At 73.2% G+C, this 55,705-nt stretch carries 54 protein-coding genes and 2 pseudogenes (1 of these 56 cut by a window edge); 16 read left to right on the top strand and 40 right to left on the bottom strand.

Translation table 11 applies throughout. The features are described from left to right. Nucleotides 1-969 precede the first annotated feature (969 nt). The 3 genes from ABZT87_RS19585 to ABZT87_RS19595 form a co-directional block, all read right to left on the bottom strand. Nucleotides 970-1,599, bottom strand: coding sequence for a hypothetical protein (locus tag ABZT87_RS19585; RefSeq protein WP_355137148.1), 630 nt, complete (start codon nt 1,597-1,599; stop codon nt 970-972). A gap of 13 nt (nt 1,600-1,612) precedes the next feature. Next, nucleotides 1,613-3,307 carry a DUF4012 domain-containing protein gene (locus ABZT87_RS19590; RefSeq protein WP_355137150.1) on the bottom strand — a complete coding sequence of 565 codons (1,695 nt, stop codon included), beginning with the start codon at nt 3,305-3,307 and terminating at the stop codon, nt 1,613-1,615. Nucleotides 3,308-3,496: 189 nt separating this feature from the next. Beyond that, entirely contained in the window at nt 3,497-4,744 is a 1,248-nt protein-coding gene (locus tag ABZT87_RS19595; protein ID WP_355137152.1) for a glycosyltransferase family 4 protein, read from the bottom strand. A 168-nt stretch (nt 4,745-4,912) separates the two neighbouring features. Here ABZT87_RS19595 and ABZT87_RS19600 point away from each other — a divergent pair, with 168 nt between their 5' ends. Then, nucleotides 4,913-5,467 carry a low molecular weight phosphatase family protein gene (locus ABZT87_RS19600; protein ID WP_354863225.1) on the top strand — a complete coding sequence of 185 codons (555 nt, stop codon included), beginning with the start codon at nt 4,913-4,915 and terminating at the stop codon, nt 5,465-5,467. Here ABZT87_RS19600 and ABZT87_RS19605 read toward each other — a convergent pair. Beyond that, on the bottom strand, nt 5,448-6,908 hold the full coding sequence (locus tag ABZT87_RS19605; RefSeq protein ID WP_355137154.1) for a polysaccharide biosynthesis tyrosine autokinase: 1,461 nt from the start codon (nt 6,906-6,908) through the stop codon (nt 5,448-5,450). The two genes, ABZT87_RS19600 and ABZT87_RS19605, sit on opposite strands and share 20 nt — an antisense overlap. A gap of 379 nt (nt 6,909-7,287) precedes the next feature. Here ABZT87_RS19605 and ABZT87_RS19610 point away from each other — a divergent pair. Further along, a pseudogene (locus tag ABZT87_RS19610) lies at nt 7,288-7,529 on the top strand (Na+/H+ antiporter NhaA); the annotation flags it as partial. Between the two features lie 126 nt (nt 7,530-7,655). Here the strand turns inward: ABZT87_RS19610 and ABZT87_RS19615 are convergent. The 10 genes and pseudogenes from ABZT87_RS19615 to ABZT87_RS19660 form a co-directional block, all read right to left on the bottom strand. Then, entirely contained in the window at nt 7,656-7,853 is a 198-nt protein-coding gene (locus ABZT87_RS19615; protein ID WP_355137156.1) for a hypothetical protein, read from the bottom strand. Between the two features lie 4 nt (nt 7,854-7,857). Further along, nucleotides 7,858-8,181 carry a hypothetical protein gene (locus ABZT87_RS19620; protein WP_355137158.1) on the bottom strand — a complete coding sequence of 108 codons (324 nt, stop codon included), beginning with the start codon at nt 8,179-8,181 and terminating at the stop codon, nt 7,858-7,860. Further along, complete coding sequence (locus ABZT87_RS19625) at nt 8,178-8,540, bottom strand: DUF1622 domain-containing protein (RefSeq protein WP_355137160.1); 363 nt, start codon at nt 8,538-8,540, stop codon at nt 8,178-8,180. The genes ABZT87_RS19620 and ABZT87_RS19625 overlap by 4 nt, the downstream gene beginning before the upstream one ends. A gap of 39 nt (nt 8,541-8,579) precedes the next feature. Beyond that, nucleotides 8,580-9,167, bottom strand: coding sequence for a TMEM165/GDT1 family protein (locus ABZT87_RS19630; protein WP_355137162.1), 588 nt, complete (start codon nt 9,165-9,167; stop codon nt 8,580-8,582). Between the two features lie 250 nt (nt 9,168-9,417). Beyond that, on the bottom strand, nt 9,418-10,383 hold the full coding sequence (gene egtD / locus ABZT87_RS19635) for an L-histidine N(alpha)-methyltransferase (protein WP_355069111.1): 966 nt from the start codon (nt 10,381-10,383) through the stop codon (nt 9,418-9,420). Nucleotides 10,384-10,435: 52 nt separating this feature from the next. Continuing rightward, nucleotides 10,436-11,182, bottom strand: a complete 747-nt coding sequence (gene egtC / locus ABZT87_RS19640; RefSeq protein WP_355137164.1) for an ergothioneine biosynthesis protein EgtC — start codon at nt 11,180-11,182, stop codon at nt 10,436-10,438. A 40-nt stretch (nt 11,183-11,222) separates the two neighbouring features. After that, nucleotides 11,223-12,563 (bottom strand): ergothioneine biosynthesis protein EgtB, encoded by a 1,341-nt coding sequence (gene egtB, locus ABZT87_RS19645; RefSeq protein ID WP_355137753.1) that lies wholly within the window; start codon nt 12,561-12,563, stop codon nt 11,223-11,225. Between the two features lie 127 nt (nt 12,564-12,690). Beyond that, the gene (gene egtA / locus ABZT87_RS19650) at nt 12,691-13,926 is read right to left on the bottom strand and encodes an ergothioneine biosynthesis glutamate--cysteine ligase EgtA (RefSeq protein WP_354862924.1); all 1,236 of its coding nucleotides are present in this window, start codon (nt 13,924-13,926) and stop codon (nt 12,691-12,693) included. A 155-nt stretch (nt 13,927-14,081) separates the two neighbouring features. Next, nucleotides 14,082-15,002: a hypothetical protein gene (locus tag ABZT87_RS19655; RefSeq protein WP_355137166.1), complete on the bottom strand. Its 921-nt coding sequence runs from the start codon at nt 15,000-15,002 to the stop codon at nt 14,082-14,084. A 361-nt stretch (nt 15,003-15,363) separates the two neighbouring features. Beyond that, nucleotides 15,364-15,891 (bottom strand): annotated as a pseudogene (locus ABZT87_RS19660) (RNA polymerase sigma factor); the annotation flags it as partial. A 525-nt stretch (nt 15,892-16,416) separates the two neighbouring features. Here ABZT87_RS19660 and ABZT87_RS19665 point away from each other — a divergent pair. Then, the gene (locus ABZT87_RS19665; RefSeq protein ID WP_355137168.1) at nt 16,417-17,793 is read left to right on the top strand and encodes a serine/threonine-protein kinase; all 1,377 of its coding nucleotides are present in this window, start codon (nt 16,417-16,419) and stop codon (nt 17,791-17,793) included. A gap of 104 nt (nt 17,794-17,897) precedes the next feature. Next, nucleotides 17,898-19,160, top strand: a complete 1,263-nt coding sequence (locus ABZT87_RS19670; protein WP_355137170.1) for a nucleotide sugar dehydrogenase — start codon at nt 17,898-17,900, stop codon at nt 19,158-19,160. 96 nt (nt 19,161-19,256) lie between these two features. Here the strand turns inward: ABZT87_RS19670 and ABZT87_RS19675 are convergent, their stop codons facing one another. From ABZT87_RS19675 to ABZT87_RS19690, 4 genes are all read right to left on the bottom strand, one after another. Next, on the bottom strand, nt 19,257-21,743 hold the full coding sequence (locus ABZT87_RS19675) for an ABC transporter permease (protein ID WP_355137172.1): 2,487 nt from the start codon (nt 21,741-21,743) through the stop codon (nt 19,257-19,259). Between the two features lie 146 nt (nt 21,744-21,889). Then, nucleotides 21,890-22,555: a response regulator transcription factor gene (locus tag ABZT87_RS19680; RefSeq protein ID WP_354858927.1), complete on the bottom strand. Its 666-nt coding sequence runs from the start codon at nt 22,553-22,555 to the stop codon at nt 21,890-21,892. Next, a complete protein-coding gene (locus ABZT87_RS19685) occupies nt 22,552-23,763 on the bottom strand; it encodes a histidine kinase (protein WP_355137174.1) in 1,212 nt (403 codons plus the stop codon). Before ABZT87_RS19685 ends, ABZT87_RS19680 begins: the two co-directional genes overlap by 4 nt. 43 nt (nt 23,764-23,806) lie before the next feature. Beyond that, nucleotides 23,807-24,505 (bottom strand): DUF305 domain-containing protein, encoded by a 699-nt coding sequence (locus ABZT87_RS19690; protein WP_355137176.1) that lies wholly within the window; start codon nt 24,503-24,505, stop codon nt 23,807-23,809. Nucleotides 24,506-24,645: 140 nt separating this feature from the next. Between ABZT87_RS19690 and ABZT87_RS19695 the strand changes: the two genes are divergently transcribed. Both ABZT87_RS19695 and ABZT87_RS19700 read left to right on the top strand, forming a co-directional pair. Beyond that, entirely contained in the window at nt 24,646-26,100 is a 1,455-nt protein-coding gene (locus tag ABZT87_RS19695; protein WP_355137178.1) for a hypothetical protein, read from the top strand. A gap of 181 nt (nt 26,101-26,281) precedes the next feature. Next, entirely contained in the window at nt 26,282-27,508 is a 1,227-nt protein-coding gene (locus ABZT87_RS19700; protein WP_355137180.1) for an SLC13 family permease, read from the top strand. Between the two features lie 6 nt (nt 27,509-27,514). Here ABZT87_RS19700 and ABZT87_RS19705 read toward each other — a convergent pair whose 3' ends face one another. The 7 genes from ABZT87_RS19705 to ABZT87_RS19735 all read right to left on the bottom strand — a co-directional run bounded on the left by ABZT87_RS19705 (nt 27,515) and on the right by ABZT87_RS19735 (nt 34,384). Then, a complete protein-coding gene (locus tag ABZT87_RS19705) occupies nt 27,515-27,991 on the bottom strand; it encodes a DUF1203 domain-containing protein (protein WP_355137182.1) in 477 nt (158 codons plus the stop codon). Between the two features lie 113 nt (nt 27,992-28,104). Beyond that, nucleotides 28,105-28,935, bottom strand: coding sequence for a MerR family transcriptional regulator (locus ABZT87_RS19710; RefSeq protein ID WP_355137184.1), 831 nt, complete (start codon nt 28,933-28,935; stop codon nt 28,105-28,107). A gap of 56 nt (nt 28,936-28,991) precedes the next feature. Then, nucleotides 28,992-30,593, bottom strand: a complete 1,602-nt coding sequence (locus ABZT87_RS19715; protein WP_355137186.1) for an asparagine synthase-related protein — start codon at nt 30,591-30,593, stop codon at nt 28,992-28,994. A gap of 4 nt (nt 30,594-30,597) precedes the next feature. Continuing rightward, entirely contained in the window at nt 30,598-31,566 is a 969-nt protein-coding gene (locus tag ABZT87_RS19720; protein WP_355137188.1) for a hypothetical protein, read from the bottom strand. A 139-nt stretch (nt 31,567-31,705) separates the two neighbouring features. Further along, on the bottom strand, nt 31,706-32,497 hold the full coding sequence (locus tag ABZT87_RS19725; protein ID WP_355137190.1) for an isocitrate lyase/phosphoenolpyruvate mutase family protein: 792 nt from the start codon (nt 32,495-32,497) through the stop codon (nt 31,706-31,708). Next, nucleotides 32,494-33,519 carry a cytochrome P450 gene (locus ABZT87_RS19730; protein ID WP_355137192.1) on the bottom strand — a complete coding sequence of 342 codons (1,026 nt, stop codon included), beginning with the start codon at nt 33,517-33,519 and terminating at the stop codon, nt 32,494-32,496. The genes ABZT87_RS19725 and ABZT87_RS19730 overlap by 4 nt, the downstream gene beginning before the upstream one ends. Nucleotides 33,520-33,640: 121 nt before the next feature. Continuing rightward, on the bottom strand, nt 33,641-34,384 hold the full coding sequence (locus ABZT87_RS19735) for a winged helix-turn-helix domain-containing protein (protein ID WP_355137194.1): 744 nt from the start codon (nt 34,382-34,384) through the stop codon (nt 33,641-33,643). A 101-nt stretch (nt 34,385-34,485) separates the two neighbouring features. Between ABZT87_RS19735 and ABZT87_RS19740 the strand changes: the two genes are divergently transcribed. Further along, a complete protein-coding gene (locus ABZT87_RS19740; RefSeq protein ID WP_355137196.1) occupies nt 34,486-36,708 on the top strand; it encodes a family 43 glycosylhydrolase in 2,223 nt (740 codons plus the stop codon). A 132-nt stretch (nt 36,709-36,840) separates the two neighbouring features. On the opposite strand, the gene ABZT87_RS19745 is transcribed toward ABZT87_RS19740, so the two are convergent. Genes ABZT87_RS19745 through ABZT87_RS19765 form a run of 5 tightly spaced genes read right to left on the bottom strand, consistent with a single transcriptional unit; the run spans nt 36,841 to nt 39,577 of the window. Continuing rightward, nucleotides 36,841-37,350: a 2'-5' RNA ligase family protein gene (locus ABZT87_RS19745; RefSeq protein WP_355137198.1), complete on the bottom strand. Its 510-nt coding sequence runs from the start codon at nt 37,348-37,350 to the stop codon at nt 36,841-36,843. Nucleotides 37,351-37,373: 23 nt separating this feature from the next. Continuing rightward, complete coding sequence (locus ABZT87_RS19750) at nt 37,374-37,697, bottom strand: hypothetical protein (RefSeq protein WP_355137200.1); 324 nt, start codon at nt 37,695-37,697, stop codon at nt 37,374-37,376. Beyond that, nucleotides 37,697-38,575 carry a low temperature requirement protein A gene (locus ABZT87_RS19755; protein WP_355137202.1) on the bottom strand — a complete coding sequence of 293 codons (879 nt, stop codon included), beginning with the start codon at nt 38,573-38,575 and terminating at the stop codon, nt 37,697-37,699. Before ABZT87_RS19755 ends, ABZT87_RS19750 begins: the two co-directional genes overlap by 1 nt. Nucleotides 38,576-38,627: 52 nt before the next feature. Beyond that, a complete protein-coding gene (locus ABZT87_RS19760; protein WP_355137204.1) occupies nt 38,628-38,819 on the bottom strand; it encodes a DUF397 domain-containing protein in 192 nt (63 codons plus the stop codon). Further along, nucleotides 38,810-39,577, bottom strand: a complete 768-nt coding sequence (locus ABZT87_RS19765; protein WP_355137206.1) for a DUF5753 domain-containing protein — start codon at nt 39,575-39,577, stop codon at nt 38,810-38,812. The genes ABZT87_RS19760 and ABZT87_RS19765 overlap by 10 nt, the downstream gene beginning before the upstream one ends. Before the next feature lie 197 nt (nt 39,578-39,774). On the opposite strand from ABZT87_RS19765, the gene ABZT87_RS19770 reads away from it, so the two are divergent. Continuing rightward, the gene (locus ABZT87_RS19770) at nt 39,775-40,071 is read left to right on the top strand and encodes a hypothetical protein (protein ID WP_355137208.1); all 297 of its coding nucleotides are present in this window, start codon (nt 39,775-39,777) and stop codon (nt 40,069-40,071) included. Between the two features lie 294 nt (nt 40,072-40,365). On the opposite strand, the gene ABZT87_RS19775 is transcribed toward ABZT87_RS19770, so the two are convergent. Next, on the bottom strand, nt 40,366-40,971 hold the full coding sequence (locus ABZT87_RS19775) for a response regulator transcription factor (RefSeq protein ID WP_355068362.1): 606 nt from the start codon (nt 40,969-40,971) through the stop codon (nt 40,366-40,368). Further along, on the bottom strand, nt 40,968-42,122 hold the full coding sequence (locus ABZT87_RS19780; RefSeq protein ID WP_354858970.1) for a histidine kinase: 1,155 nt from the start codon (nt 42,120-42,122) through the stop codon (nt 40,968-40,970). Before ABZT87_RS19780 ends, ABZT87_RS19775 begins: the two co-directional genes overlap by 4 nt. A 131-nt stretch (nt 42,123-42,253) precedes the next feature. Here ABZT87_RS19780 and ABZT87_RS19785 point away from each other — a divergent pair, with 131 nt between their 5' ends. Together ABZT87_RS19785 and ABZT87_RS19790 are read left to right on the top strand one after the other, a co-directional pair. Beyond that, nucleotides 42,254-43,153 carry a hypothetical protein gene (locus tag ABZT87_RS19785; protein WP_355137210.1) on the top strand — a complete coding sequence of 300 codons (900 nt, stop codon included), beginning with the start codon at nt 42,254-42,256 and terminating at the stop codon, nt 43,151-43,153. Nucleotides 43,154-43,216: 63 nt separating this feature from the next. Next, nucleotides 43,217-44,962 (top strand): DEAD/DEAH box helicase, encoded by a 1,746-nt coding sequence (locus ABZT87_RS19790; protein WP_354858976.1) that lies wholly within the window; start codon nt 43,217-43,219, stop codon nt 44,960-44,962. 50 nt (nt 44,963-45,012) lie between these two features. Here the strand turns inward: ABZT87_RS19790 and ABZT87_RS19795 are convergent, their stop codons facing one another. From ABZT87_RS19795 to ABZT87_RS19810, 4 genes are all read right to left on the bottom strand, one after another. After that, nucleotides 45,013-45,414 carry a DoxX family protein gene (locus ABZT87_RS19795; RefSeq protein ID WP_355137212.1) on the bottom strand — a complete coding sequence of 134 codons (402 nt, stop codon included), beginning with the start codon at nt 45,412-45,414 and terminating at the stop codon, nt 45,013-45,015. 132 nt (nt 45,415-45,546) lie between these two features. Further along, a complete protein-coding gene (lon, locus tag ABZT87_RS19800) occupies nt 45,547-47,877 on the bottom strand; it encodes an endopeptidase La (RefSeq protein WP_355137214.1) in 2,331 nt (776 codons plus the stop codon). A 38-nt stretch (nt 47,878-47,915) separates the two neighbouring features. Beyond that, entirely contained in the window at nt 47,916-48,197 is a 282-nt protein-coding gene (locus ABZT87_RS19805; protein ID WP_355137216.1) for a hypothetical protein, read from the bottom strand. A gap of 72 nt (nt 48,198-48,269) precedes the next feature. Beyond that, nucleotides 48,270-48,587 carry a manganese catalase family protein gene (locus ABZT87_RS19810; RefSeq protein WP_355068355.1) on the bottom strand — a complete coding sequence of 106 codons (318 nt, stop codon included), beginning with the start codon at nt 48,585-48,587 and terminating at the stop codon, nt 48,270-48,272. Here ABZT87_RS19810 and ABZT87_RS19815 point away from each other — a divergent pair. After that, complete coding sequence (locus ABZT87_RS19815) at nt 48,586-48,732, top strand: LuxR C-terminal-related transcriptional regulator (RefSeq protein ID WP_355137218.1); 147 nt, start codon at nt 48,586-48,588, stop codon at nt 48,730-48,732. The genes ABZT87_RS19810 and ABZT87_RS19815 overlap by 2 nt on opposite strands. Nucleotides 48,733-48,887: 155 nt before the next feature. Continuing rightward, nucleotides 48,888-49,235, top strand: a complete 348-nt coding sequence (locus ABZT87_RS19820) for an Lsr2 family protein (protein ID WP_007460530.1) — start codon at nt 48,888-48,890, stop codon at nt 49,233-49,235. Between the two features lie 108 nt (nt 49,236-49,343). Here ABZT87_RS19820 and ABZT87_RS19825 read toward each other — a convergent pair whose 3' ends face one another. The 3 genes from ABZT87_RS19825 to ABZT87_RS19835 all read right to left on the bottom strand — a co-directional run bounded on the left by ABZT87_RS19825 (nt 49,344) and on the right by ABZT87_RS19835 (nt 52,107). Then, nucleotides 49,344-50,663, bottom strand: a complete 1,320-nt coding sequence (locus ABZT87_RS19825) for a hypothetical protein (protein ID WP_354858988.1) — start codon at nt 50,661-50,663, stop codon at nt 49,344-49,346. Nucleotides 50,664-50,957: 294 nt separating this feature from the next. Beyond that, the gene (locus ABZT87_RS19830) at nt 50,958-51,824 is read right to left on the bottom strand and encodes a hypothetical protein (RefSeq protein WP_355137220.1); all 867 of its coding nucleotides are present in this window, start codon (nt 51,822-51,824) and stop codon (nt 50,958-50,960) included. 52 nt (nt 51,825-51,876) lie between these two features. Continuing rightward, entirely contained in the window at nt 51,877-52,107 is a 231-nt protein-coding gene (locus tag ABZT87_RS19835; protein WP_354858993.1) for a hypothetical protein, read from the bottom strand. A gap of 129 nt (nt 52,108-52,236) precedes the next feature. On the opposite strand from ABZT87_RS19835, the gene ABZT87_RS19840 reads away from it, so the two are divergent. From ABZT87_RS19840 to ABZT87_RS19855, 4 genes are all read left to right on the top strand, one after another. After that, nucleotides 52,237-53,319, top strand: coding sequence for an Asp23/Gls24 family envelope stress response protein (locus tag ABZT87_RS19840; protein WP_355137221.1), 1,083 nt, complete (start codon nt 52,237-52,239; stop codon nt 53,317-53,319). Continuing rightward, on the top strand, nt 53,316-53,876 hold the full coding sequence (locus ABZT87_RS19845; protein WP_355137223.1) for a hypothetical protein: 561 nt from the start codon (nt 53,316-53,318) through the stop codon (nt 53,874-53,876). Before ABZT87_RS19840 ends, ABZT87_RS19845 begins: the two co-directional genes overlap by 4 nt. A gap of 164 nt (nt 53,877-54,040) precedes the next feature. Next, complete coding sequence (locus tag ABZT87_RS19850; RefSeq protein ID WP_355137225.1) at nt 54,041-54,598, top strand: hypothetical protein; 558 nt, start codon at nt 54,041-54,043, stop codon at nt 54,596-54,598. Between the two features lie 193 nt (nt 54,599-54,791). Beyond that, nucleotides 54,792-55,184 carry an FKBP-type peptidyl-prolyl cis-trans isomerase gene (locus ABZT87_RS19855; RefSeq protein ID WP_355137227.1) on the top strand — a complete coding sequence of 131 codons (393 nt, stop codon included), beginning with the start codon at nt 54,792-54,794 and terminating at the stop codon, nt 55,182-55,184. A 132-nt stretch (nt 55,185-55,316) separates the two neighbouring features. Here the strand turns inward: ABZT87_RS19855 and ABZT87_RS19860 are convergent, their stop codons facing one another. Then, a protein-coding gene (locus tag ABZT87_RS19860) for an STAS domain-containing protein (RefSeq protein WP_355068341.1) crosses the window boundary here: on the bottom strand, nt 55,317-55,705 show its 3' portion. Its footprint extends 34 nt past the window's final position; 389 of the gene's 423 nt are visible here — the last part of the coding sequence; the start codon falls outside the window, past its right edge — the gene reads right to left on this strand; its stop codon occupies nt 55,317-55,319.

The raw sequence follows: 55,705 nt of genomic DNA on the forward strand, positions 1-55,705 counted from the left end.
GCGAACGCGAGACCAGCAACGGACAGCATGCTCTTACGGAAGATCGTGTTCATGGGGGTAGCTCCTTCAGGGGTAGGAACACCACACGCCACCACACGGGGGTGGGTGACGCGGGTGTGAGCACCTCGTCCGGCGCTTCACTATCAAGAGGGGAAAGTCTGGGGGCGGCCTGCGAGCCGGTGCTCGCGGCGCGGCGGCCCGCGAGCGGGGCTCGTGGTGCCGGGACGGTTTGTAACGACCGTCGGGCCGGGGTCATTCCCGGGGCGGCCCGCGAGTGGGGCTCGTGGCGCCGGGAGCGTGTGTAACGACCGCCGGGCCGGGGTCATTCCCGGGCCCTCACCGGCGCCAAATAGCGGACCCGGGGGCGAGCCCACGGTCGTTCCGGGGGTCTGCAACGACCCGGCCCGGCCGGCCATTCCCCCGCCGGTTGAGCGGGCGGGGCGGCTGGCCGTGGTCCTGCGATCGTCAGGGTATGTAACGACCCCCGGCCCGCCACGATTCCAGCCCACGGATGCACCCGGTCACACCCCAACAACCCCCAGAAACGGACATCCCACCCAACCGGGCACGACCCCGACCGGTCACACCGGACAGCCGGGCTGATCGACTCCAGATCGGTGATACCGCGGCATCCGGCCAGCCGGACACACCCACCTCGCCGACACCGTGCCGATCAGGGCAACCCGACCGGGCCGGTCACGTCGACCTGACCTGCCCGAACACGCCTCCGCCGGGACCAGGCCCGCGCGGACGTCCCCGGGCACGGCGACCTGGGCGGAACTGCGGGTGTGATCGACTCGGGATCCTGGATATCGGGGTGTCCCGGTCGTCCGGATGCCCCGGTTTTCCGACCACGCGAGTCGATCACGTCCCGTCGGAGGGATGACAGGGGGCTGGCGCCCGTCGGGAGATCCGACGGGCGCCAGCCTGAGGTGCGCTCCGGGCATTGCCCGGTTGGTGGTGCGGCGATCAGTGCGCGGCTCCGCCGAAGCGCTGGCGGCGACGCCAGGCCAGGGTCAGCAGCAGCATGATCGCGCCAGCGCCGACGAGGCCGCCGCCGAGCTTCATGGGCGTACCGATGCTGTCACCGGTGACGGGCAGCGGCTGCTTCTTGTCCAGCACCCGCAGCTCGGCGGTGGCGGTCCGGCCGGACTTCCGGCCGGTGGCGGTGAAGGTCAGCAGACCGGTCACCGACGGCTTGTAGCTCTTGGTGAAGTGGCCCTGGGCGTCGGTGAACGCCGTGAACTGCAGCGGCGCGCTCGCCTGGTACGCCACCGGCGCCATGGCCACGGTGGTGCCGTCGCTGCGGCGGACCGGCGCCCTGCCGGGTGCCGGGGCTGCCAGCGGGGTGAAGGTCACCGTGTGGTCGACGGTCTCGTTGGGGCCGAAGTTGGTGCCGGTCAGGATGACCGTCTCGCCGAGGAAGATCGTCGGCCGGTTGACGGTCAGGGACGCGGCGGTCGGCGGGTACGGCGGCGGCTGAGTCGGATCCGTGGTCGCGCTGGGCGTCGGCTGCGGCTGTGCCGCCCCCGCTGCCGTCGGCACGGCCACCACGGCCAGGCCGACCGTGAGCGCCATGATGATGCGGGATAGCCGCATGATTGGTTCCCTCCTACTGGTCACAGCTTGGTGCGGAATGAACTTGGGTGGTCCACGGGCTGGCGGTGGGGGTCAGCCACAGCTCGGCCTGCCCGACGTCGGTCTTGGCCGTCAGGACGGTGACCTCCAGCGCCCTCTCGACGCCGGGGCCGATGTCGACGTTGGCCGTCGCCACCTGGCGGCGGCGTTCGGTGCCGCTGCCCAGTGCCGTCTCAGCCCCGTCGAGCCGGGCGTCGAGCACGGAGCCGCCAGCCGGGCTGTAGATCGACACCAGCGTGCGGACGGTGTACGGATCGCCAGCCAGACCGAGGCCAAGGATCGATTTGCTGAGCCCTGACTTCGGCGCCGTCGAGCGCAGGGTCACCCGCAGCCGGAGCTCGCGGCGGCCGTCGGGCCGGCATTCGCCGACCGTGAGGCTCGCCGTTGGCCGCAGGTAGTAGCCGAGCTTCGCGCCGCTGCCGTCGTTGAGGAACACGCCGACAGTCGGCACGGTGTCCTGTTCCGGGAGCGTCCCGGCCATCCGGCTGTCGCCGAATGTCCGCTGTTCTTCCGGATGAGCACTCCAGAACAATATCCGGCGTTCCGTGATAGCACGGTCGAATGCGGACAACAACACCCGTGGGTTGACATTCTTCTTGAAGAAGGCGTCAAACACCGCGGCGGCCGACGACGCGAAGTAGGCGTCCTGCTCCGTGGTGCCCAGCCGCTGGTAGGTCTCGTTGAGCAGGGTCTGCACGACCTTCTCGCTGGCCAGCGGCACTCCACCGGGCACCAGCACCGGGCCGGTCGCCTTCAGCAGGTAGGACAGCACCACCGGGTCGACGGCGAGAACGCCATCGACGGTGGTCCCGGTCTTGCGCCGGAACATCTCCCGGTACAGGGCGGCGGCGGTCGGGAAGTGCGGGGTGAGGTTCACGTCGGCGGGGTAGATGCCCGGCAGGTCGGTCCAGACCGCTCGGGTCTCGGCGGGCAGCTTCAACGCGGGAGTGAACCGGCCGAGGGACGCGCTACTGCCCTGCGCGCCCATCCGAACCCGTCCGTTCTCGGCCTCGATCATCGCGTACGCGCCGAACATGCCGCCGGTGGCACGCAGCTCGGCCAGGTTCTGCGAGACGAGCAGGTAACGCCGCGAGCCATTCGCACCGAGCAGCGGCGGCAGCAGCCGTGCGCCCTGGTCGGCCGCAGCGGTGAGACTGGCCAGCCGGTCGATCTCGCCACGTAAATCGGTCAGCGCCTGGCGCACCTGGTTGACCAGCCGGTCGACGGGCACCTCGCTCAGGTCACGGCGGGTGGCCTGCACCGCGTCGTTCGCCCGGGTCAGCTCTGCGGAGACCGAGCTGAGCCGGGCCAGGTCCAACCGACCCTCGGCCGGCACCAGGCTGGTCAGGTCCGTCCGCAGCAGGGTCGGGAACGCCCGCCGGGCCAGGTCGTCGATGGCGATGGCGATCAGCCGGACCGCGTCGAGGTCGTCGCCGGCGATCGGGGTACGCCGACCGACCTTCCAGCTCGGGTCGGAGGTGGCGGCTCGGGCCGCGCCGGACTGCTCCTGCAGAGCGGAGAGAGTCCGCAGAGCACGGTCGGTGTCCCCGCCGACCACCTGTGTGCTCAGCTCCCGGGCCAGGCCGGCGGCGTTGAGCAGGTGCGCGCGCGCCTGCCAGCCCCGCAAGCCGATCCATCCGCCACTGGCGAGCAGCAGTGATCCGACCACCAGGGCACCGAGCAGGGCCCGTCGCAGCCGTGCGCGTCGGCGACGCCGGGATCGGCTTCGCCGTCGACGCGGCCGTTCGCTCTCCGTCACACCACACTCCCGTTTGCCGGAATCGGACAGTCCGTTCGATTCCCTGACGTTCTTAGCACGTTGCAAGGGATCTCGTACGGTTATGGGCCTTCTCGTCCTTTACGCGAGGTTTCCTCGCGGCTCTGATGCACCCTGCGGGACCCGGCCGGCGGCCTCGTGCAGCAACCGCTCGATGCGGTCCACCCCGGCCGGCAACGACATCTCCCGCAGGTACGTCTGTCGGCCCCGGCGGCCCATCTCGGTGCGCGCCGGCGGCGGGATGGTGGCGGCCAACCAGAACCGGTCGGCCAGCGCGGCCCAGTCCTCGGGAGGGCACGACAACCCGGCTCGGGCGCGCTCGACCAGCTCGGCGGTGTCCCCGCCGGCCGACGCCACCACCGGCGCGGCGCAGGAGAGCGCGGCCTGCAGCTTGCCGGGCACCATGCCCCGAAGTTCCGGCAGGTCGCGCAGCATGATCAGCTGGTAGTCGGCGGCGGCGTACAGCTCGGGCATGTCGACCGGCGACCGCCGCTGAAGGAAGCGGACGTTCTCCGCCTTCAGCTCGGCGGCGAGCCCCCGCACCCGCTGCTCATCCGCGCCCGACCCGACCAGGACCAGATCCATGGTGCGGTCCAACGCCGCGGCGGCCCGTACCGCCGTCTCCAGCCCCTGGCGGGCGCCGATGGTCCCGGCGTGCATGACCACGCACCGGCGATCCCGGCGGACCATCTGCCGAGCCGCCGCGCCGGGTGTCGCCGGGTAGAAGATGCGCTCGTCGGTCCAGTTCAGCACCAGCTGGACCCGGGCCGGGTCGGCCCCGGCGGCGACCACCAGGTCCCGCATCGACGGTGCGGCCACCGCGACCCGCGCGGCCGTCCGGTAGATGCGGGTCATCGCGGCGCCCATCCGTGCCGACCAGCGGCCGTCGCCGTCCGCGTCCGCGCCGTCGCGTGCCCAGACATCCTGTACGTGCAACACGGCCGGCACCTTCGGAAGCAGCCGGAACAGAGCGGCGGTGGCGAACGTGGTGGCCGGCAGCTGAAAGACGTAGAGCGCGTCCACGTCGCCGAGGAACCGACGCGCCGCCAGCGACGCGCTGCCCGCGAACGACAGGTAGCTGACCATCCGCCCGTACGTGGAGGTGGCCCCGCCGGAGTAGCGCGGCACCCGCCGGACCGCCAGCCGTTGGCTGTGCGTCTCGTGGTGCCAGCGCTGCCGCCACCCTGGATAGACGTGGCCGCCGGGGTAGTCCGGGAAGCCGGTGAGCACGCGGACCTCGTGCCCGCGCGCGGCCAGCTCCTCCGCGAGGCTGCCGGGGATGAAGGCGGGCTCGGGTGGAAAGTGGTACGACAGGATGCCGATCTTCACCGGGGCACCGCCGAGGACCACGGATCGGCCTCGGCCGGCGCGGCAGCACGTCCGGCGGGTGGTCGGCCCGCGTACGATGCCGACATCCCCTCCCCGCGCGGCCAGCGGCGTCGACGCACCACCCTCGGGGTGTGGCGACCCGTGTCCGCACCCACGAGAGGGCTCCCGATGGCCGACCGCGTGTTGTTCGTCTGCCACGCCAACCTGTGCCGCTCGCCGATGGCCGAGTACCTGGCCCGCCGGTTGCTGGCCGACCGGCCCGTGCTGGTGTCCAGCGCCGGCACCGACGCGATGGACGGGATGGCGATGCACCCGTACGCGGCCCAGGTCGCGGCCGAGGGCGGCGGCGACCCGGCGGCCTTCGCCAGCCGGACGCTGCGTCCCGAACACCTCGCCGACGCGACGCTCGTGCTGACCGCGACACGGCGGCAGCGTTCGATCTGCACCGCGCTGGCGCCCGGCGCGCTGCACCGGACGTTCACCCTGCGCCAGTTCGGCCGACTGGCGGCGGCGGCCGAGCCGCCCGCCGAGTCGCGCGACGACCCGCTGCGGGCCGCCATCGCCGCCGCCGCCCACGCCAGGGGACGGTTGCAACCCGCCGCCCCGGACGCGGACGACCTGCGGGACCCGATCGGCGGGACCGCCGCCGACTTCCGTCGCTGCGCTGAGGAGATCGAACGCTCGCTACGACCCCTCGCCGCGCTCATCGGGGCAACCGGGTGAGTTCCTGGGTGCGGTCGCTGACGCCGTTGACGCCGGCGCCCTCGCTGTGCCGGGCTGCGGTGGCCCGGTCGGTCGGCACCGACGGCGTGGCCGACGAGGTGGCCACCCGGTAAGCCTCGTACTGGTACGCCTCGGCCTTGGCCACCTTGGCCATGTTCAGCACGCAGCCGAGCAACCGCACCGAGACCGAGTGCAGCGAGCGGGCCGCCGCGGCCACCTGGGTGCGCGACGTACGGCCCTGCTGACTCACCAGCAGCGCGCCGTCGGCCTGGACGGCCACCACGACACCGTCGGTCACCGCGAGCAGCGGCGCGGTGTCGATGATCACGATGTCCGTGGACTCGCGCAGCGCGAGCAGCAGGTCCGCCATCGCCTTGGAGCCGAGCAGTTCGCTCGGGTTCGGCGGCGCGGAGCCGCTGGGCAGCACCAGCAGGGACTTGTCGCCCCAGCGCTGCACCACGTCACCGACCTGGACGTCGCCGACCAGCACGTCGGTGAGACCAACGCCCGCGTCCAGGCCCAGGTACTCGTCGACCTTCGGGCGGCGCAGGTCCGCGTCGACCAGCAGCACCCGCCAGCCCGCCTCGGCCAGGGCGATGGCCAGGTTGCAGGAGAGCGTCGTCTTACCCTCGCCCTGCAGGGCGCTGGTCACGGCGATGACCCGGGCCGGCTCGTGCACGTCCACGAAGCGCAGGTTGGTCCGCAGCTTGCGGACCGCCTCCGCGCGCGCCGACGTCGCGGCTTCGCCGACGATCAGCGGAGCGGTGCGGGCGGCGCTCTCGAACGGAATCTCACCGAGCAGTGGGCTTCCGGTGGCGCGTTGCAGGCCCGCGGCGTCGCGCAGGCGGACGTCGGCGACGCCGCGCAGGATCGCCAGGCCGACACCGAGCGCCAGACCGACCAGACCGCCGAGCGTGAGGTTGCGGACCGGCTGCGGCGAGACGGGGCTGGCGCTGACCCGTGGGCCGCTGACCACCTCGATCTTGATCGGCGCCTTGCCCTCGGGCGGCGTCTCGACCTTCTGCACGAGCTCGACGAACTTTGCCGCGAGGGTTTCGGTCACCCGCATCGCCCGCGCCTGGTCGGTGTCGGTGACGGAGGCGCGCAGCAGCACGGTGCCCGTCTCCGTGGAGGTGGTCACCCGGCGCTGCACCTCGTCCGCGGTGAGCCCGACCGGGGTCTCGGCCACCACGCTCTGCGCCAGGCGATCGCTGCTGAGCAGGTCGGCGTACGACTTGACCCGCTGCTGAAGGAACAGACCACCCTGGTAGGCGTCGCTGACGCCCTGGTTGGGGGTGGTGACGAAGAAGGTCACCGAAGCGACGTACCGGGGCTGGGCCCGTACGGTCAGAAACGCCGAGACGCCCAGGGCCACCATGACGGTGACCAGCACGACCCACCAGTGCCGACGCACGTGGCGCAATTGGCGGAGCAGGTCCATCAGGAGTGCCTCCGTGCGGGTCCGGTTACGCCAAAGAACTTCACGAAAACCCCCAAGGTCGTCTGCCAACTCGTGAAACCATTAAAGCCCCTCATAGGGCTTATGTCCGGAGTTATGCATTTTCGAGGCGAACAAGTGCGCCCACATGACCAACCCGACAAAGGGTCATTCGGCAGCGGCGACATCCGGGAAAAGTCCACGGCCGATCTCTGGCCGCCCCCTCCCGGACGCCGCGTGATCGCCCGCACCCCACCATCGCAGGCGCACTGCTGCCCCTCGCGCTGATCGGGGCGAGGACGCCGTGGGGGGCGAGTCGTACACCCGGGGCGCCCTGGCCCGACGGCGAGCGCTGGTGCCTCGACCTGGGCCGCGCCAATCGGGGCTGCTGGCAGTCTTCGTTCTCGTGGCGGGCCTGGACCTCAAGCGCGAGGTCGTCGTCGGCGCGACCTGCGGGAGCCGCGCGGCGCGGCGCTTGCGGTGGTGGCCGCCCTCGGCGGGATGGCGCTGCCCGCGCCGATCTCCGCGGCGGTGGTCCAGACAGCGGGCGGGGAGGAGTTGCGCGGTCGGGCCATTCCGATTGCCACCGACATCGCCCGCACGCTGGCCGCGCTCACGGTGGTCAGCCCAGACCTGGCAGCGGCCGACAGGGGGTCACGGACGAGCTGCCCGAACGGCGCCGGCGGTCGGGCCTGACCCGAACGGCGTCGGCGGTCGCCCGTGCGGGCGACCGCCGTTATGCGTGACGCGTCAGCGGCGGCGCTCGCTGGGGCGACGCTCCTCGGTCTCGTCGGCCAGCGCGTCGGTCGTCGGCGCGGTGAGATCGTCGCCGGGCACCGCCACCTCCTCCGCGAGGTCCTGCTCGTCGGGCTTGCCGCCGGGCTGGGGCTCGGGAGCGGTGGCGCCGCCGGCGTAGCCGTACTCGTTCGGTTCGTCGTGCCGGCTCATGTGGTTATCCTCCCGCTTTTCCCTGTTTCGCTGCTACTGCCCACGGTAAGTGGTGATCGTCCTCGGCGCAGCGCGGCGGGGATTGTCGGCGCGACCACGGCGGCGCGAGACTCAACGCCGCCGCGAGTAGTTGGCGCAGCGCGACGATCGCCGCCGCGGTGGCCAGGCCACCCCACTGCGGATCACCGGCCAGGCGGAGCAGGCCGGCCGCCGTGAGCAGGTCCAACAGCACCCGGACCGCGACCCGGACGGCACCGGTGCACAGGGCCGTGACCACACCGGCGACCAGGGCCAGCGCGGTCACCACCTCGACCAGCGCACCGCTCACGGCCGCCGCTGCCCGCCGGTGACCTGCCGCTGCTCCTGCCGGATCTCCCGGCCCAGGAAGTAGTTCAGCGCCGTCCGGATCGTGGCGATCGCCGCCAGCTGGCCGATCTGGGTGAACGACGGTGACACCGCGGTGCGCAGGACGTCGGCGGCCAGCTGGAACTCCAGACCGAGGGTCAGAAACCGGCCCAGGGACAGTCGGATCGGAGTGAAGACGGCGGCGGTGCGGTGTCGCAGCCCTTCGACCGCGAACCGCACCGCCGCCCAGACGGCACCCACGAAGATCACCAGGGCCCCGGCCACCTCCACCACGGCGACCAGCACCTCGTCGCCGTGGCGCAGCAGCTCCGCCGGCTCCACCCGGAGCCGTTACCCACCAGCGGGGCGGCTAGTCGGTGCTCAGGTCAGCTCATTGACGGCCTCCAGGATCAGCCAGAGGCCACTGATGGCGAAGAGCACCGCGGCACCGTACTTGATGGTCTTCTCCGGCAGGCGGCGACCGAGCATCCGACCGACCAGGATGGCCAGCGCGTCCGCGGCGACCATGCCGATCGTGGAGCCGAGCCAGGTGCCGAACCAGCCGTACTTGGTGGCCAGGGTGATCGTCGCGAGCATCGTCTTGTCGCCCAGCTCAGCCAGGAAGAACGCCACCGACACCGCCACGATCGCGGTCTTGCTGGTCTTCTCGGCCTTGCGCTTCTCCTCCTCGGTGAGCGTGTCACCGCGCAGGGTCCACGCGCCGAAGCCGAGGAACGCCACACCGGCCACCAGGGAGATCCACTCGGTGGGCAGCACGGCGCCGAGGCCCGAACCGATGGCGACCGACGCCAGGTGCACCACCGCCGTGGCGACGGTGATGCCGATCAGCACCGGAATCGGTTTGAACCGCGTAGCGAACGTCAGCGCCATCAGCTGGGACTTGTCTCCCAGCTCGGCCACGAAAATGACACCGAAGCTGATGACCAGCGCGGCGAGGAATCCCTCCATGACATCCTTCCCGTTCACGCCGGGAGGAGGTACGGGGCGCCCTCGACCCGGCTGCAACAGCCTGAGTCGAAGGTCTCGCCCGCCCCGGAGACCGGGGCCGCGTGGCCGGGTGCGGAACGCACCAGTATGTCGACCACGACATTGAGGGCTACTCCCCTTCGCGCGACCAGCCTAACCGATCACCGAGCGGCTCGGACGCCGTGGGTGAACAGCCTCACCGTGCCCGGGCCGGAAGTCGTGGTGAACAGCCTCACCGCGCCCGGGCCAACGTCACCCCGAAGAGCCCGTCCGGGTCGGTCCAGAAGTTCGTCGCAGCGAAGCCCGCGTCGCGCAGCTCGGCGGCCACCCGCTCCGGGCGGAACTTCGCCGACACCTCCGTCCGCAGCTCCTCCCCCGCGGCGAACTGGACCGTCAGGTCCAGCACCCGGACCCGCATCGGGCGCGTCGCCCGCAGCCGCATCTCGATCCACTCGTGGTCGGCATCCCAGCGGGCGACGTGCTCGAACGCCTCCGGGTCGAAGTCGGCGCCCAACTCCCGGTTGATCACGTACAGCACGTTGCGGTTGAACTCGGCCGTGACCCCGGCCGCGTCGTCGTACGCGGGCACGATGACCGACGGGTCCTTCACGAGGTCGGTGCCGAGCAGCAGCCAGTCGCCGACCTCCAGCGCGGCGCGCATCGCGGCCAGGAAGTCGGCCCGCTCGGCCGGCAGCAGGTTGCCGATCGTGCCGCCCAGGAACACCACCAACCGCCGACCGCCGGTGGGCAGCCGGTCGAGTTGGCGGGTGAAGTCCCCCACGATGCCCCGGACCCGCAGCCCCGGATAGTCGGCGGCGATCTGCGCGGTCGACCCCAGCAGGGCACTGACCGACACGTCCAACGGGACGAACGTGCCCAGGCCGCCCCGACGGGTGAACGCGTCCAGCAGCAGCAGGGTCTTCTCCGACGAGCCGGAGCCCAGCTCGATCAGGGTCTTGGCACCGGTCAGCGCCGCCACGTCCGGTGCGTGCTCGGCCAGCACCGCCCGCTCCGCCCGGGTCGGGTAGTACTCGGGCAGCCGGGTGATCTCCTCGAACAGCTCGCTGCCCCGCGAGTCGTAGAACCACTTCGGCGGCAGCCACTTCGGCTCGGCGGTCAACCCGGCCCGGACGTCCTGACGCAGACCACGCTCCAGGTCCTGCGGCTCAAGGTAGATCTCCAACGGTTCCGCGGTCATCGGTCCTGCCTCTCTGCTCAGTCACACACCTCGCGTGCCCGACCGGTGCGGCTCACCCGGTCGGCAGTGGGCACATCCGCACCTCGTCCACGGTGGCCGTGACCAGGTGCCCCTCCGGCACCGGCCGCCATCCGGGGTCGTCATCGTGTGGCTCGGAGGCCAGCAGCACCGAGCCCGCCGCCGCACGCACCGACAGCGCGTGGCCGGACGTGGTGCCCACCACCCGCCGCCCGTCGGTGAGCAGCACGTTCAGCCGCGACCCCGGAGCGGCCACGGCGACCTCGGCCACCGTCCGGGCCACCGCCTCCGCCGGGTCGTCACCGGCGCGCAGCCGGTGCCGCACCAGCGCCCACAGCAGGGCCGAGTCGGTGGCCGCGTCCAGGGTCAGCAGGTCACGCACCGGCAGGCCGGCGGCGAGCGACACCATCGCGTCCGGCCAGCCCCGGACCACACCGTTGTGGCTGAACAGCCACCGACCCTCGGCGAACGGCGCGGCGGCGCCGTCGAGCACCGCCATCCCGACGGTGGCCGAGCGGACCGCGGCCAGCACAGCGCCGGCGCGGGTCACCGCAGCCAGCTCGGCGATCGTCGGATCGCTCCAGATCGGCTGGGCACGCCGGTAACGCACCGGCTCGCCGTCGCTCGGATACCAGCCGACGCCGAACCCGTCGGCGTTGATCGTGCCGCCGCCGCGCATGTCGCGAGGCGCCCAGGACTGGCGTACGAGTGCGTGCGCCGGCGCGAAGAGCAACTCGGCCAGCGTGACCGGCGGCCCCAGATAGGCCAGGTGACGGCACATCAGCGCAATCCGGCCGCCGCCGCGCCGGCCCGGTGCGGCATCACCGGCGCGACTCGTCCGGTGCGGCGTCCCGGGCGCAGCGGAAGCCGCTGAAGATCTGCCGCCGGATCGGATAGTCCCAGTTGCGGAACGTCCCCCGGCAGGCCGACCGGTCCGTGCCGAACGAGCCGCCGCGCAGCACCCGGTAGTCGTCGCCGAAGAAGACCTCCGAGTATTCGCGGTAGGGGAACGCGGTGAAGCCGGGATGCCCGCGAAAGGTGGTCGACGTCCACTCCCAGACGTCCCCGATGAGCTGGTGCACGCCCAGCGGCGACGCGCCGGCCGGGTACGCGCCCACCGGCGCCGGCCGCAGGTGACGTTGGTCGAGGTTCGCGTGCGCCTCGGTCGGGTCCCCGTCGCCCCACGGGTAGCGGCGCGACCGCCCGGTCGCCGGGTCCCACCGGGCGGCCTTCTCCCACTCCGCCTCGGTCGGCAGACGCTTACCGGCCCACGCGGCGTACGCCTGCGCCTCGTGGAAGCACACGTGCACCACCGGCTCGTCGGCGCGCACCGGATCCCACCGGCCGAAACGCCGGTACGCCCAGCCGTCGCCGTCGCGACGCCAGTGCATCGGCGCGACGAGCTGCTCGGAAACCCGGTGCTCCCAACCCGCCGCGCTCCACCAGCGCGGGTCGTCGTAGCCGCCGTCGGCGATGAACGCCTCGTACTCGCCGTTGGTGACCGGCGCGGCGTCGATGACGTACGCGGGCAGGTCGACGCGGTGCGCGGGACGTTCGTTGTCCAGGGCCCAGGGGTCGGTGTCGGTGCCCATCGTGAACTCCCCGGCCGGCACCAGCACCTCACCGCCGACGCGGGCGGTCGGCTCGGGTGGTGGCGGGGCGTGCAGGACCGCCGCGCCCGCGCGCAGCTGGTGGGTCGCGAGCATCGTCTCGTCGTGCTGCTGCTCGTGCTGGACGATCATGCCGAAGGCGAACCCGTCGGCGACCAGCGGCCGATCGGTGAAGCTCACGGCGTCGAGCAGGTCGTGCACCTTGTCCCGGACCGTGCCCAGGTAGGCACGCGCCTCCGCCGGTGGCAGCAGCGGCAGCGCGGGCCGGTCACGGCGGGGCTGCTTGAACGCGTCGTACAGCTCGTCGATGTCGCAGCGGACCGGCTCGCGGCCACCCACATCACGGACCAGCCAGAGTTCCTCCTGGTTGCCGACGTGCGCCAGATCCCAGACCAACGGCGACATCAACGGAGAGTGCTGGCGCATCAGGTCGGCGTCGTCGACCGCCTCGGTCAACAGGGCGGTACGGGACCGGGCGCGCGCCAACTCCGCCGCGATCCGCCCCCGCAACCGCTCCCCCTCGGAATGGTCCGTCGTGCCCACACTCACCATCTCGCCGTTCACCGGTCTCCCCTCCGTTCGCGACTGCGGGGCTCGCAACCCCGGCTCACTCCTCGCGCTCACCGGTCCGCCAACGTTCGCGACTGCGGGGCTCGCAACCCCGGCTCACTCCTCGCGCTCACCGGTCTCCCCTCTGTGCGGCGGCCAGCCGCCGTCGTACGCCTCGTTGGACCTCGTCGTGGGTGCCGGCCGGCAGCTCCAGCTGGGGCAGTGTGGCCAGGGCCAGGTCGAGCAGCGCGGCCGCGGCGGCGGCCAGCGTCGGGTCGGACAGGCCGTGCCGCGCGGCCGCCGACCAGCGGTGCGCCACCGGCGCGCCGATCGTGTACGCCGCGCGCACGGTGCCCGCGTCGGTGAACAGCGCGCTCAGCACCGCCAGCGGGAGACGCCAGTCCCGGTCGGGCTGGGCGTCGAGATAGCGCAGTTCCAGGTAGCCGCGCGGGCGCACGGGTGGAAAAAGGGTGCTGACGTGGTAGTCAAGATCGTCGGTGGTGGGCGGACGGGGCAGCGCGCCGTCGAGCCAGTCGGCGAAGGTGACACCCGGCGGCGGGGCCCAGTCCGGGCCGCGTCGGCGCAGGCAGAGCAGCGGCGCGGCAAGCACGTACCGGATCCAGGTGGTCGTCGGATCCTCGTCGGCGTTGCCGGGCACCCACACCGGGCGGGTGCGGGCCGGGTCGATGGCCAGCCAGGCGGCCATACGCGCGGACGCCCAACCGGTGCGCCGCCCGGCGTGCCGGCTGGCCGAGGCGAACGCCGCGAGCAACGGCGGCCCGACCGCGTGGGCCGTCGCCCAGCGCGCCGCGACCTGGTCCGGCTCGCCGATGTCGAGGCAGACCTGCAGACCGGCGGTGCTGTACATCATCGTCCGGCCGGCCGGACCCCGCCGGTCGAAGGCGCGACGCATGGCGCGGTAGCGGGGAGTGTCCACCACTGGGCGGGGCCGACGGTGCGGGTCGATTCCGCTGCGGCCGAGGGTCAGCCCGGCGGCGGCCAGCAGGCCGGTGACCTGGGCGATGTCGGCCTCGGTGGCCTGGATCAGCGCGCCGGTCGAAGAGCGCGGCGGGGTGGAGATCTCCAACTGGCCGCCCGGTTCGAGGGTCACCGTGCCGCCGTGTCGCAGCGGCTCGGCGGGGCTCGTGGGGTCCAGCGTGACGGGGCTGTGGCGCCCCAGCGCCGCCCGCAGCCGCACCGGGTCGACCGGTCGGGCAGGGTCGGCGGCGTCGTGCACGGTCCATTCCAGTTCGACGCCGGTGTATGTCGGGGGGCCGGTCTTGAAGCAGATGCGCGCGAGATGTCGGCCTGCGGCCGCGGACTCACGCAGGATCGCGCTGCGATCCAGCTCGGGCGACGTCACCATTGGTGCAGCCTCCTTCGTCGTGCGCCAACTCCGGAACACTTGTGCCACCGTAAACCAGGCCACCGACACTGTCGGCGGCGTCGACGGTGCCACCAACCCCTGTCTAACAGACGAATTTCCCGGTGCACGGCAGAACGAACGCGCCGGCCGGACGCTCAGTTCGCGGCCGACCCGGCCGGGTGGGAGGGCTTGGTCTTCGCCGATCCGGGCGGCGTCGCCGCCGAGGACGGTTCGGCGGGGGCAGACGACCGCGCCGGAGCCGACGGCTTCGCCTCGGGCACCAGTCGCTGGCAGTACTCCTCGACCGCGGCGACGCCACCGGCGGCCTCCACCAGCCGCTGGAAGGCCGGCGTCCGCAACTTCTTCTCCCGCTTCTCGGGCTTCCCTGCGCGCCAGGCCCGGCACAGCCCGTGCAGCTGACCGTTCGGCGCCGAACCGACGGTCGGAGTGCCGGTCGGGGACGGCGGGCCGGGCGACGCCGATCGGCTCGGCGCGGTCGGCGTGGTCGCCGCGGTCGCCGCGGGATCGCTGGCGGTCGGTGGCGCGCTGCTCGGCGCCGGCGGGACCGGGTCGGGTGCCCGGTCCAGGCCGGCCGCGGCGAACGCGGCGCCCGCGGTGGCGGTGGCGGCCAGCGCCCCGATCCAGGCCAACGCCCCGGTGGTGAGCCGACGGCTGCGTGGTCGTCGGGCCGCGGCGGGCTCCGGGGCGGCGGCCCGGGCGGCCCGGAACGCGGCCAGCGCGGCCTCCTCGCCCGCCAGCTCCCCCGGCCGGGCCGGGCCGGCGGCAGCGGCGAGCAGCCGCGCCAGCGGGTCGCCCGCCGCCTGCGAGGCGGCGGGCGCGCGGGACCGCTCGCCCGCGTCGAGGTCGAGGGCCGCGTCGACGTGAAGCGCCACGTCGGGGTAGACGGCCGTGTCGACGTGGAATGCCGCGTCGGAGTCGACGGCTGCGTCGAAGTCCGCAGACGTGCCAGCGCGGAGGGACGCCTCGGGGTAGACGGCCGCGTCGATGCGGGTGGCGTCGAGCAGCCGTTCGGTCTCGGCACGGCCGGCGTGCCGGTCCGGCCGGTACGGGTGCATCCGGAATCCCCTCACGTCAGCCGTCCGCCTGCTCGGCGTGTGACGTCCGCCGGGATCGGCTGGTGCGTCCGCGAGGTGGCGGAACCACCTCAGCGCCAACCGACGGTGCGACGCCGTCGGCGCCGAGGGCCGGCGCCGCAGTCGCGCCCGGCGCGTTCGGCACGGACACCCCGCCCGGCGCGTTCGGCACGGACACCCCGCCCGGCGCGTTCGGCACGAACACCCCGCCCGGCGCGTTCGGCACGGACACCCCGCGCGGCACGGCAGGCGCAGGCCGCGTGGTCGGCGCGGACACCCGGCCCGGCGCGCCGGGCGCCCCGGTCGTGACGACGCCGTCGGGTGGCGGTGCGGTCACCGTCTGCCGGTCCAACAGGGTGGCCAGCCGCCGCAGCCCACGGTGGGCGGCGGTCCGGACGGCCCCGGCCCGACGCCCCAGCACCCGACCGGCCGACTCCGCGTCCAACCCGATCACGGCCCGCAACAGCACCGCCTCGGCCTCGCGCGGCGGCAGCGTGGCGATCAGCGCCAGGGCGGCCTCGGTGCTGATCGTCTCGCCGGCCCGCTCGGCGGTGTCGCCGTCGCCGGCCAACTCGGTGAGCGCCTGCACCGGGACCGGCAGCGACGGTCGTCGACGCAGCCGACGCAGATGGTCCATGGCCCGGTTACGGGCGATGGTGACCGTCCAGGCGCGGAACTCACCGCCGGTGAAGTTGGGCAGGTCCCGGGAGATCTGCAACCACGTCTCCGACGCCACGTCCTCGGCGTCCGCGCCGACCAGGGCGGTCAGGTAGCGCAGCAGGCCCGGCTGCAGGCTGCGGTACAGGAAGCGGAAGGCGTCCTCGTCCCCGGCCTGCGCGGCGGTGACCGCCTCGGACAGCTCGCCGGTCATCCGCGGCTCACGGGTGGCTCGGGACGGCGGCCCGGCCCGACGCGCCACGCCTGCGTCCGCGCGCGAACCGTCGACCCCACCGGCTCCCGCACGCGCACCGCCCTCCACCGAATCCGCTTCGCGCCCGCGTCCGGGCCGGCCGGGGCGTCCGCACCGGCGCGATGGCTCTCGGCTCTCGACGCACGGCCGGCCGAGCGGCCCCGAGCCGGGCTAACGGTAAAAGGGGACCATCCGAGCGACAAGTCGGGATCGCGTCACGGAAGAGTGACAATTATCAAGCCGCCAGACCGGCGTGCCGCCGTAACAGGTGTGAACCGCAGGACGCTCGCCGGGCCGGTGGGCGGCCCGGGGCGGTGATCCGGCAAGCGTACGCCGGGATGTGTCGGGTTTTGTCACCCGCCGTCGTCGAGCCGTCACAGATCCGACCGCGTCCATAGAGGTCAGACCGGACGGACCGGCGGGTACGACCACGCGGCCGATCAACCGCAGCGCGCCGTTGCCCGCCACTCTGGGTACGGTAATGCTGTGTTGTCATCGGAGGTCGTGCTCAGCGGGCGGTACCGCCTGGACGAACGTGTCGCCACCGGCGGCATGGGCGACGTCTGGCGTGCCTCGGACCTGGTCCTCGGCCGACAGGTCGCGGTCAAGGTCCTGCTGCCGGCGCTGGTCTCCGATCCGGACTTCATCGCCCGTTTCCGGGCCGAGGCACGGATCATGGCGGCTCTGCGGCACCCCGGCATCGTGCAGGTGTACGACTGCGGCGAGGACGACCTGCCCGACGGCGGTCGGGCGGACTACCTGGTCATGGAGTTCGTCGAGGGTGAGCCGCTGTCCAAGCGGATCGAGGCGGCCGGCCGGCTCGACGTGGCCGAGACGATGTCGATCGTGGCCCAGGCGGCGCACGCGCTGAGCGCGGCGCACCGGGGCGGCATCGTGCACCGCGACGTCAAGCCCAGCAACCTGCTGGTCCAGGAGGACGGCACGGTCGTCCTCGTCGACTTCGGCGTCGCCCGTTCCACAAACGTGACCAGCATCACCAGCACCAACGCGGTGCCCGGCACCGCTCTCTACATGGCGCCCGAGCAGGCCGCCGGTCGTCCGGTCAGCGGTGCCACCGACATCTACGCGCTCGGCGCGGTCGCCTACTGCTGCCTCACCGGCGGTCCACCGTTCACCGGGGACAACCCCCTCCAGGTCGCCGTCCGGCACCTGGACGACGAGCCGCCGGAGCTGCCGCACGACATCCCGGAGGCGGTCCGCGCCCTGGTGTCGCGGGCCCTCGCCAAGGATCCGCTCGACCGCTTCACCAGCGGCTCGGCCATGGCCGAGGCCGCCCGCACCGCGGTCACCGGCGGCGAGCCGCCGACGGCGATGGCGGCGTCGGTTCCGCTGCGCGAGGCCGGACCGGGCACCCGCACCGACGTGCCGGTCGGCGCGGCGGTGGCGAGCACGGCGGATGCCGGGCGTCAGCGACGTCGCGGGCCACTGGTCGGCGCGGCGGCCGCGATGCTGGTCGCCCTGATCAGCCTCGGGGCGGCACTGGGTGCGGCGCGCAACACCGGCGACGACGAGCCGGCCGTCAACCTGCCGACGACCTCCGTGACGCAGGGGCCGACCCAGCAGGCGGAGCTGCCGGCGGCGAACGAGCAGAGCACGGACGACCCGGAGCGCCCGAACCGGCCGACCGTCCCGGACGCGACCGCGTCGGCGTCGGTCACCGCCACGCCGAGCGTGCAGCCCTCCCAGTCGTCCAGCCCGCCGTCGGCGACGCCGAGCGCGACCACCGCGCCCCCGCCCAGCGACCCGCCGAAGACCGACCCGCCGAAGACCGACCCGCCCGCGACCGACCCGCCCCCCACCACGGCGCCGCCGACCGGCCCGGAGGACCCGGTGGGCGGCTGACCAGCCGTCCCACCAGCACCGATATCCCCAAAACGGACTTACGTCGCCGAAGACCCCTCTAGGCTCTCCGCAGGTCATTTCCACCATCTGCCGCGGGAGCCCGGGTGAGCGCTGAGAAGCTGGTCGTGATCGGCCAGGGGTACGTCGGACTGCCGCTGGCCATGCGCGCCGTCGAGGCGGGCCTGGACGTCGTCGGCCTCGACGTCGACGCCGACCGGGTGAAGCGGCTCGCGTCCGGTGAGTCCTTCGTCGAGGACATCCCCACCGACCGGCTGGGCCGCGCGCTGGGCAGCGGTCGGTACCGCCCCAGCACGGAGTACACCGACGCCGAGGGTTTCGACATCTGCGTCATCACCGTGCCCACCCCGCTGCGCGACGGCACCCCGGACCTGAGCTTCGTCGAGCAGGCCGGCGTCGGCATCGGCCCGTACGTGCGGCCGGGCTGCACGGTGATCCTGGAGTCGACCACCTATCCGGGCACCACCGAGGAGCTGCTCCGACCGCTGCTGGAGTCGGCCAGCGGGCTGACCAGCCCCGGTGACTTCCACCTCGGCTACAGCCCCGAGCGGATCGACCCGGGCAACCCGACCTGGCGACTGGAGAACACCCCGAAGGTGGTCTCCGGTGTCGACGCGGTGTCGTTGGCCCGGGTGCAGGGGTTCTACCAGCGCCTCGTGGAGCGCACCGTCGCGGTGGACTCCACGAGGGTCGCCGAGCTGACCAAGCTGATCGAGAACACGTTCCGCCAGGTCAACATCGCGCTGATCAACGAGCTGACCATGCTCTCGCACCACCTGGACATCGACGTCTGGCAGGCGATCGACGCCGCCGAGACCAAGCCGTTCGGGTTCCTGCCGTTCCGGCCCGGCCCCGGTGTCGGCGGGCACTGCCTGCCGATCGACCCGTGCTACCTGTCCTGGCAGGTCAAACGGCGCCTCGGCCGGCAGTTCCGGTTCATCGAGCTGGCCAACGACGTCAACCACGAGATGCCCGAGCACGTCGCGCAGCGGATCATGGCGGGACTGAACCGGGCTGGCCGGGCGGTGAGCGGCGCCCGACTGCTGCTGCTCGGGCTCGCGTACAAGAAGAACACCGGCGACATGCGGGACTCCCCCGCCGTCGACGTGGCCCGCCGGTTGCAGGCCCTCGGCGCCGAGGTCTACGCGGTGGAGCCGTACGCGGAGGCCCACCACATTCCCGCCGGGGTCACCATCGTCGAGCTCACCGAGCGGGAGGTGCGGGCCGCGGACGCGGTGGTGGTTGTCACCGACCACGACAGCTTCGACTACGACCTGGTGGTCCGGCACGCCCGCTACGTCTTCGACACCCGCAACCGGTGCGTCGGCGAGATGGTCGAGCGCCTCTAGACCCGGCACCGCTGGCCGGTCCCGCCGCCGGGGAAGACGGCGGGACCGGCCGGCGGATGTCCCCGCCCGAAGGCCGCGGGACGGAGACGGCCGAGATCACTGGTCGGCGAGCGCCTCGACGACGGGCCGCGACAGCGCCCGACGGGCCGGCAGCACCGACGCCAGCAGGGCGGCCAGCACTGCCACGCCGAGGATCAGCCCGAGCTGACCGAGCGGCAGCACCACGTGGAAGTCACCGCCGAGACGGGCCAGCAGCGCCATCGCGGCGGCGCTGACACCGGTGCCCAGCCCGATGCCGAGCACCGCGCCGACCAGCGCCATCAGGACCGCCTCCGCCGCGAGCATGGCCCGCATCCGGGCCCGGGTCAGCCCGACCGCCCGCAGCACCGCGTTCTCCCGGGTGCGCTCGACCACCGACAGGCTCAGCGTGTTCGCCACGCCGACCAGCGCGATCACCACGGCCAGGCCGAGCAGCGCGGTGACGAAGGCCAACAACATGTCCACCGTGCCGGTGAGCATCTTCTTGTACGCGCCCTGGTCCATCAGGTTCACCGTCGGATAGCGGGCCAGCACCGCCTCGATCGCGTCGCGGGCCTCTTCGGCGCTCACGCCGCTGGCGGGGTCGATCTCGGCCAGGAAGCCCCGCTCGCGGGGAAAGAGCGCGGCGAAGTCCGCGTCGTCCACCTCGATGACATGCCCCTCGGGCGCCGCGCTGGCGACCATGGCCGGCGCGTCGTCGGCGACCACCGCTGCCACCCGGAACGGCCGCCCCGCGACGGTGACGGCGGAGCCGACCTGCCAGCCGCGCGCCTGCGCCAACTCCCGGTGCACCAGGACCTGCCCCGGCCCGAGCCGCCCGACGTCGCCGGCCAGCACCCCGGTCAGCGTCCGCCCCACCAGCGCCGGGTGGGCGGCGCGGACCTCGATGTCGCCGGTGACGGTGCTGCGCTGCTCGTGCACCACGCCCAGCTCGGGGCGCGCGGCCAGCTCACCGGCGAGCGCGGCGGGCAGGTTCTGGCCGATGCCGCTGACCACGAAGTCCGTCCCGATCTCGGCGTCGACGCTGCGTTCGATGCCGTCCTTGGTGCTGCGCGCGCCGACCACGAACGCCGACACCAGTCCGATCCCGATCACCAGGGCGGTCGCCGTGGCGGCGATCCGGCGCGGATTGCGCACGGCGTTGGCCACCGCGAGGCCCACGGTCATGCCGAACAGCCGCCGGGCCGGCCAGCCGATCACCCGGATCAGCGCCGGGACGAGCACCGGCCCGAACAGGACGATCCCGAAGAACGCCAACACGCCGCCGACGGCCACGAGCAGCACCTGACCGGCGCTGGCAGCGCCAGCGAGGGCCGCGACGCCGGCACCGAGCACCACCGCACCGAAGATCAGGCGCAGCCGACCGGCACCCCGACTCGGCTGCACCGCGGCGTCGGTGAGCGCGGCCACCGGGGCGACAGTGGTCCCCCGCCAGGCGGGCAGCAGGGCGGACGCCACGGTGAGCGCGGTGCCGAGCAGCAGACTGGTCAGCACGGTCGAGCCGGCGACGGTCAGCCCACCGGAGACCGGCACGTCCAGCCGGGTCATCAGCAGCCGCATACCGGCGGCGAGAGCCACCCCGAGCAGCACCCCGAGCACGGACGCGACGAACCCGACCAGCGCCGACTCCAGCAGGGCGGCCCGGAAGACCTGCCCCCGGGTCGCGCCCACCAGGCGCAGCAGCGCGGTCCGCCGGGTGCGCTGCGCCAGCACGATCGCAAAGGTGTTGGCGATCACGAAGCCGGCCACCACCACCGCGACCCCGACGAAGATGAGCAGCAGCATCATGAACTGGTTCAGGTCCCGAACCGCGTCGTCGACGGCCTCGTCGAGGATCTGCTGACGGCCCTTCACGCTGGCGTCGGCACCCCCGACGACCGCGCGCAGCCGGTCGGCCAGCACCGTCTCGGACGTTCCCGGCCGCGCCGCCACCATGATCCGGCCATAGCCGCGCGCACCGCTGACCGCGAGCGCGTCCGGGCCGACCAGGCCGATGAACGGCCCGCCGACGTCACGCACGCTGCCCGCCACGTCGACCGTACCGACCAGGGTGTACGGGCGGGCCGCGCCGCCGGTGCCGCCGATCTGGACCGGGGCGCCGAGGGTGAAGCCCTCCTCGGCCACGGTGGGCGCGTCGAGCACCACCTCGCCCGCGCGGTCGGGCAGGCGGCCGGACACCACGTCGTACGAGCGCAGGGCGGCCTCGGTGGGGATGGCGGCGAGCACGGCGTAGCCGAGCACCGGCCGGCCGTCGGCGCCGAGAAGTCCTCCGGCCCCGGCCAGCTCCCCGGCCGCGGCGGCCACGCCGTCGACGGCGCGGACCCTGTCGACCAGGCTCGCCGGCAGCGCCTTGTCGCCGCTCGGGTAGACGCCGAGGTCGGTGTGCCGGTCGAAGGTCCCGGCCCGCTCGTACGCGCCGGCGCGCATCCCGTCGACGAAGATCAGCGTGCCGGCGATGAACGCGACGCCGAGCACGACGGCCAGCGCGGAGAGCAGCATGCGCAGCGCCTCGGCGCGCAGCGAGCGCAGGGTCAATCGGATCATGTGCGGGCTCCCGGTGCAGGCGCGGATCGGACCCCTCCGACGCTATGGCCGGTCCGATCCGATCGATCTCCACCTGCGCGCTCGACCCGCGTACGCCCGAGGTAGCGCCCGGCCCGCCGGCCGTACGACCCGGGTCGTACGGCGGGTCACCGGCCGGGCGTGACCAGGCCGCTCTCGTACGCCAGCACGACCGCCTGGACCCGGTCGCGCAGGTGCAGCTTCGCCAGGATCCGCCCGACGTGGGTCTTCACCGTGGCCTCGGCCACGTGCGCCTTGGCGGCGATCTCGGCGTTGGACAGGCCCTGCGCGACCAGCAGCAGCACCTCCCGCTCCCGCTCGGTGAGCTGGGCCAGCCGGGGGTCGGCGGTCGGGCCGGCGCCGAGCTGACCGGCGAAGCGGTCCAGCAGCCGCCGCGTGATCGACGGGGCGACCACCGAGTCGCCCCGCGCCACCACCCGGATCGCGTCCAGCAACTCCTCCGGCGGGACGTTCTTGAGCAGGAAGCCGCTGGCGCCGGCCTGTAGCGCGGCGAACGCGTCCGCCTCGGTGTCGAAGGTGGTCAGCACCAGCACCCGGGGCGGGCCCGACGGCCGGTCGGCGCAGAGCCGACGGGTCGCCTCCACCCCGTCCATGGTGGGCATCCGGATGTCCATCACCACCACGTCGGCCTCGGTGCGGGCCAGCACCCGCAGGGCGTCCGCGCCGTCGATGGCCTCCCCGACCACCTCCAGGTCGGGCTGGGAGCTCAGCACCATCCGGAACCCGGCGCGCACCAGCGCCTGGTCGTCCACGATCACCACCCGGACCGTCATGCCGCGATCACCTCCGCTGAGGGTTCCGACGGTAGCGGTAGCCGGACCTGGACCTGCCAACCCCCGGTCGGCTGGGCGCCGGCGGTGAGGCTGCCGTCGTACACCGCCACCCGCTCGCGCATGCCGAGCAGACCGTGACCGCCGGACGGCGCCGGGCTGACCACCGGGCGGCCCCGGCCGTCGTCGACGACCCGGACCACGACGGCCTCGGCGGTGTACGTCAGGGTGACGTCGACGGCGGCCCCGACGCCGGCGTGTTTGAGTGCGTTGGTCAGCGCCTCCTGCACCACGCGGTAGACGGTCAGTTCCAGGCCCGGAGGCAGGGCCGGCGGCTGACCGGTGCCGCCGTCGCGGATGCGCAGCCCGGCGTCGCGGAAGCGGGCCAGCAGGTCGGGCAGCTCGGCCAGGGCCAGCCGGCGGTGCTCCGGGTCGGCGGCCACCACCGACCCGCCCGCTCCGGACGGGCCCGCGTCGCGCAGGACCCCGACCAGCCGGCGCATCTCCTCCAGCGCCGAACGGCCGGTGTCGGCGACCACCTTCACGGCCGTGCGGGCCTGCTCGGGGTCACGGTCGAGCATGAACCGGGCCCCGTCCGCCTGGACGATCATCACCGCCATGCTGTGCGCCACCACGTCGTGCAACTCGCGGGCGATCCGGGTGCGCTCCTCGGCGACCGCCACCCGGGACTCGGCCTCCCGCTCGCGTTCCAGGGTGGCGGCCCGTTCCTCGAGGCTGAGCACGTAGAGGCGGCGGGTCCGCACGTTCAGCGCGACGAGCCAGACCGCGCCGGTGACCAGCGCGTACCACAGCGCGGTCACCCACCAGTCGATGACGCCGGGGGTCTGCGCGGCGGCGAGCAGCACGCCCACGGCGGCGACCGCGCCGGCCAGCACGCCGTCGCGCAGGCGCCTGCCGTACTTCACGACGCTGTAGAGCGCGATGAGGACGGCGACGTCGAAGGCGAGCGGACCCCACCGGGCGATCACCTGGACCAGGGCGAGCGCCGCCACGACGACGGTCACCGCGCCCGGGTGGGTGCGGCGGAACAGCAGCGCCACCGCCATGCCCACGCCGACGCCGGTGGCGGCCCAACCGCCGGGCTGGGCCACCGCCGAGGCGAGGCCGACGAACGCCACCACGGCGGGAACGGCCACGTCGAAGGCGACGCCGCGCAGGGGGCGGCCGAACAGCGTGCGTCTCACGGTCACCCAGCGTACGTGTCGTGGCTGGTGGCGGCCGGCCGGCAGCCGGTCAGGGCGGGGTCAGCTCGCGCAGGCGGGTGATCTCGATGGCCTGCTCGGTGGCGAGTGAGGTGGCCAGCTCGTTGAGGGTCGCATCGACGCCGACCGACAGCAGGTCGGTGGCCATGGTGACGGCGCCCTGGTGGTGGTCGGTCATCATCGCGATGAAGAGCCTGTCGAACTCGACGCCCCGGGCGGCGGTCAGCTGCCTCATCGCCTCGGGTGACTGCATTCCCCGCATGCCGGCGTGGTCGTGACCGGGCGCCGTCTCGGGCAGCCCGCGGGTGGCGAGCCAGCCGCGCAGGACCTTGATCTCCGGGCCCTGGCCGGCGCGGATCCGGTCGGCGTAGGCGCGGATCCGAGGATCGGCAGCCCGCTCCTGGGCCAGCGTGCTCATCTCCAGCGCCTGCTCGTGGTGCGGGATCATCATCTGGACGAAGACGGTGTCCAGGCCGTTGTAGCGGGGTGGGCTGTCGTCGCGCAGCTCCTGGGCGGACCGGGCGACGGCCGGCTCCCCCGGGCGGCCGGGCACGAGCACCGGCGGGGGTGGCGGACCGGTCGGGCTGGTCGTCGGTGACGGTGACGCCGAACCGCGTTCGGCGGCCGGACGGCCGGGGTCGCCGGCGGCGCGGACAGCCAGCACCGCCAGCACCACAATGATGGCCGCCGATATGACGACGGCCAGTAACCGAGCACGTCGGACGGTCATGCCACACCCCCCTCAGGTCGAGGTCGCAGCGATCCTATCCATTGACGAGTCGAGTTAGATGTGACCCAGGTCACATCGATGATCTCCGTGTCTCGGTAAGGTACCGACAACGTCATCCCCCCTTTCGAAGGGCGCCGCCGATGATCAAGTTGGCCACCGCACGGCTCCGACAACTCCGCATCGTCAGCCTGGCCGCAACGGGCCTGCTGCTGACCAGCGTCGCCGTGGCGACGCCGAGCAGCGCCCAGGAGGCAGCACCGGCCGCGGCACCACCGGCCGCCGCCGCCGACATCCCGGGCGTCGACGAGATCCGCAGCAGCCCCAACCTGCGGCAGATCGCCAACATCCCCAAGCAGGCGCCGTTCGACACGACGGCCGCGCTCAACAGCGACATGGCGTTCCAGGGCAGGTACGCCTTCGCCGGCAACTACAACGGGTTCGTCGTCTACGACATCTCCCGGCCCAGCGCCCCCAAGATCACCGCTCAGGTGTCCTGCCCGGGCTCGCAGAACGACATCTCCGTCTACGGTGACCTGCTCTTCGTCTCCACCGACTCGTCGCGCAGCGACGACTCGTGCGCGAGCGTCGCCCAGCCCGCCTCCGTGAAGGAGTCGTGGGAGGGCATCAAGGTCTTCGACATCAGCGACAAGGCCAACCCGCGCTACATCAAGTCCGTGGAGACCGCCTGCGGGTCGCACACCCACACGCTGGTACCGGGCAAGGACCGCAAGAACGTCTACCTGTACGTGTCGTCGTACAGCCCGCGGGCCGAGTTCCCCGACTGCCAGCCGCCGCACGACTCCATCTCCATCATCAAGGTGCCGGTGAAGAAGCCGACCCAGGCGGCCGTCATCTCGACGCCGAACCTCTTCCCGGACGGCGGTTTCCCGGGCAGCGAGACCGGCTCGGCGACCACCGGCTGCCACGACATCACCGCGTACCCGTCGAAGGACATCGCCGCCGGCGCCTGCATGGGTGACGGCATCCTGCTCGACATCAAGAACCGCGAAGCGCCCCGGGTGATCACCCAGGTCCGCGACACGGTCAACTTCGCCTTCTGGCACTCGGCCACCTTCAACAACGCCGGCACCAAGGTCGTCTTCACCGACGAGCTGGGCGGCGGCGGGGCGGCCACCTGCAACGAGACCGTCGGCCCCAACCGGGGGGCGGACGCCATCTACGACATCACCGGCCGCGGTGACGCTCGGACGCTGGCGTTCCGCAGCTACTACAAGATCCCCCGGACGAACGCCGAGACCGAGAACTGCGTGGCGCACAACGGCTCGCTGATCCCGGTGCTCGGGCGGGACATCATGGTGCAGGCGTGGTACCAGGGCGGCATCTCCGTCTGGGACTTCACCGACTCGCGCCACCCCAAGGAGATCGCGTACTGGGAGCGGGGCCCGCTGTCCGCCACCCAGGCCGTCACGGGCGGCGCCTGGTCGACGTACTACTACAACGGCAACATCTACTCCAACGACATCCAGAAGGGCCTGGACGTCCTGGAGCTGAACGACTGGCGGACCTGGACGGCCAACCTGACCCGGTTCCACGAGCTGAACGTGCAGACCCAGCCCGGTTACCTGAGCTGGTAGCACCGACCGCGCGACCCGGGCCCGGCCTCTCGTCGAGGGGCCGGGCCCGGCCACGTCAGCCGCGTGGATCAGGCCCCTGCCCGGCGGGCCGGCGCCCCGATCGGGGGCAGCCCGGTGGGGCCCGTCACCTGGGCGGGGGCGGCCGGCCGGGCCGGCGGGTGATGTGCCAACGTGGTCAGCTGTGAAGTCTGCCGCCGGCGCGCCGCCCGCCCCGCCCGAGCCGACCGCGCGCTGGCGCCCCCACCCGCTCGACCTGGTGGCGGTCGTCCTCGCGGTGGCCGGTGCGGCCTGCGCGCTGAGCGGGCTGCTGCCCCGCGCCGAGACCACGGCGACCCTGCACCGCATCCTGCCGCTGCTGCTCTTCCTCGGCACCGTGATCGTGCTGGCCGAGCTGACCGCCGTGGCCGGCGTCTTCGACGTGCTGGCCAGCCGGCTGGCCATCGCCGCCCGCGGCCGCTGGGCGGCGCTGTTCCTGCTCTGCGGTGGCCTCGCCACGGTGACCACCCTCGTGCTCAACCTCGACACCACCGCCGTGCTGCTCACCCCGGTGCTGCTGGCGCTGGCGCGCACCCTGCGGGTCCCGGCCGCGCCGCTCGCGGTCACCACGGTCTGGCTGGCGAACACCGCCAGCCTGCTGCTGCCGGTGTCCAACCTGACGAACCTGCTGGCCGCCGACCGGGTCGGCCTCACACCACTGGCGTACGCCGAGCGGATGGCGCTGCCGCAGCTCGCCGCCGTGGCGGTCACGATGGTGCTGCTCTGGTACGGCTGGTGGCGGCGCGAACGGCCGACCGGCGGACGCTTCGTCCCGCCGCAGCGGCACGTGCCGCCCGACCCGGTGCTGCACCGCACCGCGCTCGCCGGTTGCCTGCTCTTCGTCGCCGGCATCCTCGCCGGGGTGGAGATCGGGCTCGCCTCCAGCGTCGCGCTCGCGCTGGTGCTGGTGGGCTTCGTGGTCCGCTCCCCGGCGACGCTGCGCCCCGGGCTGGTGCCCGTACGGCTGCTGCTCTTCGTCGTCGGCCTGTTTTTGGTGGTGCAGACCCTCGGTCGGCACGGGCTGGACGACCTGGTGGCCGGCCTGGTCGGGGCCGACGGTGGGGCGGCCGGCGCGCTGCGTGCCGGCGGCACCGGGGCGCTGCTGGCCAACGCGGTGAACAACCTGCCGGCGTACCTGGCCGGTGAGTCGGTGCTGCCCGGCGCCGACCACACCCGCCTGCTGGCCCTGCTGATCGGCACGAACGTCGGCCCGCTGGCCGCGCCGTGGGCGTCGCTGGCCACCCTGCTGTGGTTCGAACGGTGTCGGGCGGCCGGTGTGGCGGTGCCGGTGAAGCGGTTCGTGCTGACCAGCACCCTGCTCGCCGTCGTGGGCACGCTCGCGGCGGTCGGCGCGCTGCTGCTGGTCAGCTGAGGACCGTCACCCGGCGGCCCGCTCCACCACGAACATGAAGCAGCCGTAGACCACGTTGCGGCTGTGCAGCTGGTGCACCTGCGGGTCGGCGAACAGCTCCGCGATCACCGCCTCCGGGTCCGTGCCGTCATGCAGCCGGCCGCCGCAGATCCGTCCCTGCCGGTCGTACGCCCGCAGGACCTGGGGACGTGCCCGCCAGGCCGACGGATGGCCGCCGCCGTGATCCGGACCGGAGCAGGCGGCGGCGTGCGCGAAGATCGGCCCGATCTCCCGGTATGCGACGGCGGCGATCGGCGGGGCGTAGCCGAAGAGCAGCAGCGCCTCCCCCGCCTCGGCGTCGCGCAGGCAACAGCGCAGCGGCTCCCCGCCGCCGGCCAGGCGCCCTTCGACGAGATGGCCGGCGGCGTCGCGGCCGGTCCGACGGACGAGGTCGAGCGCCGCGGCCGGCACGGCCTGGACGCGGAAGGTGGTGGTGGTGGTCATGCGTCCAGCCTGGCCCGGCGGCGGCGCGGGTGCTGGCGGCGATCGGACCTGGCGCTGGGGACGGTCCGGGCTCCGGCCGCCGACGCGCCGCCGTCGGGACGGCAGCGCGACCGTCAGGCGCGGTAGACGGCGAGCTGAAGCTCGGTGACGCCCTGCTCCGGGGAGTCCTGGCAATAGTCCAGGTACACCTCACGGGCGAATCCGTCGGTGCGGTAGCCGTTCTCCTCGATCCACCGGGCAAGCACCTCGACGCTCTGCTCGACGTCGTCCATGGCGCCGTGATGGACGATCGTCGCGGCCGTGCCCACCGCGGGCAGATCACGTACCGCCAGGTCAGGACCTGCCGACACGCCGGCGCCGACGGTCACCCCAGCGTGCACGACGACCGCGTCGCCGTCGTCGTCGCCGGCGGGTTCGTACCAGGCGATGGCCGGGCCCGTCGGCGTGATCCCGGCCTCGGCCAGCCGGCGGAACAGCTCCGGGTAGAGCGGCTGGATCACCGGACCGATGTCCTGGCTCTCATAACTGGGCGCGACGGCGGTCAGCTCCGCGAGGCGAACCGGCGCGATGTCCTTGAGGACGACATCCTGGGCGGTCATCCGACCCTCCGACTCGATCATCCGGAGCCTCGCCTCGACGGCCGCGAGCCGGGCGGTGTCGGCGGCCAGTTGCGCCGTCAGCTGGCCGCGACGCAACCGCAGCATGCCTCGCAGCTCGGCCACGTCGACGGCGTCGTCCAGGATCGCCCGCACCTGCTCCAGGGTGAGACCCAGGTCCTTGAGGGCGAGCACCCGGTTGAGCCGACGCAGCTGGTCCGCCCGGTAGAAGCGGTAGCCGGTGTGCGCGTCGACGCTGGCCGGGCGGAGCAGGCCGATGCTGTCGTAGTGGCGCAGCATCCGCACCGACACGCGGCCCAGTCGGGCGAAGTCTCCGATGGTGAACATGGTCCCCTCACGCTCGTCCCTGACACGGTGTCAGAGTCAAGCGTCGGGTGGGGTGCTCAGCCGACGGGTGAGCGGCGGGGCGGGCGGGGCCCGACCAGTCGGCGGACCATCGGCGCGGCGTTCCACCTCGCCGCCCCGACCAGGTCGCGGGCGTGCTCCAGGACGGTGTAGTCGGGCCGGTTCATCCCGTCGGCGATGGCCCGGTCCAGGTCGTTGCCGCAGCGGCTGAGCACGCTGTCGAAGTCACGGCGGACCGGTTCCAGCAGGTCGTAGCCGAACGACCGGTGCATCCGCGCGAACAGCGGCTTGTAGAGCCGGACCCGCTCGTGCAGCCCGGAGGAGTACGACATGGGGTTCTTCGGCCGCCGCAGGACGTAGTCGGGCAGCACGTCGGCGAACGCCCGCCGCACGATCCACTTCTCCTGGCCGTCGCGCACCTTCAGGTCCAGGGGCAGACGCATCGCCAACTCCACCACGCTGAGGTCGAGGAACGGCACCCGTGCCTCCACCGCGTGCCCCATGGCGGTCCGGTCGACCCGCTGCAACTCGGTACGGCACAGGTTACGGATGCGGTGCAGGAAGAGCCGACGCGACGCGATCGGGTCGACCTGGTGGTACATCGGGTACCCGCCGAACAGCTCGTCGGAGCCGTCGCCGGTGAGCACCACCTTCACGCCGAGGTCGCGCAGCCGCCGGAAGATCGGCACCGAGACGACGGCATTGATGATGTCGCCGTACTCGGTCAGCTCGGAGATCCGGATGGCCTCGCGGACGTCGGCCAGCCGGATGTCGCGTGGGCGCAGCTCGACCACCACGTGCGGCACGTCGAGGTCGGCGGCGAGCCGCCGGGCGTACGCCACGTCGGGGCTGTCCGGCACGCCGACCGTCACCGCCACGCAGTCCGGGTGGATGTCCCGCACCTGCCGCAGCGTCAACGAGCTGTCCAGCCCGCCGGAGAGCACCACCCCGACGGTCAGATCGGTCTCCACCCGCATCCGGATGGCGTCGGTCAGGGCAGCCCGGACGAGCAGGGTGGCCTCGTCCGGGTCGTCGATGACCGGCAGACCCGCGCCGATGGTGAGCAGGTCGACGTACGGGCGCAGCCGCACGGGCCCGTCCGGCTCGGCCCAGCCGTGGTGTCCGGGCGGCACCTCGGCGACCGGGGCGTGGTGCCCGACGAGCGCCTTCACCTCGGAGGCGAGGTGCAGGCAGCCGGGTCGCCGGGACCAGTACAGCGGTTTCACCCCGAGCGGGTCGCGGGCCAGGTACGCCCGACCGCTGGCGCGTTCGACGACCGCGAAGGCGTACTCGCCGCGCAGCCGCGTCACCGCGGATTCGCCCCACTGTTGGAACGCGGCCAGCAGCACCTCGGTGTCGCTGTCGGTGCGGAACACCTGCCCGAGCCTGGTGAGCTGCGCGCGCAACTCCCGGTGGTTGAAGATCTCGCCGTTGAAGCAGAGCAGCCAGCGCTCGTCGGTCGACGTCCAGGGCTGCACGGCCCGGTCACGGTCGACGACGCGCAGTCGGCGGGTGCCGGCGAGCAGCCCGCGTTCCAAGCGGGTCTCGGTGACCTCGCCGCGCGGGGCGAGGACGGCGAGCATCCGCCGGAAGGTCGCGGGGTCGGCCTCGGGGCCGAGGCTCAACGCGATGCCACACACGGGCTCAGACCCCCATCTCGGCCTCGTACGCCCGGCGCAGACGACGCCGGGCGGAGGGTGCGAGACACAGGTGCCAGGCCTGTCCCTCGTCGATCACGTTCAGCTCGCCGGCGTCCTGGCGGGCCAACAGCAGCTCCGCGAGGGTGTCGCGTGCGCCGAACCGCTCGAACCAGGCCAGCTCGACGTCGGCCGAGTAGCCGAGGCAGTGCCCGCTGGGCAGCATGGCGGCGTAGCCCAGGCGACGCAGCCGGTACTGGTGCTCGGTGCTGCGCACGAGGCTGGTCACCCACAGCGGCGGGGTGGCCGGCGGCGTGACGGCGGCGAACTCCCGGCCGAGTTCGTTGAGCAGGGCCACCACCTCCCGGCGGGCCCGACGGAACAGCAGCCCGGCGGTGCGCGGGCTCGCGTCGGGTAGCAGTCGCCGACGCAGTCCGCGCGCGGCGCGGCCCAGGACGGTGGTGGGCTGCTCCTGGTACCGGAAGCGCAGCAGGTCCCGGCGGCGCAACCACTCCAGGTCGACAAGGTCGGCGCTGCCGTTGACCTGGTCGTCGGTGACGAAGATCGGGGCGTCCTGCCACCACAGCACGTCGATGCGGGAGAGCAGGTAGATCCGGACCAGCGCGGTGAGGTCCCGCGCCGAGGTGCGTTCGTTCGGCTGGTAGCGGGCCATCTCCAGCAGCAACGTCTCACGCGCGCCGAGCAGACCCTGCGGGGTCGCGTCGAGCACGGCCGCCAGGGCCGGCTCGCGCAGCCGCTCGTCGATGAGCACCTGGCGGGCCCGGGTGCTGGTGGCGTCGGCCAGGGCGCCCACCTCGACCAGCAGGTCGGCCACCGCCGCCCGGTAGGCGGCGAGGTCGGGCGCGGCGGCGGGCAGCCGGCGGGCGGCGGCGCTGGGTGGCCGGCGGCGGGCGGGGGCGGCGGGCGACGCGGGCGGTCCGGGCTGCTGCCCCGGACTACGGCTGGGCACTCGCATGACGGGGTCCCTTCTCCGGCCACGGCGCTGGGTAAATCACCCTGAAACACACCGTAATCATCGGGACCGGCAGAGACCGAACAATCCTCCGATTTACCCCTGAACGGACGCGACCACCATCGCAGGCCGGCGGGGCCCGTCAGTCGCCCGGCACCAGGTCCTGCACCTCGGCGTACGACGGCAGTCCCGGCGGTGCGGTGAGCCCTCCGGCGCGGACGGCGTCGGCGGCGGTGACCGCGGCACCCAGCGCGGCCCGGAACAGCAGGGAGCCGGTGCTGACCCGGGCCACGCCGGCCCGGCCAAGCTCGATCAGTCCGGGCCCGCCCGGCTGGTACAGCGCGTTGACCGGTGCTTCGAGCCGCTCGGTGAGCAGGCGCAGCGTCGCCTCGTCGACGACGCCCGGCACGAAGATGCCGTCCGCGCCGGCCGCCCGGTAGGCGCGAGCGCGGGCGAGGGCCTGCGGCAGCGGGTCGGCCACGTTCAGCCACCACGGGTCGGTACGCGCGTTCACGAAAAGGTCCGGCACCGCCGCCTTCACCGCCGCGATCTTCTCCGCCACGCACTCGGAATCGGCAAGCGTGCCGCCGGAGCGCCCGTCCTCCAGGTTGATCCCGACCACACCGAGGCCGGCCAACTCCGCCACGTACCCGGCGACCTGGGCCGGGTCGTCGCTGAACCCGGCCTCCACGTCGACGCTGAGCAGCACCGGCGACCGGGCCAGCCGGCGAGCCAGGGCCAGGGTCTCCTCGGCGGTGGCCGCCACGCCGTCGGGAAGGCCCGCGGTCGCGGCGACCCCGAGGCTGGTGGTGCCGACAGCCGGATGGCCACGCGCGGCGAGCGCCGCCGCCGAAGCGTGGTCCCAGGCGTTGGGCAACAGCAGGGGACGGCCGGTGTGGTGCAGGGCATGGAACGCGGCGCGGCGCTCGATCATCGGACGCTCACCTCCACGGTGGTCGGGACGCGCAGGGTCGGGTGCGGCTCGTGGCGCAGCGGAGTCGGGGTGCGCCGGTAGCGTTCCCGCAGCACGTCGAGCACCCCGCCGGCCAGCGCGAGGGCATGCCGGTCACCAGGGCAGCCGCGCTCCCCCGCGCCGAAGGTGAGCAGACCGGCGCCCGGCCGGCCGGGTCGGAACGTCTCCGGCTCGGCGAACGCCCGCGGGTCACGGTTGGCCGCGTCGAAGCGCAGCAGCACCGCGCTGCCGGCCGGCAGGTCGCGTCCGCCCAGTCGTACCGCGTCGACGGTGACCCGTCGGGTGGCCCGGACCGGGGGGTCGAGGCGCAGCACCTCGGTCAGCAGGTCGGCGGTCCTCGCCGTGATCGGGACGGCCGGGCTCAGCAGGTGGTGGGCGGCGGCGCCGATCAATCCGGCGGTCGCGTCGCACGCCTGGACCAGCAGACCGATGAGGTTCGCCCGTACCTCCAGCGGGGCCGGCGGGCAGATCGCCAGCAGCGCCGCCACCGCTCGGTCGGCCCGCTCGGCCAGCGCCGGATCAACCCCCGGGTGGTACGCCGCGGCGACGACCGCGACCGCCGTCCCGGCGGCTGCCGGATCGACGAGACCGAGCTGGTCGGCCAGCACCCGCAGTGGCACCGGCCGGGCCAGTTCACGCATCACGTCAAGGTGGTCACCCGCCCGGTCGAGGAGGGCGACGGTCAGCCGGGCCGCCTCGTGCCGCAGCTCGTCCGGGTTCAGCTCGGCCAGCGCGGTCACCCCGATCGCGCGGCGCTCGGCGTGCCGCTGAGGCGGGCTGAACCTGCTCACCGAGGCGCGCAGCCAGGCGAGCGTGCCGGGCGGACCGCTGTCGACGGCTGGCACCCGGAACGCCGGGTCGGTCAGCGCCGCCCAAATGTCGGCGTGCCGGGTCACCCACCACCCCTTGCCCGGCTCGAAGGCGGGCGGGCCGCACGCCGGCGTTCCCGCAACGGGCGCGATGTCAGGCCAGATGTCGATCACCGCCCGACCGTAGAGCCCGAACCGTTCGCTCCCCACCGAACCGTCCCGCACCGCGCCCCACCGAACAGAATCGTGCGTGATCCGGGATGTCGTGCCGCGCCGGAGCGCGGCGGCCGGCGGGTCAGGCTCGGCCGCTGGACGGCGCCGGGGGCGTGCCGGGAACGAGGGTGCTGACGGGCACGCCCAGGCTCTCGGCCAGGGCTGCGCGGCCGATCGGGGTGAGGCGTACCGCCCGGCCGGCGCCCTGGGTGATCCAGCCCAGATCGGAGAACTGGCGGCGGAGTGCCGCGCCGAGCGCTCCGGCGAGGTGCGGCCGACGCTCCGTCCAGTCCAGGCAGTCGCGGACCACCGGTCGGCGAGTGGCGCGCAGCACGTCCACCGGTACGCCCAACTCGGTCACCCAGGCCCACCCGTCACGCGTCAGCGCCAACCCACTGGACCGGTCCAGCCGGCCGGCGGCCAGCAGTGCGTCGTACACCAGCACGCCCAGCCGCCCGGCGAGGTGGTCGTAGCAGGTCCGGGCGTACGCCAGGGCGGCGGTGGCACGCGCCGCGCGCAGGGACGTGGTCGGCGCGGGCGGGGTCGGCGCGTGCCCGGCAAGGTCCTCGATCAGCTGGGCCGCCGACGGCCCGGCCAGGCGCAGGTAGCGGTGCCGGCCCTGCCGTTCCTCGACGAGCAGCCCACCCCGGACCAGGCGGGTGAGGTGGTCGCTGGCTGTCGACGGGGCGACGCCGGCACGTCGGGCCAGCTCGCCGGCGGTCCAGGCCCGGCCGTCGAGCAGCGCCACGCAGATGCCCGCGCGGGTGCCGTCGGCCAACAGGGCGGCCAGCTCGGCCATTCCCCGGCCGTCGGTGCCAGTACTCATCGACCCAGTCTAGGGAGACGCCACCGCAGACTCTTTACAACGTTGTATCCAACGTTGTAAGAACGGAGGGCACACCGCCCACTCCCCCGAGGCAGGTCCACATGCGACATCTCCGCCGCGGCGGCGCGCTCGCCGCCGTGCTCGGTCTGCTCCTGGCCGTGTCCCCGTCCACGTCGGCCGCCGGATCCGACGGCCCGTCCCGCTACCGCAATCCGATCTCCGCCGACGTCGGCGACACCTTCGCCGACCCCGTGATCGTCCGCGGCGACGACGGCTTCTGGTACGCCTACGGCACCACCGACCCGTTGCGCGAGGGCGAGGGCGTCTTCCACCGGGTGCCCACCGCCCGCTCGGCCGACCTGGTCGACTGGACGTACGTCGGTGACGCGTTCGGCCCCGACCAGCGCCCGCCCTACGCGGCGCCCGGCGCGGCGTACTGGGCGCCGGACGTCCGCCGCCTCGGCGACCGCTGGGTCATGTACGTGACGGTCACCGACACCACCGTCTCCGCCGAGGGCAGCGACTACGCGATCGGGGCGGCCACCGCCCCCACCCCCGCCGGGCCGTGGACGTTCGCCGACCAGCCCGTCGTCGCCCCGCGTCCCGGCGGCGGTGGCGGCTGGCTGTGGACCATCGACCCGAGCCAGTTCACCGACGTCGACGGCCGCAGCTACCTCTACCACGGCAGCTACTACGGCGGCATCTCGGTCACCGAACTCAGCCCGGACGGCCTGCGCGCGGTCGGCGCACCGACGCTGGTGGCGATCGACAACAAGTTCGAGGGCAGTTACGTGCTGCGCCACGACGGCTGGTACTACCTGTTCGCGTCCACCGCGAACTGCTGCGCCGGCCCGGCCACCGGCTACTCCGTCCAGGTCGGACGCGCACGCAGCCCGCGCGGCCCGTTCACCGACCGCGACGGCGTCGCCCTGACCGCGTCCCGGGCCGGTGGCACGCCGGTGCTCACCCAGAACGGCAACCGCTGGATCGGCACCGGGCACAACGGGTTCCTCACCGACCTGTCCGGCCAGGACTGGATCGTCTACCACGCCATCGACCGGGCCGACCCGTACCTCGACGAGCCCTTCGGCATCAACGAGCGCCCCATGCTGCTCGACCGGCTGGACTGGATCGACGGCTGGCCGACGGTCAACGCCGGCGCGGGCCCGTCCGAGGGCACCCGACCCGCACCGGTCACCACCGGCCGCGTCGACGAACGCTTCGACACCGCGAGCCTCGCCGGCTGGCAGCGCGCCGGCCAGTGGCGGGTCACCGACGGCCGGCTCAGCGGCAGCGGCGCGCTCACCAGCCGTACCACAGTCGGCGGGGACGTGCGCGCGGAGGCCGACCTGCGGCTCACCGGCGCGACCAGCGCCGGAGTCACCCTCGGCGATCGGGTCGAGGTCCGGGTGGACGCCGCCGCCGGCCGGCTGGTCGCCCGCGACGGCCGCCGCCAGGCCAGCGCGCCGCTGCCCGCCGGGCTCGACCTGGGCGATCGACACAACCTGGCCATCGAGGTACGCGGACAGCAGCTCACGGCCGAGCTGAGCCCCGCCCGCCTCGGTGACCAGCTCGCCGTGGTGTCCCTGCGGCTGGACCGCCCGATCGCCGGCCGACCCGGGCTGACGGCCACCGGCGGCACGGCCGAGTTCGACAACGTCAGCGTGGCGCGGCTGTACCAGCCGGCCAGGCGGGCCGTGCCCGAGCCCCGGGTCGGTGCGCCGCTGCCGGCGTACTCCGACGAGTTCGGCGGCGGGCTCGACGGCGACTGGCAGTGGGTACGCGCGGACCCGGCGGCCACCGTCGCCGACGGGGCGCTGCGCTGGCCCGTGCAGGCCGCCGACCTGACCGGCACCGGCAACACGGCCGGCGTGCTGCTGCGCGACGCTCCGCGGGGTGACTACGTCGTCGAGACGAAGGTGACGCTGGACCTGGGCGAGGAGACGGTCCGCAACTACCAGCAGGCCGGCCTGGTCGCCTACGTCGACGACGACCGGTTCGCCCGGCTGACCCAGGTGGCGATCTGGAACACCCGGCAGGTCGAGTACGGCTACGAGCTGCCCTTCGCCGGCCAGCCGGTGTACGGCGGCAGCATCGTCGGCACACCGGCCACCACCACCTGGCTACGCCTCGCACACCACGTCGACCGGGCCACCGGGGAGCACGAGTTCCGGGCCGGCTCCAGCTCAGACGGGCGTACCTGGACGTGGGGCGCGGTGTGGACGTTCCCGGCCGACACCACCCCACGGATCGGGCTGGTCGCGCACGGCGGCGCCGAGCCGGCCGTCACCGCCGAATTCGACTACCTGCGCTTCTACCGCTGACGCAACGGCCTGGTCGGCCGCACGCGGGAGCGCCGCGGCGATCGGTGGCAGTTCAGCAGTGCGACCCTCGGCGTGTCGGACTGCTCAGCTGCCACCGATCGCGCAAGGAGCCCTTCAACAGCGCCGGCGACGTCATGGGAGCGGGGTCACCGTCCGGTCCGTACCGTCGTAGCTGCGGGCGGCGACGAACGCGCCCGTCGGGCGCTGCCCACCGGTCACGGCGCGGGCCATCCGCAGGTCCGCGTCGCGGAACCGCAGCGCCAGGCTGAGGTGCGGCACCCACGCTCCCGGGGCGTGCCAGGGACGGTGCCCGTCGGCCTGGTCGAGGACGTCCCAGACGGCGGCGTGCAGCGCGGTCAACGCCGGCGTGGGCCGTACGAGCCAGACCAGCGGGGCGCTGCCGTCGAGGACGACGACCCGGTCGAGCGTCACCGGCACCGGCAGCGCGGCGTCGAACAACTCGGCCAGGCGGTGCTCGACACCGGGCGGGAACTCGTCCACGGCGGCCATGGTCAGATGCGGCCGGTTCGTCGGATGGATGTTGCGGGCCAGGCTGGGCAACCCGGCGGCCGCCAACCGCACCCAGACCGTCCGGATCGCGGCGTCCAACCCGGGCGAGCAGACCAATTCCACCGTACGCACGCAGACACGCTAGCCCGAACGCGTCACCGGCCCCGGCCGTACAGGTGACTGGCCCCGCCGGCGGCCGTCGGGTTGACCGCGCCCATGACCCGCGCTCGGATCGTCAGGTCGAACGCGGCGACGGCGGTGATGGTCGCCGCGCCCAGCAGACCCACCGCCAGTGGCGGGAGTTGTGCCGCCACCGGGCTCAGGATCAGGCAGCCCACCACGGCCGTGAGGCAGTACTTGGTCAACTGGCCGAACACCCATGCCTCGAAGATCAGCCGCCCGACGAGGAAGAGCAACGGACCGACCAGGATCGCGACCACGTTACCGGCCGACATCTTCCCGCCGGGCGCCTTCAGCATCAGCTCCCCGCCGATGCCGGTGAGCAGGATGCCCGCACCATCAGCAGGTGGGTGTAGCCGGCCCGCAGGTTGACCCGGTACGGGTCGATGGCCTCGTTGATCTTCACGGCGAGGTTGCTCGTCGTTCGATAGAAGTACGTCCACCAGAGGAAGACGACCGTCCAGAAGGTGACCAGGAAGGCAGCGGTGTCCTCCAGGTCCCGCGACGACTCCCGGTAGAAGTTGCCGGTGGCCAGGATCGTCTCGCCGAGAGCCAGGATGATGAACTGGCGGTACCGCTCGGCCAGATGTTCGCCCGAGAGGCGCCACTCCGCAGCCGTGGCCCGGCCGAGCCGCGGGAGACGCCACCGCAACGCCGGCGCCGAGTAGTCGATCGCCAGCGCGCATGCCCACCACAGCATGCGCGTGTCGCCGCTGGCAGCGGCCCCGGCGAACCAGATCGTCCCGGAGATCAGATACCAGATCACTCCCCGGACCGGCCGGCGCCAGGCAGAGGTGCCGTGCAGGTAGAAGGCCATGACCAGGGTACGGCCCAGGTGGATCCCGAGGTACGCGCCCGCGAAGACGAAGCCCTGTTTACCGAACGCATCCGGGACGTTGATGGACATCAACAGGCTGCCGAGCATCACGCAGATGATCAGGACCTGCACGGTGGGGCGTTCGCAGTCGAGGCTGTCGGTGGCGAGGTTGGTGTTGTACCAGATCCACCAGAAGGCGAGCAGGAAGATCACGGCCTGCGCGGCGGCAACCCAGCTGGGCTCCTCGGCCAGGGTCGACGACAGACGGCCGAGGGTGAAGATGAAGACGAGGTCGAAGAACAGTTCGACGGCGCTTGCCCGGACCGGGTTGACCGGGCCCGCCGCGACCTTCCTGGGCATCAAGCCATCATTGCATCCAATTCGGACACGAGGGCCTGACTTGTCCCATCGGTCAGCGCTGGGCCCGCGCGAAGGCCACGAAGCCCCGCCACGCCTCCGGCATGAAGGTCAACGTCCCACCGTCACGGTCCTTCGTATCCCGAACGAGAACGACCCCCGGCAGGTTGTCGGCGACCTCCACGCATGAGCCGCCGTTGTTGCCGCTCTTGGTGCTCTTGCGCCACTGCGCACCGGTCAGGTCCATGATGCAGCCGCTTCCCTGAGCAGATCTAGGGACTGCCCGCGCGAGAGAGCTTCTCCGCGGATGCGTTCCCACCGTCGGTCAAGGGTAGCAATCTCTGGAGACTGGTCGATTATTTGCGCCTGCGCCTGGCTGTCCACATGGGCAACGCGTGCACCGCCGTCCAACTCGGCAACGATGAACGGTCCGCCGAGACCCGAATACATCCCCGCAGACGTCGGCACGACGTAGATCTGCACCGAAGGAAGTTGCGCGCACTGAACGAGGTGAGTGCACTGGTCGCGCATGAGGCCCCGGTCGCCGCCTGCCGATCGCCACAGAACGGCTTCATCCATGACCGCGATCAGCAGGGGCGGTTGATCACGGTGGAGGATGGCCTGACGCCCGATGCGGGCCTTCACGAAGTGGTCCACCTCCTCCGTGGATAGCGGTTCCCCCGCCAGCGTCGCCCGCGCATAAGCCTCGGTCTGCAGAAGGCCAGGAACCCAGGCCAGCTCAAACCAGCGGAGCGCCACCGCCTCCCGTTCCCAGTCGATCCAGGCGCGCAACCACACCGGTTCGCGGCGCTTCAGGATGTCCGGCCACAGCTCGGTTACCTCTCGGCCGAGGATCGCCGCGACCTGGGCGCGGTGTCGGGTCTGCGGGATCCGTCCAGGGTTTGCCCAGCGGGCGGCGGTCTTCGGGTCGACGCCCGTTTGAGCGGCGAGGGAGTCGGCCGTCTCACCGCACTGGGTCATGGCCTCCACGACGGCGTGGTTCATCCGCTGTCCTCCCAGGATATCCCGAACGTCCTACCGCCATAGTGCAACGCAGTGTAGTTGGGCCGCAACAGTCGGCAGGGTGTTGGTGGAACGGCGCGGCCGGCAGGGACCCGAGACCCGGCGGACGCGTTCGCAACGGAGCCGTCCCTGGGGATGACGCTCAGGGGCGGCTCCCTCCACCTCGGAAGGAGCGCGACGTGTCAGAGGATGTCGCGGCGAATGCCCGCACGATCAGGGTCGGAGACGTTCTGTACCTGACCCGTGCCGCCAGTCCGCAGTTCGTCCGCCCGCTCACCCTGCGGGTCGTACGCGAGTTGACCGACCGCCACACCTACCACGGGTGGACGTGGGTCGAGGGGTACGAGCTGGGTCGCGGCGGCCTGGCCGTGGCGAAGCGGGAGGTGTTCGTCCTCCGCGACGGGCTGCGGTGGCTGTCCGTGGGGCCCGAGCGCCGCCCGGCTCGGGGGCCGGCACGCACGGGAGCATCCGGGTGAGGCGGCGCGCCCTCCCCCACCTGCCGACCCGTCCCACCTGGCGGTGCCAGTCGTGCGGGATCGCCTGGCCCTGCTCGGCGGCGAAGCTGAGTCTCCTCGGCGAGTACCGCGAGAACCGAGCGGCCCTGCTGGTCCACCTGACAGCCCTGAGGGACGAGGCCGCCGAGCATCATTCCGGCATGTCCACGCCAGACCTCGACGATCGGTTCGTCGCCTGGGCGCGTTGCCGGTAGCCAAGCCTTTCGAAGGCCCGGTGTTGCGTGGGGTGAAGCAGAGCAAAGGGGTGACGACAGGTCAGAGCCAGCCGTTGTCCCGGGCGGTCCGCACCGCCTCGGCACGGTCGGTCGCGCCGAGCTTCTGCACGGCGGCGGAGAGATGGTTGCGCACGGTGCCGGTGGACAGGTGCACCCGGCGGGCGATCACGGCGACCGGTGCGCCGAATTCGGCCAGCCGCAGCGTCTCCAGTTCGCGGGGCGTCAGCGGGCAGGCCGGCAGCGTCAACGCGTCGGCGGCCAGGGACGGGTCGACGTACCGGCCGCCGGCATGCACCCGGCGGATCACGTCGGCGAGCGCGCCACCGGGCGAGCCCTTGGGCAGGAAGCCTCGGGCGCCGGCGGTCAGCGCCTGCCGCAGGTGACCCGGCCGGCCGTGCCCGGTGAGGACCACCACCGCACACTCGGGCCGCGCTCGGGCCAGTTCGGCGGCCACCGCGATGCCGTCCAGGCCGGGCATCTCCAGGTCCACGACGGCCACGTCCGGGCGGTGCGCGAGCGTCGCCGTGACCGCCGTCGGCCCGTCGGCGGCGTCTGCCACCACCTCGATGTCCGGCTCCAGACCGAGCAGCGCGCCGACGGCGACCCGGATCAGGTCCTCGTCGTCGGCGAGCAGGACGCGGATCACGTCACCACCGGCACGGTGGCCTCGAGCGTGAACACGGCGTCCTCCCGGCGTACCCGCAGATCGCCGCCGGCGGCGGCGAGCCGGTCGGCCAGGCCGCGCAGGCCGTGGCTGTGCGCGTCCGGGCCCCGGTCGTCGGCGCCGTCGTTGACCACAGTCATCCTGGCCACGTCGTCCTCCCGGTCGATGTGGATCCGGCACCAGTCGGCCCGGCTGTGCCGCAGCACGTTCGTGCCGGCCTCGCGCAGCACCGCCGCCAGTTCGGTGGCGGCGGACTGCGGCAGGTCCGCCGGCGGCGGCCCGACCGTGCACCGTACGCCGCAGGACCGCAGCACCCCCACGATCGCGGTGAGCTGTTCGTCGAGGTCGACGACGCGGTAGCCGTGCACGGTCTCGCGTACCTCGGTCAGCGCCGACGCGGCGAGTCGCTGCACCTCGGCGGCCTCCCGGCCGGCCCGTTGTGGGTCGACCGGGGCGAGCCGGGCGGCGAGTTCGGCCTTCAGGGCGATCACCGTGAGGCGGTGGCCCAGCACGTCGTGCACGTCGCGGGCGAAGCGCAGCCGCTCCTCGGCGGCGGCCAGCCGGGCCTGCGCCGCCTGGCCCTGCCGGGCGTCCACCAGGAGGTCCCAGAACCAGACCTGCAAGCCGTTGACTGCCGCGACGGCCACCCCGATCCCGCCGGTCACCGCCAGGTGGCGGGCGACGGAACCACCGGTCCACCCGGCGACGGCCACCGACACCAGCAGGACGGCTGCCGCCACCGCGAGCGCGGCCGGTGGCCGGACGAGCAGCGGCGCCATGCCGATCAGCGCCGCCCCGAGCCAGGCCCAGGTCGGCCAGGCGCCGGCCGCCACCGGCCCCACCAGCGGAACGGTCAGCACCGCCGCCCCGGCCAGACCCAGGTGGGCGCGGCGACGCCAGCGCCTGTCGAGCCACGGCGTCACGGCCGCGTACAGCACGGCGGTCTGGGCGATCACGAAGGCGAGAACGCCTACCGCGCCGAGCACCGCCCTGCCCGCATCGGGCTCGCGGGCCAGGCCGACCGCGGGCAGCAGAACACTCGCCCAGACGCCGGTGACGAGCGACAGCAGCGTCGCCTGGCGGGCCCGGCGCAACCGGCGGTCCGCCCGGGGAGTCCCCGCCTCGCTCAGCACGCACCGATCCTAGGACCGCCCCGCGCACGGTCCACCCCTGCGAGATGTCACGGTCGAACCGTGCGGCCCGCACGAACTTCCGGTGACGGACGCATCTGCCCTTGCCGCCGCGCCGCCGGCAGGGTCGAGGCATGGACAAGACACAGATGTACGCGGACACCGCACCCGTCGTACCGTCGGCCGCGCCCGTGCCGACCGGTCAGCCAGCGCCCCCGGTCCCGGCGGCGACCGGCGGCAGGCGGGGGTGGTGGTGGCACCTCGGCGAGATGGCGATCGCGATGCTCGTCGGGATGCTGCTGCTCGGCCCGTTCTGGGACGCGGCCGGCACGCTGCTCGGGGTGAACGCGACGTTGGGTCGCCCGGAGGTGGCCGCGCTGGTGATGGCCACGAACATGACCGTCGGCATGACCGTGTGGATGCGTCACCGGGGGCACCGCTGGCGTGGGGTGGGCGAGATGGCCGCCACGATGTACGTTCCGTTCCTGCTGCTGCTCGTGCCGTTTCGGGCCGGTCTGGTGGACGGCGACGCCCTGCTGCTCGGCGGGCACCTGCTGATGGTGCCGGCCATGGTGCTGGTGGCGGTGCGACACCGGCACGAACCACCGACTGCGGTACGCCGGCACCCGGCCGTGGTGGCGCTCGCCCGTCGCTGGCCGACCGGGCTCGCGCTGCTGATGACCGTCGACATGTGGGTCGACCCGGGGGTGCTCAGCCCGTGGACGATGCTGGTGCTGCCCGGCGGCTACCTGGTGATCGGCGTGGCCCGGCGGACGCTGCGCGGGCCGGGCGTGCTCGCCACTCAACTCGCCGGTCTGGCGGCCTGGGTCGCCCTGACGCTGGTCGCCGTCGCGGCGGGCGGACGGACCGCCGCGTGGCTGGTGGCGTTCGGGTGGCTGACGCACGCAGGCTGGGACCTGGTGCACCACCGCACCGGCCGGGTGGTGCCACGCGCCTACGCCGAGTGGTGCGGGGTGCTCGACGCGGCCCTCGCGGCGGTGATGGTGCTGGCGATCCTGACCGCCGCCGGCTGACCCGGGTGCGCTCTTGTGCCGGTCGGCGCAGCGGCCCGGACGGCGGAATGAAAGGCTTGGCACATGAGTTCCGCACCTGCACAGCACGATGCACCGACTGACGCACCGACTGACGCCACCCCCGCCGGCACCGAAGAGGTGTACGCCTTCACCGAGCTGGGGCTGCGACCCGAGCTGCTGGGCGCGTTGGCCGCCCTCGGCTACGAGGAGCCGACCCCCATCCAGCGGGAGGCTATCCCACCGCTGCTGGAGGGTCGGGATCTGCTGGGTCAGGCCGCCACCGGCACCGGCAAGACGGCGGCGTTCGCGCTGCCACTGTTGAACCTCATGACGGCCCACCGCGACGGCGGGGACCCGGTGGCGCTGGTGCTGGTGCCAACGCGGGAGCTGGCGGTGCAGGTGTCCGAGGCGTTCCACCGCTACGGCAAGGACCTGGGCGCGCGAGTGCTGCCGATCTACGGTGGGCAGCCAATCGGGCGGCAGCTACGGGCCCTGGACATGGGCGTCGACGTGGTGGTGGCCACCCCGGGTCGTGCCCTCGACCACATCGCCCGGGGCACCCTGCGCCTCGGTGGCCTGGCCACCGTCGTGCTCGACGAGGCCGACGAGATGCTCGACATGGGCTTCGCCGAGGACATCGAGGCGATCCTGGAACACGCCCCCGCGCAGCGCCAGACGGTGCTGTTCTCGGCCACCATGCCGTCCCGGATCGACGGGATGGCCCGCCAGCACCTGCGCGAGCCGGTCCGCATCGAGATCGGCCGGGAGCCGACGGTGGCCGGCGAGGCGCCCCGGGTGCGGCAGAGCGCGTACATCGTGACGCGCGCGCACAAGCCGGCCGCGCTGGGCCGGGTCCTGGACGTCGAGTCGCCCACGGCGGCGATCGTGTTCTGCCGCAGCCGCGAGGAGGTGGACCGGCTGACCGAGACGATGAACGGCCGGGGCTACCGCTCCGAGGCGCTGCACGGCGGGATGAGCCAGGAGCAGCGCGACCGGGTGATGGGCCGGCTGCGGGCCGGCACCGCCGACCTGCTGGTCGCCACCGACGTGGCCGCCCGTGGGCTGGACGTCGAGCAGCTCACCCACGTGGTCAACTACGACGTGCCGTCGGCGCCGGAGTCGTACGTGCACCGGATCGGTCGGGTGGGCCGGGCCGGTCGGGAGGGCGTGGCGATCACCCTCGCCGAGCCGCGTGAGCACCGGATGCTCAAGACGATCGAGCGGGTGACCGGCCAGCGGATCACCATCGACAAGATCCCCACCGTGGCCGACATGCGGACCCGCCGGCTGGAGCTGACCCAGGCGGCGCTGCGGGAGAGCCTGCTGGAGGACGACCTGGACCCGTTCCGGGTGATCGTGGAGACGCTGACCGACGAGTTCGACCTGATGGAGGTCGCGCTCGCCGCGGTGAAACTGGCGCACGAGGTGACGTCCCCCGGCTCCGACGACGAGGAGGAGATCCCGCAGGCGCCGGTGCGCGGCCCGCGCGAGGGTCGGCCGGAGGCCGGTGGCCGGGGCGGCGACCGGCGCGGCGGGGGTCGGCCCCGCTCGGGCGGTGGCAACACCGTCCAGGTCTTCGTCGGCCTGGGCCGGCGCGCGGGGGTGCGCCCACAGGATCTGGTCGGCGCGATCACCGGCGAGACCGGGATCCGCGGCCGGGACATCGGCTCGATCGAGATCGCCGACCGTTTCTCCCTGGTGGAGGTGCCGCAGGGGGTGGCCGACGAGGTGATCTCCGGGCTGCGCTCCAGCACCATCAAGGGCCGCAAGGCCACGGTTCGTCGCGACCGCGGCGGCGAGGGGCGCTGAGCGAGCCGCCGGCGACCGCCGAGGTACGACGGTCGCCGGCGCGTCAGGCTTCAGAAGGAGTACGGCCCGAAGCGGCCCCACGCCACCACAGCGGCGAGGACGAGCAGCACCGTGCAGGTGATCGCGCCCTGGATCTCCAGCTTGCGTCGGTCGCCGGTGCGCGTCTTCATGTCGCGCAGGTGCACCAGGATGCCGCCGACCATGACGATGACCAGCCCGACGGCGGCGAGCGGGGTGAGCACGGTGGCGATGCCGGTGAGGGCGGGCAGCACGAGCCCGATGGCGGCCAGCAGCTCGACGGCGCCGAGGGCCTTGACCTGGGTCGGCGGGACCGGGTCGACCCAGCCCATCCGGTCGCGCAGCTTCTCCTTGGGTTGGGTCAGCTTGGCCAGGCCGGCGCCGGCGAAGACGACGGCGAGCAGGATCTGGATGATCCAGAGCACCAGGTTCACGGGGGTTTCCTCCGGGGGAACCGCCTCGCGGCGGAGAGGTGATTGAGGGTTCAAGCGAGACAGTAGACCCCTGTGCGCGTACATCAATGGCCCCCGCCGTCAGAAGACGGCGGGGGCCATTGGTTCGGAGCGTCAGACCTTGAAGAGCGCCGGACCGTCCAGCGCCTCGACGTCGGCCGGGCGCAGCGCCAGGGCGAGCACGTCGGCCACGTCGGCCAGGGTGTGCACGGTCAGCGCCTCACGCACCTCGGTCGGCAGGTCGTCCAGGTCCGGCTCGTTGCGCGCCGGGATGATCACCTCGGTGAGGCCGGCCCGGTGCGCGGCGAGCAGCTTCTGCTTCACCCCGCCGATCGGCAGCACCCGTCCGGAGAGCGTCACCTCACCGGTCATCCCGAACTCGGGGCGGACCGGGCGACCGGTGACCAGCGACGCCAGGGCCGTCACCATGGTGATGCCGGCGCTCGGGCCGTCCTTGGGCACCGCGCCCGCCGGGAAGTGGACGTGGATCCGGCGCCCGGCCAGGACGTTCGGGTCGATGCCGAACCGCCGCCCGTTGGAGCGCAGGTACGACAGGGCGATGTGCGCCGACTCCTTCATGACGTCGCCGAGCTGGCCGGTCAGGGTCAGCCCCGGCTCGCCCTCCATGCTGGTCGCCTCGATGAAGAGCACGTCCCCGCCGGCGCCGGTGACGGCGAGGCCGGTGGCCACGCCGGGCACCGCGGTGCGCTCGGCCGACTCCGGGGTGAACTTCGGCCGCCCCAGGTAGCCGGTGAGGTTGTCGGTGTCGACGCGTACCGGCGACGGGTCGGTCGCCAGCGTCACCGCCACCTTGCGCAGGATCTTGGCCAGCGCCCGTTCGAGCTGCCGGACGCCCGCCTCCCGGGTGTACTCCCCCGCGATCTGCGCCAACGCCTCGTCGGCGACGCTGACCTCGTCGGCGGTCAGACCGGCCCGCTCCCGCTGCCGGGGCAGCAGGTGGTCGCGGGCGATGGCGACCTTCTCGTCCTCGGTGTAGCCGTCCAGGGTGACCAGCTCCATCCGGTCCAGCAGGGGGCCGGGGATGGACTCCACCACGTTGGCGGTGGCCAGGAACAGCACGTCGGACAGGTCCAGGTCGACCTCCAGGTAGTGATCCCGGAAGGTGTGGTTCTGCGCCGGGTCGAGCACCTCCAGCAGGGCGGCGGCCGGGTCGCCGGCGTAGCCGGCGGCCAGCTTGTCCACCTCGTCGAGGAGCACGACCGGGTTCATCGAGCCGGCCTCGCGCAGCGCGCGCACGATCCGGCCGGGCAGAGCGCCCACGTAGGTACGCCGGTGACCGCGGATCTCCGCCTCGTCGCGGACGCCGCCGAGCGACACCCGGACGAAGTTGCGCCCGAGCGCCCGGGCCACGGACTCGCCGAGGCTGGTCTTGCCGACCCCGGGAGGACCGGCGAGGGCGAGCACCGCGCCGGAGCCGCGACCGCCGACCACGCCGAGGTTGCGCTCGGCCCGGCGGTTGCGCACCGCGAGGTACTCCAGGATGCGGTCCTTCACGTCGGCCAGGCCGGCGTGGTCGGCGTCGAGCACCGCCCGGGCCGCGGCCAGGTCGGTGTTGTCCTGGGTACGCGTACCCCACGGCATTTCCAGCACGGTGTCCAGCCAGGTGCGGATCCAGCCCGCCTCCGGGGAGGCGTCACTGGCCCGCTCCAGCTTGCCGACCTCGCGCATCGCCGCCTCGCGGACCTTGTCCGGCAGGTCGGCGCTCTCCACCCGGGAGCGGTAGTCGGCCGAGCCGTCGGGCTCGTCCTCGCCCAGCTCCTTGCGGATCGCGGCGAGCTGCTGGCGCAGCAGGAACTCCCGCTGCGACTTCTCCAGGCCCTCGCGGACGTCGCTGTTGATCTGCTCGGTGACCTCCTGCTCGGCCAGGTACGCCTTGACCCAGCCGACCAGCAGCTCCAGCCGGGCGGTGACGTCCGGCGCGGCGAGCAGCTCGGTCTTCTGGTCCAGGGTCAACCAGGGCGCGTAGCCGGCCGAGTCGGCCAGCTCGGACAGGTCGGTCATCCGCTCCACCGCGTCGATGACCTGCCAGGCGCCTCGCTGCTGGAGCACGGAGGTCACCAGGGCGCGGTACTCGCGGGCGAGTTCCCGGGCACGGCCGGCGGGAGCGGGTTCGTCGAGTTCGGTCGCCTCGACCCAGAGGGCCGCGCCGGGGCCGGGCACGCCGGAGCCGATCCGGGCCCGGGACAGGCCACGGACCACGGCGGCAGGCTCACCGTCGGGCAGCCGGCCGACCTTCTCGATGGTGGCGACCACGCCGACCGGGCCGTACTCGCCGTCGATACGCGGCACGGCCAGCAGCTTGCGGTCGCCGGTCGTCCGGGCCGCGTCGATGGCGGCCTGGGTGGTCGGGTCGAGGGTCACCGGGATGACCATGCCGGGCAGCAGCACGGCGTCGGTCAGGGGAAGTACCGGAAGAGTTGCCATCGAACACCTGCTATCGCGTTGAGTTGAGCGTGTCTCACTCAAGTAACAAAGCGTTCCCCTTGTTCCGAGGTGTGACCCAGACCACTGCCCGGTGCCGGCGGGCGAATCGGCAGCACCAGCTCCCGGACCGCCCGGATGCCGCCGGCCAGCGCCACGGCGACGGGAATGGCCAGGCTGGTCAACGACAGGGCGAGCACCACCCGGGCGGGCAGCCCGACGCCGACGGCGAGCGCGGTCAACACCGTGCAGACCACAAGCTTCACCCGGGTACGCGACAGTGGGACGACGGCGGTGTCCCGGACGGACGCGACGACGGACATGCGCTTCTCCTCCTCGTTTCCTGGGTGGGCCGGTCCCGTCCCGTGCGGGGCGGGCGACCCGACGAGACGACCTCAGGTGAGCTTGCTCGTGACGGTGTCCACGGCGCTGCCGGCCATGCCCGGGTTGGTGCCGTACAGCCGCGGGTCACCGGGCGGCAGCACCGGCTCGGGAGCGTTCGCGCGCGGATTGTCGTCGTAGCGGAACTCGCCCCTGCCGTCCGGCGCGGGCCCGGACGCCCAGCGCCCCTGAGCGGCGTCGGTGCCGGAGGAGAAACCCAGGTAGGTGTAGCCGAACTCGTCGGTGAACTCCCCGGAATCCGGGAAGGCGTCCGGCACCGGCATGTCCTCCAGGCCGTCCTCCTTGAGCTGCTCGATGGCGGCCAGCCACATGAGCACCGTCGACGTCGCCGAGGAACTGCACGTCTCGGAACGGACGGTCAAACGGATGACCGCCGCGCTGCTGCGCAAGCTGCGGGTCTCCAACCGCGCCGAGGCGGCGGCCATCGCCGGCCACGCCGGCCTGCTTACCGATTGACGCGGCGGCAACGCCCGCGATTCCGCGTCGGTTCGCGGTTTTGTGCGCCACTCAATCGCGACGCGCCGAATGAATGGGACGCATATTGTTGCGGATTCCCCGGGTGGTAGGTCAGACTTTGGACACATCCCGCCACACACAGGGAGTAATCGGCAATGGCGAGAAAAGTAATCACGGTCCTGACCGACGACCTCGACGGCGGGAAGGCCGACCGGACGGTCGAGTTCAGTCTCGACGGCGTGGCCTACACGATCGACGTCTCGGACGAGAATGCCGGCGTCCTGCGTAAGGCGCTGGACCCGTACATCAATGCGGGTCGGCGGATCGGTCGGGGCCCGGCGGAGAACACACGGACAGTTCGGCGGCCGGGGCGACCCAGCGGCGCCGGAATGGACCGCGAGCAGAACCGGGCGATCCGGGAATGGGCCGTCAAGAACGGCTACAAGATTTCCGAGCGGGGCCGGATCCCGGTCGAGGTCGTCGAGGCGTACAAGAGCCGCTGACACACGGCAACAGCGACGGGGTCCCGCCGGAAACGGCAGGACCCCGTCGCTGTGTGCGTGGCCGGCCACCCGGGGCTGTCCACCCCGACTGGCCGGCCGACTGTCGAATCAGTTCACGTTGATGCGGATCGAGTCGAAGGCGGGGGTCTGGTTCGCCCGCTCCATCATCGGCAGACGGTGCGAGCCGTCACCGGCCCAGACCGAGCACTGCGCCGTACCCGATTCCGGCAGGCCCGGAATCTGAATGGTCACGTCGTCCGGCTGGGCGCCACCGCGACCGTCCTCGGTCGCGACGAAGAACGCCGGCACCTCCTGCGGCTCCGGCGGCGCGGTCAGGCTGTCCAGCATCCGGCAGGCGGTGTGGAAGTGACCCCGGACCAGGCCCTGGGCGTTGAGCAGCGAGCTCTCCACGTAGTACCCACCCTGACCGGCCGCGAGGAAGCGGTCACGGACCAGGTTCTTGGTGCTGACCCGCAGGGTGAAGGGCTGGTTGCGGCCGACCTGCTGCGGGAACTGGGTGATCAGCAGCGACGGGTTGTTGGCGGCGGCGCCGACCTCACCGAACTCGGTGCTCACGCACCGGTTGCCGTTCTGGAAACCGTTGTGCGGCTGCAACTGGCTCTCGTCGCAGTTGTTGGCCAGCACGCCGAGCCCCGCGCCCGGGGCGGTGCCGCCATTGTTCCCGCCGTTGTTGTTGCCGCCGCCGGTGTTTCCGCCACCGCCGGTGTTTCCGCCACCGGTGTTCCCACCGTTGTTGTTGCCACCGCCGGTGTTCCCACCGTTGTTGTTCCCGCCACCGGTGCTGCCGCCGTTGTTGTTACCGGTCGGCTGCACCTGGCACTCGGCGAGCTGCGCCAAACCCTGCGGACGCGGTCCGACCCGGTCGATAGCGGTCGTGATCCGGTCCAGCACCGCCTTACGCTTTCCGGCCAGCGGCTGCAGGATCGCACTGCGGATGAAATCGGCGCCCTTGTTGCCCTCGGCGGCCAGCCGTCGATCGGCCTCGGCGATCTGGGTCTGCAACTGTGCGAGATTACGGTCGACCTCGGCTCGCGCCCGATCCGGCACCTGCGGCAGCTTGGCCGCCACATCGGGACAGGCGACGGCCGAGCCGGTGCCCACCGTGCCGTCCTTGGCGTCCTCGCACTCCGCCACCGACTCCTGACCGTCACCCCAGTGGTTACGCACCCACCGACCGTTCTGCCAGGTGCGGCTGGTCGAGGCGCCACTCGGCGCGGTCGAGCCCGGGCTCGGCTCCACGCACTGCCCGGCGGCTGGCCGGGGCTTGTTCGTCCGCCGGTCCTGGGCCGACGAGATCTGGGTGACGGCGACTACTCCGCCGAAGACCACGAGCGTGCCGACAACGGCCAGCAGACGCTTGCTCCGCGCGATGCCGGGTGACCGGCGCGCCCGAGTGGACCTGCGCATCGAATTGCTCTCCTTCTCGATCCGGTAGTGGATTCCTGCCCTCGGCGGACCGACGGATGTGAGATGGCACGCCACGGCGGCGACCACCGCGACCTACCCGGTAACGTGTCGATGGCCGACGATGCCCTTTCCGCACCGTCTCCCGCGTCCGGTCGACGCGGTTGGGGAGATCCTCTTCATTCGCGCAGGAGTACGGGACGGCGACGGGGAAGGTTCAACCCGCGCACAGGAAAATTTGCTCCGCCCCCCGAGCGGATCGGGTGCGGAGCAGGGTTCAGCAGGGAAAGTGGCCGGTCAGTCCGCGCAGAGGTGGTCGAACGCGAAACCGCCCACCAGCTCGTCCCGCCGCCGGCTCAACGCGACGATCTCCGTGGTGAGGTCCGCGCGCGCCAGCAGGTCCGGGCCGTCCGGCCGCACGGCGCGCAGCCGTTCGCCGACCGCGACGGTCGCCAGGTCCTCGGCCAGCCGGGCCGCGTCGACGCCGCAGGAGAAGCGCTGCGCGGTCACCGAGACCCGCTCGACCAGGCAGGCGTCCGGGCGCACCTGGACCCAGCTCCAGCCCTCCGCCGGGCCCTCGGCCCAGTGCACGTGCAGCCCGCGCACGATCGGGTCGGCCAGGCGCCCGGCCACGTACGCCTCGACCGCCGCAGCGCGGGTCAACGTGCCGAGGTCGTTCACCGGGCCGGTCCGGCCGTCCGGAAGCCGTCCGAGGATGTCGCGGAAGCCCACCGGAGCGGGCTCGTCCCCGGTGCCGCCCGCCGCGTAGGCGCGCGCGTCGACCACGTACTCGACGAGGCGCCGGCCGTGCTCGGCGGCCCGCAGCGTCGGTGACCCGATGCGCAGCACGGGCAGTCCGACGGCCGCGCTCACGGCGTCGGTGAGGCGCTCGACGCGCTGCTCGGCCGACCCGGCAGGCGGGACCGGACCGATCACCACGGCGACGACCGGCCGCCCGGTGTCGGCGGCGCTGACCACGAGGTCGAACGCCGCCCGGCTGGCCGAACCCCACTGGCTGCCGGTGACGCCGGGCGGACGCCCCTGCACCAGCTCGCTGAGCCGGCACGTCCCGTACACCCGGTGGCCGGCGCGGTCGAACAGCGCGTCGCGTCCACCATCGGCGGGCATCGCCCGCAGCCAGCCGCGATCACCGCTGCTCGTCATCTGCCTGATCCATCCGCCGGTCGGTCGAACCGCGCCGAGTCTAGGCGGTCGATCATGGTGTGCGCCTCGGCGGTGCGGCCCGGACGGCCGGGCCGGGCGGGCGTTCCCCGGGGAGCTGCTCCCAGTACCCCCGGGTGACGGCCATGTCGTGGTGGGCCGCGTTGCCCGCGCCGGGCGCGTCGACGCCGAGCACCAGGACTGGGCGGGCCGACCCGGAGACGTTCGGGGTGCCGCGGTGGATGGTCAGTCCGAATGGATCTCCACCGTTGTAGAAGCCTGTCAAGGGTCGGCGGGCGATGCCAGCGCTCGACAGGCTCCTGTGACCTGGATCACATCCAGGTCGTGTTCCAGGACGCCCGGCGAGGTGTATCCAGCGAGGTCGCCCGTAGCGGACCGGCTGGGAGGTCAGCGCATGTCGCGTCAGCAGTTCGGCACCCTCGCCGCGCGCGGGCCGGGTCCTCGCCGACCCCAGGGGGAGCGCCCGCGTCGACCTCGCCAGCCGCGCCCCGCCGGTGATCCGACCATCCGCCGCCGACCGAACGCCGACCGAGCGGGACGACACCACAGACTTCCCCCGCGCCCCACCCCCACCCGTTCCACCCCGAACGCCGACCCGACCGGCGGCGGGCCGCGCCTCGCCGCGCAGCCGCCGGCCGGCGAAACCGGCGCGGCCCAGGTCGGGCGGATCGCGGCCGACGCGGCCGGACGGGTGCCGGGCGTGTCCGACGTCCGCCCGGCCACCGTCCGCGTGGGCGACCGGTCCGTGGGCCTCGACCTGAACCTCATCATCGAGTACGGCCACCGCGTGCCCGCCGTCGCCGACGCGGTCCGCCGGGCGGTCGCCGAACAGGTGCTCGCCGGCACCGGCCGCGCGGTGGCCGCGGTGACGATCACGGTGCGGGACCTGGTGGTGACCGGCTCGGCCGACGACGTCCCGCCGCACCGACCGGTCGCACGCCCCGAGCTGACCACGGCGACCGCCAACCGGGTGGCGTCCGCGCTGCTGGCCGTCGCCCTGCTCGCCGGCGGCGTCCTGCTGGCCGCGCAGGCGCTGCTGGTCACGCTGGGTCGCCCGACGCCGCTGCTCATCCGCCCCGGGTGGTACGACGCGCTGACCACCACCCGGTGGCACGATCCCGGCGTACGGGCAGCGGCCGCCGCCGCCGCACTGCTGGGCCTGCTCGTCCTGACCGCCCAACTGCGCCGGTGGACGCCGGTCCGACTGCGAGTCGACCCGCGCGACGGCTGGCACCTGCACCGGCGGTGCGTGGAACGCCGGCTGACCGACGCGGCGGAGACCGTGCCGGGCGTACGCGGAACCCGGGTGCGGGTCCGGCGTCAGGGCGACCGGTGGCGACCCCGGTTGCGCGCCACCGGCGACCCGGCGGCCCGTGCCGAGGTCGAATTCGCCGTGCGCCAGGAGCTGCGTCAGCTCGCCTCGCCACGCGCCGACCGCGTCGACGTCCGGCTGCTGCCCCGCCGGCGGCCGGCATGACCGATGCCGCGCACCGCCTGCTGTGGACGATCGTCGCGCTGCTGCTGGTCGCCGGCGGTGCGACCGCGCTGGCAGCCAGTTCCGGCACGCTGCCGTTCGGCGACCCCGACGCGGTCCTGCTCGGCGGCGGGCTGGTGGACGCGTGGCGGCTCGCGACGCCCTGGAGCACCCTGGCCGCGGCGGTCGGCGGGCTGCTGACCGCCGTCGCCGGCCAGCGCCTGCTGCACCGGGCGCTACGCCGACCCGACCAGGCCCTGCGGGGCACGCTGAGCCGCCCCGGAAGCCTGCCCGGTCGCACCCGGCTGGCCAGTGAGGTGCTCGTACGCGCGCTGGAACGGGACCTGCTGCGCGCGCCCGGGGTGCACCGGGCCCGGGTGGTGCTCACCGGCACGCCACCGCGCCCCGACGTGTGGGTCCGGGTGGACCTGACCAGCGACGCCCGCGCCGCCGGAGTCCGCGAGCACGTCCACGAATCGGTCCGCCGGTTCGCCACGACGGCCGGCTGCCAACCCGCACACCTCGACGTGACGGCCCGGATCGCGCCGGCCCGCCCCTGAGCCGGCCGCCCGCCGAGGCCCCACCAGACGACCACCCCGAACAGCAGGGCCGTTGGGGGTCCAAGGTCCCGGGCCGGTGCGGTCCGTCGGCCCTGCCGAGCGCGCCACCCCGAGCGTCTGATGGAGATGCCACCGGGAAGCGCGGTGCGAGGCAGAGAAGGGACGTGGACACCATGACCGCGACGATCGAGCGGACCACCGCCGAGACCACCGCTCCGGCGACCGGCACCACCCGAGAGAAGGCCACCCGGTACGTCCTGGCCGGCACCCGGATGGCGCTCGGCTGGATCTTCCTCTGGGCCTTCCTCGACAAGCTGTTCGGCCTCGGCCACGAGACCGGGTCGAAGAACGCCTGGATCAACGGGGGCAGCCCCACCAAGGGCTTCCTCACCTTCGGGGTCGCCGGCCCGTTCAAGGACGTCTACACCGGCATCGCCGGCGCCGCCTGGGCCGACTGGCTGTTCATGGCCGGCCTCGCCGGGATCGGCATCGCGCTCCTGCTCGGCGTCGGCATGCGGGTCGCGGCCGTGGCCGGTGGGCTGCTGCTGGTCCTCATGTGGACCGCCGTCCTGCCTCCGGAGAACAACCTCTTCATGGACGACCACCTGATCTACGCCGCGGTGCTCGCGGTCCTGGCGCTGGTCAACGCCGGCGACACCTGGGGCCTCGGGAAGCTCTGGGCGAAGCTGCCGATCGTCGCGCGGGTGCCCTGGCTGCGGTGAGCACCACCGCACCGTCGCACGGCGGGCGTCACCACCGGTGACGCCCGTCGAGACGCGTACCCCAGGTCGGTGATCCGGGGTCGGGTCCGGACGCGTCGGGGCAGGTGGCGGGTCCGCCGCACATCGGTGACGCGCTATCCGGCAGGATCGACGGTGACCGGCCACATCACCCAACACGGCAGGAGATCCCCGCATGAACCAGGCAGCAGGCGCCCGATCGGGCAAGCCCGAGGTGGGTCCGATCGAGGGTGCGCCGCCGGCCGACCTCGTGACCGAGGACATCATCGTGGGCGACGGCCCGCAGGCCGAGCCGGGTCAGTTGGTCAGCGTTCACTACGTCGGCGTGTCCCACTCCACCGGCGGCGAGTTCGACTCGTCCTGGAACCGGGGCGAGGCGTTCGAGTTCCCGCTCGGCGGCGGTCAGGTCATCGCCGGCTGGGACCAGGGCGTGGCGGGGATGCGCGTCGGCGGCCGTCGCCGCCTCACCATCCCGCCGCACCTGGGGTACGGCGACCGCGGCGCTGCCGGCGTCATCAAGCCGGGCGAGACGCTGATCTTCGTCGTCGACCTGCTCGGCGTGGGCTGATCGAACGTGGCAGGGGTCGTTCGGCTCGATGCCGGGCGGCCCCTGAGCGCGCCCGCTGCCGGCGTCAGACCGCTGGTCGGCGTGCGCACGTCCGCGTTTCGGACGGGGCCCCTGCTCACACCGCGGTCAGCGTCAGGCGGCCAGCACCAGGCCGCCGGCCGCGGCCGGCGGACGACGGGCGGCCTCGACCAGATCGGCTGGCACCGGACGACGGGCGGCCTCGACCACCCGGCCGGGCTCGAGGATCGGCATCACCCGGTGCAGGCCGGTGGCGCGCAGCACCCGGGCCACCACCGGGGTGGGATCGACCAGGACCAGCTCGCCGCCCCGGGCCCGGACGCGCAGGTGCGCGGCGAGCAACGCGCGCACCCCGGCCGCGGAGAGCAGGCGCAGCCCGGACATCTCCAGCTGCACGACCGGCCGTGCCGGCGCGGACCACAGAGCGGACCGGAAGGCGGCAACGGTGGCGATGTCGACCTCGCCGGCCACCCGCACCTGGACCACCTGGTCACCGACGCTGA

Source organism: Micromonospora sp. NPDC005237, from assembly GCF_040607775.1.
Taxonomy (GTDB): Bacteria; Actinomycetota; Actinomycetes; order Mycobacteriales; family Micromonosporaceae; genus Micromonospora.

What these genes read in the sequence shown, in the direction of transcription:
- ABZT87_RS19585 (WP_355137148.1), bottom strand. Translation starts at nt 1,599, where the DNA reads ATGCGGCTATCCCGCATCATCATGGCGCTCACGGTCGGCCTGGCCGTG.
- ABZT87_RS19600 (WP_354863225.1), top strand. Translation starts at nt 4,913, where the DNA reads ATGGCCGACCGCGTGTTGTTCGTCTGCCACGCCAACCTGTGCCGCTCG.
- ABZT87_RS19605 (WP_355137154.1), bottom strand. Translation starts at nt 6,908, where the DNA reads ATGGACCTGCTCCGCCAATTGCGCCACGTGCGTCGGCACTGGTGGGTC.
- ABZT87_RS19615 (WP_355137156.1), bottom strand. Translation starts at nt 7,853, where the DNA reads ATGAGCCGGCACGACGAACCGAACGAGTACGGCTACGCCGGCGGCGCC.
- ABZT87_RS19630 (WP_355137162.1), bottom strand. Translation starts at nt 9,167, where the DNA reads ATGGAGGGATTCCTCGCCGCGCTGGTCATCAGCTTCGGTGTCATTTTC.
- egtD (WP_355069111.1), bottom strand. Translation starts at nt 10,383, where the DNA reads ATGACCGCGGAACCGTTGGAGATCTACCTTGAGCCGCAGGACCTGGAG.
- egtC (WP_355137164.1), bottom strand. Translation starts at nt 11,182, where the DNA reads ATGTGCCGTCACCTGGCCTATCTGGGGCCGCCGGTCACGCTGGCCGAG.
- egtB (WP_355137753.1), bottom strand. Translation starts at nt 12,563, where the DNA reads ATGGTGAGTGTGGGCACGACGGACCATTCCGAGGGGGAGCGGTTGCGG.
- egtA (WP_354862924.1), bottom strand. Translation starts at nt 13,926, where the DNA reads ATGGTGACGTCGCCCGAGCTGGATCGCAGCGCGATCCTGCGTGAGTCC.
- ABZT87_RS19655 (WP_355137166.1), bottom strand. Translation starts at nt 15,002, where the DNA reads ATGCACCCGTACCGGCCGGACCGGCACGCCGGCCGTGCCGAGACCGAA.
- ABZT87_RS19675 (WP_355137172.1), bottom strand. Translation starts at nt 21,743, where the DNA reads ATGATCCGATTGACCCTGCGCTCGCTGCGCGCCGAGGCGCTGCGCATG.
- ABZT87_RS19680 (WP_354858927.1), bottom strand. Translation starts at nt 22,555, where the DNA reads ATGACGGTCCGGGTGGTGATCGTGGACGACCAGGCGCTGGTGCGCGCC.
- ABZT87_RS19690 (WP_355137176.1), bottom strand. Translation starts at nt 24,505, where the DNA reads ATGACCGTCCGACGTGCTCGGTTACTGGCCGTCGTCATATCGGCGGCC.
- ABZT87_RS19695 (WP_355137178.1), top strand. Translation starts at nt 24,646, where the DNA reads ATGATCAAGTTGGCCACCGCACGGCTCCGACAACTCCGCATCGTCAGC.
- ABZT87_RS19705 (WP_355137182.1), bottom strand. Translation starts at nt 27,991, where the DNA reads ATGACCACCACCACCACCTTCCGCGTCCAGGCCGTGCCGGCCGCGGCG.
- ABZT87_RS19710 (WP_355137184.1), bottom strand. Translation starts at nt 28,935, where the DNA reads ATGTTCACCATCGGAGACTTCGCCCGACTGGGCCGCGTGTCGGTGCGG.
- ABZT87_RS19720 (WP_355137188.1), bottom strand. Translation starts at nt 31,566, where the DNA reads ATGCGAGTGCCCAGCCGTAGTCCGGGGCAGCAGCCCGGACCGCCCGCG.
- ABZT87_RS19725 (WP_355137190.1), bottom strand. Translation starts at nt 32,497, where the DNA reads ATGATCGAGCGCCGCGCCGCGTTCCATGCCCTGCACCACACCGGCCGT.
- ABZT87_RS19735 (WP_355137194.1), bottom strand. Translation starts at nt 34,384, where the DNA reads ATGAGTACTGGCACCGACGGCCGGGGAATGGCCGAGCTGGCCGCCCTG.
- ABZT87_RS19740 (WP_355137196.1), top strand. Translation starts at nt 34,486, where the DNA reads ATGCGACATCTCCGCCGCGGCGGCGCGCTCGCCGCCGTGCTCGGTCTG.
- ABZT87_RS19750 (WP_355137200.1), bottom strand. Translation starts at nt 37,697, where the DNA reads ATGCTGAAGGCGCCCGGCGGGAAGATGTCGGCCGGTAACGTGGTCGCG.
- ABZT87_RS19755 (WP_355137202.1), bottom strand. Translation starts at nt 38,575, where the DNA reads ATGCCCAGGAAGGTCGCGGCGGGCCCGGTCAACCCGGTCCGGGCAAGC.
- ABZT87_RS19760 (WP_355137204.1), bottom strand. Translation starts at nt 38,819, where the DNA reads ATGGACCTGACCGGTGCGCAGTGGCGCAAGAGCACCAAGAGCGGCAAC.
- ABZT87_RS19765 (WP_355137206.1), bottom strand. Translation starts at nt 39,577, where the DNA reads ATGAACCACGCCGTCGTGGAGGCCATGACCCAGTGCGGTGAGACGGCC.
- ABZT87_RS19785 (WP_355137210.1), top strand. Translation starts at nt 42,254, where the DNA reads ATGGACAAGACACAGATGTACGCGGACACCGCACCCGTCGTACCGTCG.
- ABZT87_RS19790 (WP_354858976.1), top strand. Translation starts at nt 43,217, where the DNA reads ATGAGTTCCGCACCTGCACAGCACGATGCACCGACTGACGCACCGACT.
- lon (WP_355137214.1), bottom strand. Translation starts at nt 47,877, where the DNA reads ATGGCAACTCTTCCGGTACTTCCCCTGACCGACGCCGTGCTGCTGCCC.
- ABZT87_RS19805 (WP_355137216.1), bottom strand. Translation starts at nt 48,197, where the DNA reads ATGTCCGTCGTCGCGTCCGTCCGGGACACCGCCGTCGTCCCACTGTCG.
- ABZT87_RS19815 (WP_355137218.1), top strand. Translation starts at nt 48,586, where the DNA reads ATGAGCACCGTCGACGTCGCCGAGGAACTGCACGTCTCGGAACGGACG.
- ABZT87_RS19810 (WP_355068355.1), bottom strand. Translation starts at nt 48,587, where the DNA reads ATGTGGCTGGCCGCCATCGAGCAGCTCAAGGAGGACGGCCTGGAGGAC.
- ABZT87_RS19820 (WP_007460530.1), top strand. Translation starts at nt 48,888, where the DNA reads ATGGCGAGAAAAGTAATCACGGTCCTGACCGACGACCTCGACGGCGGG.
- ABZT87_RS19825 (WP_354858988.1), bottom strand. Translation starts at nt 50,663, where the DNA reads ATGCGCAGGTCCACTCGGGCGCGCCGGTCACCCGGCATCGCGCGGAGC.
- ABZT87_RS19830 (WP_355137220.1), bottom strand. Translation starts at nt 51,824, where the DNA reads ATGACGAGCAGCGGTGATCGCGGCTGGCTGCGGGCGATGCCCGCCGAT.
- ABZT87_RS19840 (WP_355137221.1), top strand. Translation starts at nt 52,237, where the DNA reads ATGTCGCGTCAGCAGTTCGGCACCCTCGCCGCGCGCGGGCCGGGTCCT.
- ABZT87_RS19845 (WP_355137223.1), top strand. Translation starts at nt 53,316, where the DNA reads ATGACCGATGCCGCGCACCGCCTGCTGTGGACGATCGTCGCGCTGCTG.
- ABZT87_RS19855 (WP_355137227.1), top strand. Translation starts at nt 54,792, where the DNA reads ATGAACCAGGCAGCAGGCGCCCGATCGGGCAAGCCCGAGGTGGGTCCG.